The organism is Pseudomonas sp. xss_2 (assembly GCF_043104195.1).
Classification (GTDB): domain Bacteria; phylum Pseudomonadota; class Gammaproteobacteria; order Pseudomonadales; family Pseudomonadaceae; genus Aquipseudomonas; species Aquipseudomonas urmiensis.
In genome coordinates, this window is the sequence record NZ_JBICKL010000119.1 from 1 (window position 1) to 55676 (window position 55676).

Consider the following 55676-nt stretch of genomic DNA (forward strand, 5'->3'; position numbering starts at 1 on the left):
TTTGATCGGACGCTATCGCGGGTCAAGCCCGCTCCCACGAGGGCGTTTTATCAGTGCAGGATCTGGCTCAAGAACAGCTTGGTCCGATCACTGCGCGGCCGGTCGAAGAAATCATCCGGCGCCGCCTGTTCGACGATCTCGCCCTTGTCCATGAAGATCACCCGGTTCGCCACGGTCCGGGCAAAGCCCATCTCGTGGGTCACGCAGAGCATGGTCATGCCGTCCTCGGCCAAGCCGACCATGGTATCGAGCACTTCCTTGACCATCTCCGGATCGAGCGCCGACGTCGGCTCATCGAACAGCATGATCTTCGGCTTCATGCACAGCGCCCGGGCAATCGCCACCCGCTGCTGCTGGCCACCAGACAACTGCCCCGGAAACTTGTGCGCCTGCTCGGGAATACGCACCCGCTCAAGGTAGTGCATGGCGATTTCCTCGGCCTTGCGCTTGGGCATCTTGCGCACCCACATCGGTGCCAGGGTGCAGTTCTGCAGGATGGTCAGGTGCGGGAACAGGTTGAAGTGCTGAAATACCATGCCCACCTCGCGGCGGATCGCTTCGATCTGCTTGAGGTCGGTGGTCAGCTCGACGCCATCGACGACGATACGCCCCTGCTGATGCTCTTCCAGGCGGTTGAGGCAGCGGATGGTGGTCGACTTGCCCGAGCCAGACGGGCCGCACAGGACGATACGCTCGCCTTGGCGCACATTAAGGTTGATGTCCTTGAGTACATGGAACTGGCCGTACCATTTGTTCACGCCCTGCATCTGGATGATGCCTTCGGGGCCAGCAGGCTGCTTGATCGCTTCACTCATATGCAAACTCCTAACGCTTGTGGCCAGTGTCCAGCTTGTGCTCCAGATGCATGGAGTAGCGGGACATACCGAAACAGAAAATCCAGAACACCAGGGCCGCGAACACGTAGCCCTCGGTCGCCATACCCAACCAGGCCGGGTCGGCCGCCGCCTGCTTGACGCTGTTGAGCAGGTCGAACAGGCCGATGATGATCACAAGGCTTGTGTCCTTGAACAGGGCAATGAAGGTGTTGACGATGCCGGGGATGACCAGCTTGAGCGCCTGCGGCAGGATCACCAGGCCCATCGCCCGCCAGTAACCCAGGCCCATCGCCGCAGCGGCCTCGTACTGGCCCTTGGGAATCGCCTGCAAGCCACCGCGCACCACCTCGGCGATGTACGCCGACTGGAACAGGATCACCCCGATCATCGCCCGCAGCAGCTTGTCGAAGCTCATGCCCTCGGGCAGGAACAGCGGCAGCATCACCGACGACATGAACAGCACGGTAATCAGCGGCACGCCGCGCCAGAACTCGATGAAGGTCACACAAACCACCTTCACCGCCGGCATGTGCGAGCGTCGACCCAATGCCAGCAAGATGCCCAACGGCAACGCGCCGACAATACCGACAGTGGCGATCACCAGGGTCAGCATCAAGCCACCCCATTGGCTGGTCGGCACCGTGGCCAGGCCCAGGCTGCCGCCATGCAGCAGCACATAGGCGACGATGGGGTACAGGACCAGGAAGCCCAGGCCGTAGATCGCCTTGCGCGGGAAGCGACTGATGAACAGCGGCGCTGCGCCGATCACCGCCAGCCATACCGTCAGGTCGACGCGCCAGCGCAATTCGCTGGGGTAGTAGCCATACATGAACTGGCCGAAGCGCTGCTGGATGAACACCCAGCAAGCGCCTTCCTTGGTGCAGTCGGCACGGGTGGTACCGACCCAGTTGGCATCGATCAGCGACCACTGCAACAGCGGCGGCACGATCAACCACACCAGGTAAAGGGCGAACAGGGTCAGCAGGGTGTTAAGCCAGCTGGAGAACAGATTGGCACGCATCCATGCGAGCACGCCGACGGTTTTCACCGGTGGCGGCATATCGGGTTTGAAAACATGGGCATTCACGGGCGTATCCTCACCGCTCGATCAGCGCTATGCGCTTGTTGTACCAGTTCATCAGCAGCGAAATGCTGATGCTGATGGCGAGATAGACACTCATGGTGATGGCAATCACCTCGATGGCCTGGCCGGTCTGGTTGAGCACGGTACCGGCGAACAGCGAGACCATCTCCGGATAGCCGATACCGGCGGCCAGGGACGAGTTCTTCGCCAGGTTCAGGTACTGGCTGGTCAGTGGCGGAATGATCACCCGCAGGGCCTGGGGGATGATCACCTTGCGCAGGGTCGGGCCCTCGCGCAGGCCAAGCGAACGCGCAGCTTCGGTCTGGCCATGGCTGACCGAACGGATCCCTGAGCGCACGATCTCGGCAATGAAGGCTGCGGTATAGATGGTCAGCGCCAGGGTCAATGCCAGCAACTCCGGGATCAGCACCCAGCCGCCGACGAAGTTGAAACCCTTGAGCTGCGGCACTTCCCAGTGCACCGGGCTACCGAACAGCAGCGCGCACACGCCAGGAATGCCCAGCAACAGCAGCAAACCCACCCAGAACTTGTGAAACGGCTCGCCAGTCTCATCGAACCGTTTGTTGGCATGTCGGACCATCAGCACCACCGCGACGATCGCCAGCAGCACCGCGGCAACGAACGGCCAGAACCCGTCCGCCATGGACGCGCCGGGCATGTTCAGGCCGCGGTTGCTAATAAAGAACATGTCGTCGATGTTGATGCTGCCACGGGGTCCAGGCAGGGTCAGGAACACCGCGAAGTACCAGAACAGGATCTGCAACAGCGGCGGAATATTGCGGAAGGTCTCCACATACACAGTCGCCAGCTTGTTGATCATCCAGTTCGGCGATAACCGCGCCACGCCGACGATAAAGCCCAGCAAAGTCGCCAGGATGATGCCGATGAAGGTCACCAGCAGGGTGTTGAGCAGGCCAATGACGAACACCCGCGCATAGCTGTCCGACTCCACGTAGGGAATCAGGTGCTGGGCGATGCCGAAGCCGGCACTGCGTTCGAGGAAGTCAAAGCCCGAGGTGATGCCACGGTGCTGCAGGTTGGTCTGGGTATTGTGGAACAGGTACCAACCCAGACCGACCACGAATGCCACCGTGACGATCTGGAACAGCCACGCACGCACACGTGGATCGCTCAGGGAAAACCCCTTTTGTGCGCCGATTTGATTTTGCATGAAGTGCCCCGGAAAAAAGGGATCAGAACAGCCTGCGGCGGCGGAATGCCGCCGCAGGGTGCAGCCATCAGCGCACAGGTGGCGCGTACTGGATGCCGCCGTTGTTCCACAGGGCGTTCAAGCCACGATCGATTTGCAGGGGGGTGCTTTTGCCCAGGTTCTTCTCGAACACTTCGCCGTAGTTACCCACTTGCTTGACGATTTGTACGACCCAGTCCTTGGGCAGCTTGAGGTCCTTGCCGTATTCGCCGTCAGCGCCGAGCAAACGGGCGTTGTCCGGGTTCTTGCCCGACTTGGCTTCGGCCTCGACGTTCTTCGAGGTGATGCCCGCCTCTTCCGCGTTGAGCATGGCGAACAAGGTCCACTTGACGATGCTGAACCACTCTTCATCGCCTTTGCGTACCACGGGGCCCAGAGGCTCCTTGGAGATGGTTTCCGGCAGTACCACGTACTCGGTCGGTGCAGCCAGCTTGGAGCGCTGTGCGTAGAGCTGCGACTTGTCCGAAGTAAGCACGTCGCAACGGCCGGATTCGAGCGACTTGGCGCTCTCGTCGGAGGTGTCGAAGGTGATCGGGGTGTACTTCAGGCCATTGGCACGGAAGTAGTCGGAGACGTTCAGCTCAGTGGTGGTACCGGCCTGGATGCACACGGTAGCGCCGTCGAGCTCCTTGGCACTGGAGACGCCGAGCTTCTTGTTGACCAGGAAGCCGATGCCGTCGTAGTAGGTAACACCGGCAAATACCAGGCCCATGCCGGCATCGCGCGAGCTGGTCCAGGTGGTGTTGCGCGAGAGTACGTCGACCTCGCCGGACTGCAGCGCGGTGAAGCGCTCCTTGGCGTTGAGCTGGCTGAACTTGACCTTGGTGGCGTCGCCGAACACGGCGGCGGCCACGGCGCGGCAGACATCGGCGTCGATACCGACGATGTTTCCTTTGGCATCAGGTACCGAGAAACCCGGAAGGCCATCGCTCACGCCACACTGGACGAAGCCCTTCTTCTTTACCGCATCGAGGGTAGCGCCGGCTTGGGCGAAACTGGTGGCGCCCAGCGCGGCGGCAGCGGTCAGGACTGCCAGGGTGGTTTTCAACATCTTCATTCACAACCTCCAAATCGCTCTTGTTGTATCGAGCCGGAATTGCACCGCACCCTTATGAGGCGCATCCGACCCTTGTTGGCTTGTTTTTGGGTCAATTGGCGCAATGAGCTGTTCTATGACAGCCTTTGTATCCGTACGAGGGGTGTTACCGGCATGGGGCCATCCCTTCGCATCACTCGATTCATAGCAAAGCGCGTACCACAGTCGAAGGCTTAAGCGTTTAAGCGGTAGTCAAGTAGGAAAAGTTGTAGAGTTGCGACATCTATTTCTGGCATTCACTACAGATGCCTTCTTTTTACGCACCACTTAAGCCAGCGCGCACACTTTCGGAGCAGTCATGACCCAACCGCTGATTCTCGAACCGCAAAATACCGCCGACGCCTGTGTGATCTGGTTGCACGGACTGGGGGCCGACCGTTACGACTTCCTACCGGTGGCCGAATTTCTTCAGGAGCGCCTGCTCAGTACCCGCTTCGTCATGCCTCAGGCCCCGACCCGACCAGTGACCATCAACGGCGGCTATCAGATGCCTAGCTGGTACGACATCAAGGCCATGACTCCAGCCCGCGCCATTGACGAGGCGCAGCTGGATGAATCGGCCGAGCAGGTGATCGAACTGATCAAGGCCGAGCAAGCCAAGGGCATCAACCTGGCGCGGATCATCCTCGCCGGTTTCTCCCAGGGTGGCGCGGTGGTACTGCACACTGCCTATATAAAGTGGCAAGAAGCACTGGGCGGCGTGATTGCCCTGTCCACCTATGCCCCGACCTTCAGCGAAGGCCATCAGCTCAGCGCCTGCCAACAGCGCACCCCGGCCCTGTGCCTGCATGGCGTGCATGACCCGGTGGTGATCCCGTCCATGGGCCGCACGGCCTTCGAATACCTCAACAGCTGGGGCGTCGCCGCGCGCTGGCATGAATACCCGATGGAGCACGAGGTGGCCGTGGCAGAGCTGTCCGACATCCACGACTGGCTGAGTGAACGCCTGCGCTGAGTCCGCCCGTATGTAGTTGCCTGTGCATTGCGCTACGCCGCGCCCGGTTCTTGCATTACACTGCCGGGCGTACATTCCTTAACCAATTGATGAGACGACCGTGCTCAAGGCACTTAAAAAAATATTCGGCAAGGGAGACGCCGCGCCTCAGGCCGTCGAACCCGATGCCCGCGTGATCACCCCCGCGCCCGCGGTCCAACCGCCGGCACCCCAGGCCCAGCCCAGCGCCAAAGCGCCAGCTCCAGCGCCTGCCAGCCCTCGCGTCGACAAGCCCGTACCGGACAAGCCGCGCCGCGAGCGCAAACCCAAGCCACAAGCCAGCCTGTGGAAACCAGAAGACTTCGTCGTCGAGCCACAAGAAGGCAAGACCCGCTTCCATGACTTCAAGCTCTCCAACGAGCTGATGCATGCCATCCAGGACCTGGGCTTCCCCTATTGCACTCCCATCCAGGCCCAAGTGCTGGGTTACACCCTGCGCGGCCAGGACGCCATTGGTCGGGCGCAGACCGGCACCGGCAAGACCGCCGCGTTCCTGATCTCGATCATTTCCCAACTGCAGCAGACCCCGGCGCCTAAAGAGCGCTACATGGGCGAGCCGCGCGCGCTGATCATCGCCCCAACCCGTGAGCTGGTGGTACAGATCGCCAAGGACGCCGCGGCGCTGACCAAGTACAGCGGCCTGAACGTGATGACCTTCGTCGGCGGCATGGACTTCGACAAGCAGCTCAAGGCCCTCGAAGCGCGTCACTGCGACATCCTGGTGGCCACGCCAGGGCGCCTGCTGGACTTCCACCAGCGCGGCGAAGTGCACCTGGACATGGTCGAGGTGATGGTGCTCGACGAAGCCGACCGCATGCTCGACATGGGCTTCATCCCCCAGGTGCGGCAGATCATCCGCCAGACCCCACCCAAGAGCGAGCGCCAGACCCTGCTGTTCTCGGCGACCTTCACCGACGATGTGATGAACCTGGCCAAGCAGTGGACGACCAACCCTGCGATCGTCGAGATCGAACCGGAGAACGTTGCCAGCGAGACCGTCGAGCAGCACGTCTATGCCGTGGCCGGCAGCGACAAGTACAAGCTGCTGTACAACCTGGTGACCCAGCAGAAGTGGGAACGGGTGATGGTCTTTGCCAACCGCAAGGACGAAGTGCGGCGCATCGAAGAGCGCCTGGTGCGCGACGGCATCAACGCCGCCCAGTTGTCCGGTGACGTGCCGCAGCACAAGCGCATTCGTACCCTGGAAAACTTCCGAGAGGGGCGCATCACCGTGCTGGTCGCCACCGACGTGGCCGGGCGTGGGATTCACATCGATGGCATCAGCCACGTGATCAACTTCACCCTGCCGGAAGATCCGGATGACTACGTGCACCGCATTGGCCGTACCGGCCGCGCCGGGGCTGCGGGTGTGTCGATCAGCTTTGCCGGTGAAGATGATTCGTATCAGTTGCCAGCGATCGAAGAGCTGCTGGGGCGCAAGATCAAGTGCGAGATGCCACCTGACGAGTTGCTGCAGGCAGTACCGCGCAAGCATCACTGACAGGCGTAGTGTGGAAGGCATAGCGTAAGAGTCATCGCGTGGGAGCGGGCTTGCCCCGCGATAGGGTAAGCCCAGGCGGCTTCGTTGCCTGGCCTGAAGCGATCGCGGGGCAAGCCCGCTCCCACGCTAGGACTCCCACGCAGACCCATTATCGATGGGTTATTGCCAGCGCTCGGCAGCATCCTGATCCGACTGCCTGCCCTCGACCCAGCGCGGCCCGTCCTGGGTGTTTTCCTTCTTCCAGAACGGCGCCCGGGTCTTCAGGTAATCCATGATGAAGTTGCAGGCATCGAATGCTGCCTGCCGATGCGCACTGGCCACACCGACGAACACGATCGGCTCGCCCGGCTCCAGCCCGCCAATACGATGCAGCACCTCGACCTTCAATAACGGCCAACGCTGCTCGGCCTCGACGACGATCTTGGCCAAGGCCTTCTCGGTCATGCCCGGATAATGCTCCAGGAACATCCCGGCCACATCCCGGCCATCGTTGAAATCGCGCACATAACCGACAAAGCCGACCACCGCCCCGACCCCGACATTGGCGGCATGCATGGCGTTGACCTCGGCGCCCGGATCGAACGCCTGCTCCTGCACTCGAACCGTCATGCTCAGCCTCCGGTCACCGGTGGGAAGAACGCCACTTCGTCGCCCTCCGCCAGCGGCTCGTCAAGCCGGCACAGGTCCTGATTACGCGCGCACATCAGGTTCTGCTCGGCCAGCACCTGGTAATCATCGCCCTTCGCCAACAAGGCATTGCGCACATCGGCAATCGCCGCGAAATCGCCTTCCAGCGGCTCGCCATCACGCCCCAGTTGCTCACGGTAGCGAGCGAAATACACCACTTGGACTTTCATCACGCCTGCACCTGATAGTGGCCGCTCTTGCCGCCGATTTTTTCCAAGAGGCGCACCTGCTCGATGACCATGCCCTTATCCACTGCCTTGCACATGTCGTAAATGGTCAGCGCGGCAACGCTGGCAGCAGTCAGTGCTTCCATCTCCACTCCGGTCTGCCCGGCCAGCTTGCAGCGGGCGACGATACGCACTGCATCCGTACCTTCGGCGCTGAGCTCGACCTTGACGCTGGTGAGCATCAGGGGATGGCAAAGCGGGATCAGGTCGCTGGTCTTTTTCGCCGCCTGGATACCGGCAATCCGCGCCACGGCGAACACATCGCCCTTGGGGTGCTCGCCGTCGACGATCATTTGCAGGGTCTGCGGCAACATGCGCACGCGCGCTTCGGCCACCGCTTCGCGTTCTGTCACGGCTTTTTCAGTGACGTCGACCATGTTGGCGCGCCCCTGGGAATCGAGATGAGTCAGCACTGCTCTGCTCCTGGGAAGGGAGCCATGAGTGTAAACCTGTGGGTCAGGTTTCCGTAGCGAAAATATTCCTTTCCATAAGGAGAGCATGGGCTTGGCCCTGATCAAGCTGTCCGAAGGGCATCCTAAAAATATAAGTTCGAAAAGATGCTCCAGTGGTTAAAGCACCTGAAGTAATTCACTGAAAATAAAGAAATTACTTACACAAGAATCTTCCCACAATTACCAAAGAAGTATCCTACACCCGCCAATCATTGACATAAAGCCAATGGAAATTATTCTTCGCCATGAGGTTCCAAACCTCACCCATTAAACCACAAGGTACATAACATGAAAAAAATCATCATCCAAAGCCATCTGAGTGCATTATCGAATAACGCTTACCTCATCTTGGTAGCACGGTCCAACCCTTCTACCGGCCTTGTCGACTAACCTTCAAAGAGGCAGGCTAGCCTGCCTCTTCGGGAGATAAAATGAATTCAATAACAATAAATGAAGATATTATTTTCACCGTTCGAAGTGGAAAATTTCTGGTATGGAACCTTCGAAGTGGAGAGCAATATGAAATTTTTGAAAAGCGTTATCTAGATAGATTGTACGAGCTTACAACCGCCCTCCCCTTGGCCTATGTTTCATCGGAGGAGGACCACGAACCCTCAGAGGCAGGATTACTCGAAACACGCAACGAGCCATCAGCGCCGAAAGAAACTCAGTGGGGCTGGGATGATATAGCAAAGATATTTCACCTCGGAAGCAAACATAATTTTCCTGCTGACCTCTCCAGTGAATCCGAGAGCGCCGAACAGGGATACCTTGACTTCTGCGAAAGCATCGCCAACGACATCCCCTGCATCAATATAGAAAAAGATGGAAAGATTATTTCCTTACCTTCACCCTCTCCCTCAAGCCTCGCTACGCCCCTGATTAGCACTCTAATGAACAGGAAAACCAGCAGACATTTTGAGCCTGCGCCGGTTAGCCTTGAGGTCGTTGCAAATTTACTATTTACAACATTCGGAAAAATTCATGGCGACACCCATATCCGTGAATTAGAGAAACGTGGTGTGAAATCGGTGGGCTACCGTCGGTCATCACCTAGCGCGGGATGCCTTCAAGCGACAGAAGCTTACCTGATAGCACTGAATGTGAACGACCTCCCGATGGGGATCTATCACTATCGCTCACATCAACACTCGCTAACACTCGTAAATGAGGAAATTAGTGATCTAAACAAAACCCTCTGCCATCAGTCATTTGCAAGCGATGCAGCATTCCTCATCGTTATGACTTCCCGGTTCGATAAGCTATGGTGGAAATATCCACACTCTAGGGCCTATCGCTCTGCTCTGCTGGACGTCGGACATCTTTCACAGACCTTTAATCTAGCAGCGACCGCGCTTGGTATGAATACGTGGATTACCGGTTATTTCATTGATGATCTACTCAACGAAATCGTTGGTGCCGATGGAATAAAGGAGCACTCCATATTTGTAGCGGCCGCAGGCCCAGGTCACTCCGACCCTCTTTCACCTGAAATGCAAAAGCTCATCTAAAGAGAATCCTGTATATGAGCCTTACACAGTCTGATACCGCATCGGAACACGAGCGTATCATCGCAGATCGATACCTCAAGGCTGGCGACTACATCGCGAGCGAGTCAGCTTACGTACGAAGCCTAACATTTAACAGCCGCAATTATAAATCACTGAACAATCTGGGCGTACTATATGAAACGGAAGGTAAACTAGAAAAGTCATTAACGCTATATAAGAAAGCGTGCACCATCATAAACTCAGCCACAATGAAGCGTGCTAGGTACTTTGAGAATCTCGTTCGCGCCTGTGAAAAATTTGGAGATAAATCCTTAGCACTGTGGGGCTATGAAAAACTTTTACTCGAAGGTACCGCTGATTACTATACCGCTGTAAATTACCTAGAACTACTAAGGTCGAGCAACACTTACAGCTCAAGCAAACAGACATTGAGCACCCTAGAAAAACTCTATGATGTGAAGAAAGTGGACCCTGAGGCTGTAGCGGACGTCTACTATAAGCTCATTGGCTCTGACAACCAGCTTTTCATGCAATTTAATTCAGGCAGACTCAGCTTTGAATGCATTCTCGAAAAATATCCCCTCACCCTTCGCGTGATGTCTGAGCATGTAATCAGCGACCCTAAAGTGGAGCTCTATTTAACAACGATAATTCAACAGCTAGGTATTTTTAAGTCTACGACCCGAAGTAACGATAAACTCCATCACATTAGCAAGCTATTTAATACGCAAGCTCGCCTATCCGGCAGCATACAGCTTAAACCGAAATATTATGATGATGCGTTACGGGATACCTGTTATTCCGGCACCCGCACCATTAATGCTTACAAACAGTCTTCAATCAGAGACCTCGTAGCTTCACCCTTATCAAAAAACATCTCATCCACATCACACCATAACAGCATCCACCATAAAACCTTGAGGCAGTTCTATGAATCAGCCCCCTACCCCAAGTGGGAAAATCTTCCGAATCACGTAACAGGCACGCTAGAAGACTATATGTCCACTATCGGGGAACTGCCTAAGCGCAAACTTTCAAACCGACGCATTCTCGTAGCGGGCTGCGGAACAGGAAGGCACGCCATCCAACTAGCTCTCACTTACCCAGATGCGCAAGTAGTTGGCATCGACATCAGCCGCTCAAGCCTGCACTATGCAAATGAACAAAAACTAAAACTGTCGATAACTAACGTAAAATTCTTCAACTGCAGCATATTCGAAGTAAAAAGGCTAAATCTAAAATTCAAAATCGTTGAATGCATAGGTGTTCTACATCATCTAAAGCAGCCCGCCCGGGCACTTCGATCTCTGCTAGACACCCTTGATCCAGACGGTGTGATAAAGCTTGGTTTATACAGTAAGTATGCCCGAAGACTTCTCGACACTCTTAGAGAGCGATGTACTCAGCACGACGTAGCGTTTCACCCCGCCAATCTTCCAGAAATTCGCAATCTCGCAATCTCAATATACGCGAAACAACTTCACCCATTAGTGTACGCCAAGGACTTCTACTCAAGAGAAGGCTGCATGGATCTCTTATTCAACCCTTATGAAAGCCCATTTACCATACGCAAGATTTATGAACTCATCAAAATACACAACTTAGATTTCTGCGGTTTCGAATGCAGTCGACTTCCACGCAACAACCCAGGCTTTATAAAGTTCTGCGAATCAAATGACTTACTTTCGTTCCTCAACAAATGGCATCAGTACGAAACGCACAACCCCTCAACATTCAGTGGCATGTACCTATTTTGGGTAAAGCGAAGGAAATAATATGAACATCATAGGCTTTAACACCGGACACGACGGCCACATCTGCTACCTACAGGGAAATACATTAGCCTTCAGCTACGAGGCAGAAAAAGACAACAACCCAAGATACTCCGACAACACCCCTTTAAACATAACAACCGGACTTCTCGCCACATCAAATAGAATAGATGCTGTTGCTGTGAGTGGCTGGGCCAAAGGCCACGACCCGCGAAACATGCCAGTGCACGGCGGCTATCTAGGACTCGATTACAGCATCCATCACCAAGGTCAGACACCTTGGATTCACTGCAGCCATGAGATGTCGCACATTGTATGTTCCTATGCGCTGTCCCCCTATGCGGACAAGACTGACTGCTACGTACTTTTACTTGAAGGCTTTATTGGAAAACTATACCTCATCCGGAAAGACCTATCTGTAGAGCTTCTGGAAGAGATTATGCAGAGTCCGGGCTTGAGATATTCATTCGCCTTCGGAATTGCTGACCCACTCTTCAACCTGCCTAAAGGTTACTGCCGTCTAGGCGACGCGGGAAAAATGATGGCTCTGGCGGCGTTTGGCAGGAGCGGAGAACTAACAAGCGATGAAAGAGAGATAATAAACTATTTGCTAAACACTGAGTCACCCATCGACAGCTTTTCCAAGGACGAATTCAAAACCAGCTCATACTTCAATATCGGCGTTCAACATCAAAAATTCTGTGACCTTGCCAAGAAAATCTCCGACTCGTTATTTCATACTATTTCAAGAAAAATCACACCTCATATCCAAGAAAGAAAGCCTTTACTCATAGCCGGTGGGTGTGGACTGAATTGCGACTGGAATAAAAAATGGCTAGACTCAGGAGTATTTGATGACGTGTTCATTCCCCCCTGCACCAATGATACCGGCGTGGCTATAGGCGCAGCCGCACTGGCAAAAAAACTCCTCCAGGGCTCATCGCTCATTCATTGGAGCGTATACTCCGGCCAACCTTTTCGTGTTGAGCATAACTCGAATAACTCTCCAAATTTCAAGACCGAACCGCTGTCGCTCGAAGTAATTTGTCAAAAGCTACTGGATAACGAGATCGTATGCTGGGTTCAAGGCAATTGTGAGATCGGCCCACGCGCACTAGGTAACCGCTCTATTCTGGCCGCTCCTTTCAGTAAATCTACTACCACTCGGCTAAATACGATAAAGAAAAGGGAGTCTTATCGACCTATCGCCCCCATTTGCCTGGAGGAGGATGCGGCTTTTTACTTCAAAGGTTGTAGGCAAAGCAAGTTCATGCTGAACTTTCACCATGTAATAGACCCTAATCTTCCGGCCGTCACACATGTCGACGGCACCGCACGTGTACAAACCATCTCTTACCAAGACAACTCAGCGATTTACGATTTGCTAAAGACATTCAAGGCCATCAGTGGATACGGTGTTCTATGCAACACCTCGCTAAACTTTCAGGGTGCTGGCTTCATAAACAATCGAGGAGACCTGGAGGCTTTTTGCCTGGAAAATGGCATTACCACTTTCGTCATAAACGATTTAATGTATACAAAAAAATAGAGGGGATGCAAAGTGCTGCTTACCCACAATATCAACTACCTGATTCTCTGCGGAGTAAGATTCAGTAGCTCCGCAACACTTTGGCTAGACTTTATTCTCATCTTCACCACCTTGACATTCATCTTCGATGCGCCTCCGCAAACACTTGCACTTGCGGCCTCTCTATATGGCATACCTGCTCTTCTTCTAGGGCCATATTTAGGCTCCTTAGCGGATCGCCTCGATGCAAGACAGATCATTTTCGCTGGTTTCTGCATTCGTTTCGCAGCCGCGTGTAGCTTATTTTCCGCACCGTCAATGGACTACTTCTTGATATTCACTACTCTCAAAGGCATATCGAACCTTGGCACAACCGCAGCCGAAGTCGTACTGACACAAAAGCTGCTGCTGCCGTCTCAAATCGTCAAGAACACATCTGTCGTCTCAATCATGGACCAGACCCTCAAGATATCAGCGCCGCTGGCAGCCGGCCTGCTGACGGGGCTTAGCACCAAGCCTATCGGTTTTTTGATTTCCGCAGGCTTCTGCGTTATTGGCCTGGTCTTGGTCGCTCGACTCCCCCCACCCGATAAAACACCTATCGCCGTCGCACCCACCGTCCCCAAGTACCGTATACGTTTAGGTCTTGAGTATTTCCACAAATACCTTATCGCACAGGTATTTCTGTACTGCGTGCTGCTCCAATCAGCCGCTTTGGGATTATACGATTCGTTATTGGGTTTACTGCTAAAGGAGCACGGCTACGATTCCGCCTCTTTTGGTCTCGTCGTGAGTGCAACAGCCTTGGGTGGTATACTCGCGGGGTTTGCCTTCCCGCACCTGTACAGCCTTCAGTCAAGGCGCTGTGCAACGGTCGCTTCATTTTTATTTGGCCTGGCTATTCTCATGGCCGGTCTCATTGGCGTCTTTCCCCAATGGTTTGCATTAACGCCGATGTCTGTTCTCTTTCTGCTGGCGGGTTTTGCTTACGGTCTGACCTCACAAGGCCTGACCACTACCCTACAACTTACGTGCTCGACCAATCACTTAGGCGCCATTTTCGCCACAACCCGTACTCTTTCAATTTTTCTGTTTATCAGTTTTCCAGTCCTGGGAGGATGGCTCGCAGGTCTATTTGGCACTGCAGCCGTGATCATAACGGCAGGCGCTGCAACCATCGTGACAGCATGTGCACTACATTTCAGGTTTCGCGATAGGCAATCAACCGACACTGAAGCCAAGCGCAGTCCAAGCTCAACTTAAGTGCCGCAAGCCTACTCACGAGCAGGCTTGCGGCGCTTGGTTTACAGATGAGACTCGGCGTACTCGGCCAGCACCGAGCGCGGCACACCCTGCAGGGTGATGTGCACGCCATGCGGGAAGTCCTTGAACCGCTCGGTCAAGTAGGTCAACCCAGAGCTGGTCGCCGACAGGTAAGGCGTATCGATCTGCGCCAGGTTGCCCAGGCACACCACCTTGGACCCTGCCCCCGCGCGGGTGATGATGGTCTTCATCTGGTGCGGGGTAAGGTTCTGGCATTCATCGATCAGGATCAGGCTCTGCTGGAAGCTACGACCGCGAATGTAGTTCAGCGACTTGAACTGCAGCGGTACCCGCTCAAGGATGTACTCGACGCTGCCATGGGTGCTCTCATCGTCCATGTGCAAGGCTTCAAGGTTGTCGGTGATCGCCCCCAGCCAAGGCTCCATCTTCTCCGCCTCGGTGCCGGGCAAGAAGCCGATCTCCTGGTCCAGCCCCTGCACGCTGCGGGTGGCGATGATGCGCCGGTAGCGCTTGCTGACCATGGTCTGTTCGATAGCCGCAGCCAATGCCAGGATGGTCTTGCCGGAACCGGCAGCGCCGGTCAGGTTGACCAGGTGAATATCCGGATCGAGCAAGGCGAACAGCGCCAGGCTCTGATGGATGTCACGCGGTTTCAGCCCCCAGGCCTCCTGGTGCAGCAGCGGCTCCTGGTGTAGGTCGAGCAATAGCAGTTCATCGTTACGGATGCCCTTGATCCAACCCACGAAGCCCTGCTCATCGATGATGAACTCGTTGACGTGCACCGCCGGCAGGTTGTCGGTCAGCTGCACCCGATGCCAGGTCCGGCCGCGCTCCTGGCGGGTCTCGACCTTGCTGACCCGGTCCCAGAACGATCCGCTGACCGAGTGATAGCCCTTGGACAACAAGGACACGTCGTCGACCAACTGGTCGGTGCTGTAGTCCTCGGCGGCAATCCCACAAGCGCGCGCCTTCAGGCGCATGTTGATGTCCTTGGTCACCAGCACCACGTCCAGGTCGGAGCGTTTGGCGCGCAGTTCCAGGAGCTGGTTGATGATGATGTTGTCGGCCAGGTTCTCTGGCAGCAAGCGGTTGGGCTCGCTACGCGGGCTCATCAGGATGGACAAAAAACCTTTCGGTCCGCTCTTGCCACGCTGGATCGGCACACCCTGTTCGACATCACTGGGCGAGGCGTCACCGAGGGTTTGATCGATCAGCCGGATCGCCTGGCGGCATTCGGCGGCGATGGTGTGTTTACCGGTCTTGAGCTTGTCGAGTTCCTCCAGCACCGTCATCGGAATGGCGACGTGGTGCTCCTCGAAGTTGAGCAATGCGTTGGGATCGTGAATCAGGACGTTGGTATCGAGCACATAGAGGATCGGCTGGGTGGAGGAAGGGTTGCGTCCATGGTCATCCATACTCGGGCACCTTGTGTCAGAACCACGCGGCGCGTAACCGCTGCGCCGCAGAGTGACGCCGTTCTCCCCGTATCCGCGTTGTTACGGGCGGGAAGCGCACCTGGCAAAGGCGGGTCTGGATGACGCCACCTGTGCTGCAGGAATCGGCTGTCTGGTTCTTTCATACCGCAAAAACCATGAACAAAAAAAGCTTTTTTACGTCCCGATGAAGTTTATTTTTCCGAATGGCTAACGCGCCTTGGCTGGCTGCCATCGGGGAACTAAAGTCAAAGATCAAGCCCTATGCTTTTCGCGGGGGTAGGTTGCCGCCTAGTGTGATGCAGGTGGGCCATCCTGGTGCACGTACGCCTGGCAATCTTCCCAGCCGATGCCACTTTGTCCGGTGTTGTGCAGCAGCCACTGCACCGCCTGCTGGGCCTTGGGCTGATTGTCGTGCAGTTGAATCACCCCCTTGCGCCACAACAGCATCAGGGTTACCACGCGCTGGGCGGATTGCTCGGCGGTCAAGGCTGTGTCATCCAGTGCATCGATATCCCACAGCGACACCTGCAGCCCCTGGCTGGCCATGAACGCCTCGCCATCGGCGCGGCGCTGGCCATAGGGCGGACGGAACAACGGCACGTACTGCTCGGGCAAATCCGCCTGGACCCGCGCCTGACTGCGGCGCAGCGAGTCTTGCCAGTCCTGCCACTGCGCATGCGAGCGGTACTCCCACCCCTGAATGCCTACGCATTGCCCGGCATACAGCTCGCCGAGCGAAATGGCGGCGGCGTCGCGACGTTGTTGCAGGCGATTACCCAAGACAAAGAAGGTGCCGCCCAACTTCTGCCGGCGCAAATAGTCGGTCAGGCTGTCGGTGCTGCTGCCTTCGGCGCCAGGGCCACCGACGAAGGTCAGCAAGAACATCCGGTCATTGAGCTCATCGCCATTGCGCTCGCGGCTGGAGAGGCGCTCGATCTCGCTGCTGGTTTGCGGGAACAACGCTGCCTTGCGCAATTGCTCATCCAGATAGCGCACATGAAACTGCCGGCTCGGTTCGATCCAACCGGTATAGAACTCGCCGACATCAGCGTTGAACGTGGCGGCTTGTGTGCGAAGTTCGGCCATCGACTCGACCGGGTAGCAGAACGAGGCATCCTGCTCGCAACTGCGCTGGGCCTGCTGATAGTTCTGCCACAGCCGCTGCCACATCCGCGCCCGCACCGCACGAATCACTGTCAAGTTGACCTGCCTGAGCTTGAGCCGCGCAGCCAGCGCCGGCTCATCGAGCAACTCGCTCTCTTGCAACACCTGGGCAAACGACAAAATTTCCGCACGCGAAGCGACATCGAACAGCGCCGGGCTGTCCAGTTGCTCGGGCCACAGGCTGCGGTCCAGGCTGGCTTGAATCGGTGGGGCGGCCTGCACGGCCAGGCTGAACCAGCCAGCCAGCAAGGCTAAGGCAATGCGCACGGTCGGACTCTCCGCAAATCCCGTTCAATCATGAGCCGCACTATAACGCGAGGCTCGCCGATGTTCTGTGACTATCGTCGGCATAGTTTGGACTTACCCCGGCCAGCCCGTAGAATCCGCCTCTACGATTCAAGGAGCCGACCTGATGCTGACGGTGATTTCCCCCGCCAAGACCCTCGATTACGACACCCCTGCGGTGACCCAGCGCTTCACCCTGCCGCAGTACCTGGACGACTCGCAGGAACTGATCACCCAGCTGCGTGAGCTGAGCCCTGCGCAAATCAGCGAGTTGATGCACCTGTCGGACAAACTCTCCGGCCTCAACGCCGCACGCTTCGGCAGCTGGACCCCAGACTTCACCCCAGCCAACGCCAAGCAGGCGCTGCTGGCGTTCAAGGGTGACGTGTACACCGGGCTCGACGCCGAAAGCCTCAGCGAAGACGACTTCAGCTATGCCCAGCAGCACCTGCGTATGCTCTCCGGCCTGTATGGCCTGCTGCGCCCGCTCGACTTGATGCAACCCTACCGCCTGGAGATGGGCACCAAGCTGGCCAACGCCCGCGGCAAAGACCTCTATGCATTCTGGGGCACGCGGATCAGCGAATGGCTGAACCAGGCCCTGGCCGAGCAAGGCGATGACGTGCTGCTCAACCTGGCCAGCAACGAGTACTTCAGCGCGGTCAAGCGCAACGCCTTGAATGCGCGGGTCATCAACGTCGACTTCAAGGACTGGAAAAACGGCCAGTACAAGATCATCAGCTTCTATGCCAAGAAGGCCCGGGGGATGATGAGCCGGTTCGTGATACAGGAGCAGATCAACGATCCTGAGCAGCTCAAGCAGTTCGATGTGCAGGGGTACTACTACAGTGCCGAGCAGTCGAAGACGGATCATTTGGTGTTCTTGCGCGATCACCCGGCCGACTGACATGCCCCGGGGCGGCTTCACAGCGCCTCCGGCAACAGCACCTCACCCGCTGCCAGTCCGCTGACCTCAACGCCCTGCGCCACGGTTTGCCGCAACTGCACCGCCACCCGCTGCGGTGCCTGGTCTTGGCGGGCACGAAACAGCACGTAATGGCCGCCCGCCGCATCGCTGCGCAGCGCTTGGGCAGGCAAGGCCATGCCGTGTTCGTTGCGATACAGCAGCACGCTCACCTGCGCACTCATGCCCGGCCGAACGCCCAGCGTCGAAACCTCGGGCTGGGCCTGCAACGTCACCAGCAGGTCGAACCAAGCACCCTGCCCCTCATCCTCGCGGGCCTGTAACCCGAGGGACGCCACCCGGCCTGGCAGCACGTGCCCGGCAAATCCCTCGCCGCTGACCTGCACCGCCATCCCTTCATGCAAAAGGCCCAGGTCGCCCTCCTCTACCGCTGCAACCACCTGCAAGCGGTCAAGCTCCACCAGCGCCAACAGCGGCATGCCCTGGCTGAGCAACTGCCCTACCTGCGCCAACTGCCCCGGCTGCTGGCCATCGCCGACAGGCCTTGCCACCAGGCTTGCAAATGGCGCGACCAGGGTCGCACGCGCCCGCAAGGCAAGCAGCGAAGCATGGCGGGCCTGGGCGTTGGTCAGCTCCATTTCAGCGATACGTAAGGCCTCACCTTGCCCCCGCGCCCGGGTCAGACGCAGTTCGTCCTCGGCGCTGGCCAGTTCCTGGATTTGCGCACTGAGCTGCTGTTCCAGGTTTTCCACCTCCAGCCGGGCGACGATCCCTTGCTCGAACAAGCGCCGAGTGGCCGCCAAAGCCGCCTGGTTGACACCCAAGGTACGCCGCGCAGCCACCTGTGCACGCACGGCCCGTGTAACCTCCGGACCCGACGCCCAATCCTGCAAGGCGCGCACCGCGCTGTGGGCCTTGAGCCGCTCGGCCTCGGCCTGGCGCAGCTGAATGTCCAGTTGCGCGGTGTCGAGCACTGCCAGCGTCTGCCCGGCCTGCACCCGCTCCCCCACCCGCACGGGCAGCGCTTGCACGGCACCCTCGAACGGCGCCGCGACAGTCACGCGCTGCGCCGCCTGGACCCGACCTACCAGCCCCAGGCGTCGTTCGAGCACTTGCGGGGCGACTGGCAACCAGCGCTGCTCGACCTGCGCCGGACCAGGGGCAGGCCACGCCCACCACAGCCCCAGGCCCAACAGCGCCGGCAGCACCAGCGCCAGCATTCGGGATCTAGTCATTGAGCGTCACATCCCAGCTGTCCAGTGTGCTACCCAGCGTGAGGTCGAGATCGGCCTGGGCGTCGAGATAGGCAATCAATGCCTCGAGCCGCGCATTCTGCGCATTGCGTAAGTCGCTCTCGAAGCTGAGCACCTGGAAATTGCTCGACCTGCCGTTTTCCAGCTTATGCTGCTCGATCTGTAATTTGCGCTGCGACAGTGCCTCTGCACGCTTGGCGATCTCCAGCTGGCGCCAACGCACCTGGAGACTGCGCAGCGCATCGAGCACCTGACGGTGCAGCTGCTGACGCGACTCTTCGAGCTGCAACTGTTGCCGGGCCTGGTTGACCTCGGCGCGCACCAGCACCTGGCGGCGACGCAAGTCGCCGACCGGGATCGCCAGCTCAAGCCCCACGTAGTGCTCCCAGGCCTTGTGCTCGCCGGGGCGCTCGCGGGACTGGTGGGTACCGGCCACCAACGCCAGGTCCCAGCGCTGTTCATCGCGCGCCAGGCGCAGGTCGATATCGGCCTGCTGCCCGGCAATCAGTTGCATCAAGTAAGCCGGCTGCAACACCTCGGCCCGGGCCTGGGCTTGCTTGGGGTCGATGTGTACAGGTTGCGCCTGGGCAGCCTCCGTGGCGCGCAGCGGTGTGCCCAGGTCCAGGGCCAATATCTGCAACAGCGCCAACCGGCTGGCATGCAGTTGATTGCGACTGCCTTCCAGGGCCAACTCCTGACTGGCCACCTCAGCCTCGGTCTGGACGATATCGAACGCGGCCATGCGCCCAGCGTCGATCATGGCGCGGTTGACCTCCAACAACCGCTGCGAACGCCCCAGGGCATCGCTGGCGATACGCACCTGCTCCTGCGCGCGCAGTAACTGGCGATACAAGCTGATGACGCCTGTAATGGTCTGCGCCACGCTGTCCTTGAGCGCCAGGCGGTTGCTCTGCTCGGCCAGCTGCGCCTGACGCAAGGGCGCCTCGGTGATCCGTGGGCCGGCGCCACGCAGCAGTGGCTGGATGATGCTCAGGTTGGCGCCATCGCGATAACGCGGGCCGACACTGTCGGCGCGATGCTGGCCGTAAGCCCAGTCGAGACTGAGCCGTGTGCCGTAGCGGGTCAGCAGGCTGGCGCTTGGGGCCAGCTCGGCATCGCGATAGCGGTCCTGATGATTGCGATTGGCCAGGTAACGCGCCTTGAGCGCCAATTGCGGGGCGAATCGATCACGAGCGACCTGCAGGTCGAACTTCTGCGCAATGCGTTCGAGGTAATCACTGCGAATCGTGCGATTGTCGCGCAGCGCCAGAGCGATGGCATCGCCCAGGCCAAGCGCCACAGCATCGCCCTGCGCCCAGGCATGGGCGCGGGCCGATACCGAGCCGTCTTGCGCCGCGACCGACACCGACACCCACAGCAGCCACCCACACCAACGCCGATCAACCATCACGCAGCGCCACGACCGGTTGCAGGCGCGCCGCCGCCAATGCCGGCTGCAACCCAAAGAACACACCAATGGCCACGGCACTGCCCACCCCCAGCGGCAGGGCCTGCGGATCGCTCTCCAAACGCCACCCCGCCCCGTGCGCAAAGGCCCACGCGGCCAGCATTCCGATCAACGCTCCCAGCACTGCGCCGAGCACCGCCAGCCAGATGGCCTCGAGCAAGAACAGCCAGGCGATGTCCACAGGCCGCGCGCCCAATGCCATGCGCACGCCGATCTCGCGGCGACGCTCAGCAACGTTCATCAGCATCACGTTCATCACGCCCACACCGCCCACCAGCAGAGCGATAGCGCCAAGCCCCGCCAACAACCCGATAAACAGCTGCGACTGCTGCGCCATGCCATCGAGCAACTGGCGAGGCAACAGCACTTCGACCTGCATCGACACAAGCGCCGCCCGCAGCGCATCCTCCAGTGCCGCAGCAGCCTCCTGCACCTGGGCTGCGTCACGCGCCAGGGCAATCACCACGCTGGGCTGGGCCTGCGACACCAGGCGGCGCAGGCCGGGCAAGGGCATCAGCAGCGCATCGTCCACGGCTACCGGCAGCAAGGGGTTGTAGCCACGGGGCAGCAATAGCCCAACCACTTCGAACACATAGCCGCCCATCGGCAGACGATCGCCGACCTGCGCGTCCAAGCGCGTCGCCAGCTCAGCCCCCAGCACCACATAGGTGCTGGCATTGTCGTGCGCCGACAGCAGCCGACCGTGCGCCGCCTCAAGCCCCAGTACCTGAGCCAGCGCAGGGGTGCTCGCCGCCACCATTACCGCCGCGCCCTGGCCACGTAACCTGGCGTCGGTCACGGTCATGGCCAGCGGCGCGGCAAGCCGTATGTGCGGCACAGCGTCCAGCGCCGGCATCGCCCGCGCAGATCGGGCGCCAGCCTCGACCGGGGTCAGGTTGGCCACCATCAATTCGCTACCCATGCCCTGAAACATCTGCCTGGCATGGGACGCCGCGCTCTGGCCGACATTGAGCAGCGCCACCACCGACGCACAACCCACCGCGATGCCGAGCAGCGCCAGCCAGGCCCGGCGCCCCAATAGGCGCAGGCTGATCAGGCTTTCGCCAATGCGTTGCGCCCAACTCGGGCCGTAGTGTTCAGGCCCCATGCAACTCGCACACCCGCCCATCGCGCACCTCAAGGTGGCGGGCCATCTGTCGCGCCATGACCGGGTCGTGGGTGACCATCAACAAGGTGACGCCGCGCTCATGATTGAGTGACTTGAGCAGGCACAGGATGCCGTTGGCGGTGTCGCCATCGAGGTTGCCGGTAGGCTCATCGGCCAGCAGCAGGCGCGGTTCGGTCACCAGGGCGCGGGCAATCGCCACCCGTTGACGCTGGCCACCGGAAAGCTGCGCCGGGCGATACGCCATGCGCGCCTGCAAGCCCACTGCCTGCAACTGCCGACGCGCCGCCGCTTGCGCCTGAAGCAGCCCGACACCGCGATAGCACAGCGGCAGGGCCACGTTGTCCAGGGCTGTCAGGCGCGGCAGCAGGTTGAAGCTTTGGAACACGAAGCCCAACAATCGATTACGCAAGATCGCCCGCTGCGCGGCCGATGCGGTGCTTGTGTCGTGCCCGTCGAGCAGCACGCGACCGGCGCAAGGCAGGTCCAGCAGGCCGATGAGGTTGAGCAAGGTGCTCTTGCCCGAGCCGGACGGGCCGACGATCGCGCAGCTTTGCCCGGCGGGGATGACCAGCGAGACATCGTCGAGCACAACCTGGCCGCCCAGGTAACGGCTGACGCCCTCCAGGGTGATGCTGTCGGCCATCAGTCGGGGGCCTTGCCGGTGGGATCGGCGGCGGGATCGGGTTGCTCAGGGGTGACGGGGGGCTCGGACGGCTTCCATTCGTGGGCGAGCATGTCGATCAGGGAGGTGTTGAATTCAGGCCATTCGACCTCATGCATGGCAAGCTGCATGTTGATATCAGCTTCGTAATTTCCGTACTGCGCCACTTCGATACGCGGAAGTGAGTTATAAAAATCAAGAATCTCATGCAGCCCTTGGTCGTTGCGCCCCGTTTGCCGGTACTCAGCGCCCATTTTGTCGATGATGTATCTTGCCCACTCATTATGCTGCTCGGTTCTTTCAACCCGGGCCGCCCTGCGTTCGTTAATGGTGAATGCCCCACTTTCGTCATAAATAATCAGGCTTAGCTGATCACGACTTAACCCCTTGAAGGGATTTTCCCCACGACCTTTTGCAAAGGCATTGGCCTGGCGTGCTCGCTCAAGTAACTCAGGATCATCCGTATCAGGCAAAAATTCATCGAAGAAGTCTTTTGCGAGTAGATAAGAATCCCCCATCAGCTTATCGAGGATTTTCGACGCAAAATCCGCCAACTCCTCGCGCGATAGCGAAGCATCCCTGGCCGCCGCCCGCTCAGCAGCAGCACTCAATTGCTTGGCAAGGTTCGAAAGTTCAGTTTCCTGATGCACGTTTCCATCTGGTTCTTTGCTCTCGACCGCCATGGTGCTTTCTGGTGGGCGTCGCACAACTGAAGCTGGAGATATTGGGGTGCGTGCAATAACGCTTCCGACGGTTTCCAATGCCTGATCTCCTTGAAAAAGGTGCGTAAGGGCTGCACTTCGCTACACAGCTGCGAAGTGCAGGACGTAGCACGCCAATACGGCGTATTACCTCATGGTGAATTCAACAGCCCACGAATAATCGGCGTTGGTCCGGGTAATATTCGCTGTGCACGTAGCACCACCACTGGGGGTGGCGGTTTTGGTCCACTGCGGTTGGGTGATCCCGCCAGGCAGCGCCCGCAACTGGAAGGTCGTGCCAAAAGCACAGGTTTTGCTACCGATGGTGTAACGCACCATTGCCGCGTTTACATCGGGGCTGACTACCCGCTGAACCTTTGCATAGGTGGTAGCACCAGGGTCCACCTTCTGGTCAGGCTTAGGATTAGCAATCTGATAGGTACTGCTCTCATTACTTGTGACTATCTTCAAATTGGCTGGCAGCGTTCCAACGTTCTTGAACGTTACCTCCACCAGCGGCCCAGCCTGCACCACCCCCACCAGCAGCGAAGCCGCTGCAAAAACAATCATCGAGATTTTCTTCATTTTTTGATTCTCATCCGGTCCCTGTTCATAAATTGAGACACCCGGCACCAAAACCGCCCCGCCCACTTCGATCCCTCTCCCTGGACGAACCTGCCGACTCCCTCAGAGCACTCGCTAGCACTCACCACGAGCCCCTTCGCATCTGGTCGCCCCGAGAGGGTGCACAGTGCATCCCTCCCCGGACCTCGTGTCCGACCAACCTAGCCAATTTTTAGGCGTCAAGAAATGAACGATGCGTTTCTTATAGCCATCCGCCATAAGACCGTTCGTACGTTTTTTGACGAATTTTGAAAAAATTTTTCGGATACTGGCACAAAACTATCTCACCCCGTTTTCGCCCTTTATATATAGGGATGGCACTCGCCAGTGCCATCAGTATGAAAGTATTTACGCCTGAAAAAATATTTAGAAATCATTCATTCTGCACGAACCCCCTCAGGAACTTCTGCTAGCCGCGGTCGCTCATAGCACCCGTAACGATTCACGAGCGTTGAACGTGAGAGATGACTTACAGATGACAACGGCAGGTATCTACACCCGCCCAGGAAAGTTCGACAGCGGCAATGGCACGCGCCACTAAGCCCTGTCACATGGAGGATAGACGCGCCCCCTTTAATCGTCCTAGTGGTTGATTTCAAAGGATTTATTCACTTGAAAAAACAAGCACAGCAGTTCGCCAAGTAGCGTTCTGCATTTAAGACGGCTGCATTTCAGGGCACGCCTTTTAATTATCGGCCTTTGACTGCCATTTAAGAGTGCACAACTTTTTGCACTCCGGATTTATTCATGCCTGCGTTCGGTGAAGTGTCTTTTCGCCATGGATCCGTGCGCCCGAATACTGCTGGTTAATCAACCCGGTCGGCTCTTCCGCTGAAGGGCTGGCGTGATAAACACACGAGGTGAATGCGATGCGTATCAGCATCTTTGGTTTGGGTTATGTGGGTGCAGTCTGTGCAGGTTGCCTGTCGGCACGGGGCCATGAAGTGATTGGTGTGGACGTGTCCGCCACCAAGATCGACCTGATCAACAAGGGCAAGTCGCCCATCGTCGAACCGGGTCTGGAAGAACTGCTGCAACAAGGCCTGGCCAATGGCCGCCTGCGTGGCACCACCGACTTCGCCGAGGCCATCCGTGCCAGCGACGTGTCGATGATCTGCGTCGGCACGCCGAGCAAGAAAAACGGCGACCTGGGCCTTGAGTACATCGAGTCGGTGTGCCGCGAGATCGGCTACGTACTGCGTGACACCAGCCGCCGCCACACCATCGTGGTGCGCAGCACCGTGTTGCCAGGCACCGTCAAGAACGTGGTGATCCCAATCCTGGAAGACTGCTCGGGCAAGAAAGCCGGGGTCGACTTCGGTGTGGCGGTCAACCCTGAGTTCCTGCGTGAAAGCACCGCGATCAAGGACTACGACCACCCACCAATGACCGTCATCGGCGAACTGGACAAGGCCAGCGGCGACGTTCTGCAAGCGCTGTACGAAGAGCTCGACGCCCCGGTGATCCGCAAGGACATCGCCGTGGCCGAGATGATCAAGTACACCTGCAACGTCTGGCACGCAACCAAGGTCACCTTCGCCAACGAGATCGGCAACATCGCCAAGGCGGTCGGCGTCGATGGTCGTGAAGTGATGGATGTGGTCTGCCAGGACAAAGTCCTCAACCTGTCGCAGTACTACATGCGCCCAGGCTTCGCCTTCGGCGGCTCGTGCCTGCCCAAGGACGTGCGCGCCCTCACCTACCGCGCCTCCAGCCTGGATGTGAAAGCGCCGCTGCTCGACTCGCTGATGCGCAGTAACGAATCGCAGGTGCAGAACGCCTTCGACATCATCGAAAGCCACGACAAACGCAAGATCGCTCTGCTCGGCCTGAGCTTCAAGGCTGGCACCGACGACCTGCGCGAGAGCCCCCTGGTCGAGTTGGCCGAGCGCCTGATCGGCAAGGGCTACGAGCTCAACATCTACGACCAGAACGTCGAGTACGCCCGAGTCCACGGCGCCAACAAAGACTACATCGAGTCGAAGATCCCGCACGTGTCCTCGCTGCTCAACGCCAACTTCGAGCAAGTGGTCAACGACGCCGAGATCATCATCCTGGGCAACCGCGACGAGCAGTTCCGTGCCCTGGCCGACCGCGCCCCGGAAGGCAAGCAAGTGATCGACCTGGTCGGTTTCATGAACAAGCCGACCTGCTCCACCAGCCGCACCGAAGGCATCTGCTGGTAAGCCAGCCTGACGCGGGGCCGCAAGGCCCCGCTCTTCACTGAATTTCGCGACGGATGCCGAACATGCAAAGGTTCCAGACAGTGCTGTTGCAGTGCGCCGGGTGGCTGCTCTACATGAGCCTGCTCATGTTGATCGCCCTGGCCCTGCCCAGCGACATCTTCGACTCGCAGTCGAAGCACTTCATCTTCCTGGTCGGCGCCGTCGGCATCTGGCGCTACTCGATGGGCGCCACCCATTTCATCCGCGGCATGATCTTCCTGTACGGCGTCTACCCGTACCTGCGCAACAAAGTGCGCAAACTGGGCAAGGCCGCGGACCCGTCCCACGTGTACCTGATGGTCACCAGTTTTCGCATCGATGCGCTGACTACCGCCCAGGTCTACAGCTCGGTGATCCGCGAAGCGATCAACTGCGGCTACCCGACCACTGTGGTCTGCTCGCTGGTGGAGAAGTGCGACGAGCTGCTGGTGAAAAGCCTGTGGGCCAAATACAACCCGCCTGAACACGTCACCCTCGACTTCGTGCGCATCGCCGGTACCGGCAAGCGCGATGGCCTGGCCTTTGGCTTCCGCGCCATCTCGCGGATGATGCCCGACCAGCACGCGGTGGTGGCGGTGATCGATGGCGACACCGTGCTCGGCGAGGGCGTGGTGCGCAAGACCGTACCTTGGTTCAAGCTGTTCCCCAATGTCGGTGGCCTGACCACCAACGAATTCTGCGAAGTGCGCGGCGGCTACATCATGAGCGAGTGGCACAAGCTGCGCTTCGCCCAGCGCCACATCAACATGTGCTCGATGGCCCTGTCCAAGCGCGTGCTGACCATGACCGGGCGGATGTCGATGTTCCGCGCCAGCGTAGTGACCAACCCTGAGTTCATCGCCGACGTCGAGAGCGACTCGCTGATGCACTGGCGCCTGGGCCGCTTCAAGTTCCTCACCGGCGACGACAAGTCGAGCTGGTTCAGCCTGATGCGCCTGGGCTACGACACCTTCTATGTGCCGGATGCGGCGATCAACACGGTCGAGCACCCGCCGGAAAAAAGCTTCCTCAAGGCCAGCCGCAAACTCATGTACCGCTGGTACGGCAACAACCTGCGGCAGAACTCGCGCGCCTTGGGCCTGGGCCTCAAGCGCCTGGGGCTGTTCACCAGCGTGGTGCTGTTCGACCAGCGCGTGTCGATGTGGACCAGCCTGCTCGGCCTGACCGTGGCGGTGATCGCCAGCCTCAAGTTCGGCATGGCCTTCCTGCTGGTGTACCTGCTGTGGATCGGCATCACCCGGCTGATCCTGACCATCATGCTGCTGTGCTCAGGCCACAGCGTGGGTCCGGCCTATCCCGTGATCCTCTATTACAACCAGATCGTCGGCGCGTTGATGAAGATCTACGTGTTCTTCCGCCTCGACAAGCAGTCCTGGACCCGCCAGCCCACTGCCCTCAAGCGTGACCTTGCCAGCTTTCAACAATGGTTCAACACCTGGTCCTCCCGCACCATGACCTTCTCGGCCGCGAGCATCTTCGTCGCCGTGCTGTTCATGGTCGTGTGAGCCACCCCGGATCGGATACAACAGGAACGAAATCGCCATGAATACCGCCGTGAACGTCAATGTCGTGCATGAGTCCGAAGCCCAGCGCCAGCACGCCCGGGTCCGCATCCCCGCCAAGCTGCGCTTCCTGGATGGCAATCGCGAGCCACAAGAGGTCAAGGTCGACGACCTCTCCGCTGGGGGCCTGTCCTTCCATGCCAAGCGCGCGCTGCCGATCGGCGATGTGCTGCGTGGTCGCCTGCAGTTCGTGGTCGACAACCTCGGCCTGTCGATGGATATCGAATTCCTCGTGCGTGCCAGCGACCCCGCCACCGGCCGTACCGGTGCCGAGTTCCAGAACCTGGAGCCGCGTGACATCGCCACCCTGCGCCACATCATCACCTCGCACCTGTCCGGTGAACTGATCACCGCCGGTGACGTGCTCAGTACCCTGCAGCGCGACAACTTCACCAAGGCGCGCAAGCAGAAAGACGGCGGCTCGGGCCTGAGCGCCTTCGGCCGCCTGCGCGCGGTGACCGTGACCCTCGGCGTGTTCGTGGTGGGTATCGCCGCCTTCGGCTTCGTCGCCAAGTCGCTGTATGGCATGTACTTCGTCAGCCATGCCGAAGCCGGTGTGGTCGCAGTGCCGACCACCACCGTTACCATGCCACGTGATGGCACCGTCAAAAGCCTGGTGGAGAGCGGCGGCCAAGTGGTCAAGGGCGCGCCACTGGCAAGCTTCAGCACCAGCATGCTGGACATGCTCAAGGGCCATCTGGACGACGCGCAATTGGAGCCGGCCAAAGTCGAGGAACTGTTCGGCAAGCAGCTCGCTGGCACCCTCACCAGCCCCTGCGACTGCGTGGTTGCCCAGCAACTGGTGGACGACGACCAGTACGCCAGCAAAGGCCAGCCGATCTTCCAGCTGATCCCCCGCACCACCAACCCGATGATCGAGGCGCGCTTCAGCTATCGCCAGTTCGACGAGGTCAAGCCAGGCACCCGGGTCAACTTCCAGATCGCCGGCGAAGACGAAGTACGTACCGGCCAGATCGTCAGCAGCGCCAGCCTCAACAGCGCAGACCTGGCCTCCGACATCCGCGTGCAGATCAAGCCAGACGGCGCGCTGCCTGCTGAACTGGCCGGTCGTCCAGCGTCGGTCAACAGCGACCGCGGTCCGTCGTTGAACTGGCTGATCGACAAAGCCGTCGCCCGTGGGCTTTAAGAGGATCTGACCATGACCCTCCAGCATACGAACTTCGTGGGAGCGAGCTTGCCTCGCGACAGCGCCCGAGCAGGCGACCGTCATCGCGGGGCAAGCCCGCTCCCACGCACTGCGACGTTGCTCGCCATCGCCATCACTTTGGCCGGCTGCGCGGGCCTGCCCGACCAGCGCCTGGCCAACGAAGCGATGAAGCGTGGCGACACCGCCACCGCCGAGCGCAACTACAAGGCCCTGGCCGACCTCGGCTACAGCGACGCCCAAGTGGGCCTGGCCGACATCAAGGTCGCCTCCCGCGACCCTGCCCAGCTCAAGGAGGCCGAGGCCACCTACCGCGACGCCGCTGCCACTTCGCCGCGTGCCCAGGCGCGCCTGGGCCGCCTGCTGGTGGCCAAGCCCGACAGCACCCAGGCTGAACGCGAAGAAGCCGAGACCTTGCTCAAGCTCGCCGCCAAGCAAGGCGAAGGCAACACCTTGATCCCGCTGGCGATGCTCTACCTGCAATACCCGCAGAGCTTCCCCAACGTCAACGCGCAACAGCAGATCGAGCAATGGCGCGCCGCCGGCCAGCCAGAAGCGGGCCTGGCGCAGATCCTGCTCTACCGCACCCAGGGCACCTACGACCAGCACCTGGATGATGTCGAGAACATCTGCAAGGCCGCCATCAACAGCACCGACATCTGCTACGTCGAGCTGGCCACCGTCTACCAGAAACGCAACCAGGCCGACCAGCGCAACGCTCTGCTCGAGCAGCTCAAGGCCGGCTATGCCCGCGGCACTGTGCCGGCTACCCGGGTCGACAGCGTCGCCCGCGTGCTGGCTGATCGCAACCTCGGCCAAACCGACGAGAAAACCGCTAAGGATCTGCTCGAACACGTGGCCCCGGCCAACCCAGCCTCCTGGGTCAGCCTCGCCCAGCTGCTGTACGACTTCCCCGAATTGGGCGACACCGAACAGTTGCTGGCCTACATCGAAAAGGGCCGCGCCGCCGAACAGCCACGCGCCGAACTGCTGCTGGGCCGCCTCTACTACGAAGGCAAGACCCTGCCGGCCGATGCCGAGAAAGCCCAAACCCACTTGCAGGCCGCAGCCGATGCCGGCGAGATCAGCGCCCACTACTACCTCGGCCAGCTCTATCGCCGGGGCTATCTGGGCCAGGTCGAGCCACAGAAGGCCGTCGACCACCTGCTCAGCGCCGCTCGCGGCGGTCAGCTCAGCGCCGACTACGCCTTGGCCCAGCTGTACAGCGAAGGCCACGGCATTCGCCAGAATCCGGGCAATGCCTGGGTGTTCGCCCAGTTGGCCCAGGCCAACCCCACCGAACAGTCCAGCGCCATGCTGCAACAACTCGATCAGCAATTGACGCCTGACCAGCGCAGCCAGGCCGAGCGCCTGCTGGCGCAGGAGAAGCAGGCGCGCGGCAGCATGGCCAAGGGCGCCAACAGCGTCATGGCCATCGAAGCCCTGCAAGACGATGAAGACGCCGAGGACGCCTCCCTATGACGCTCAACCCTTTCGTGAAAGCCGGCATCGGCCTGAGCTTCGCCCTGCTGTGGTCGTGCCCGACCCTGGCTGACATGACTGCGCAGAAAAACTTCGGCCTGGAAGTGAAAGTCACTGCTCAATCCGAAGACGACCGCGACCTGGGCACCCGCTCCGGCGGTGACGTCAACGGCCTGGGCCTGGACCTGCGCCCCTGGGTATATGGCGAGCGCGGCAACTGGAACGCCTACGCCATGGGCCAGGCAGTGACCGCCACCGACATCATCGAGACCGACACCCTGCGCGCCTCGGACGATGGCAGCGCCATCGACACCGGCGACGACAGCCGCCAGCCCGACAAAAGCTACCTGGCCCTGCGCGAATTCTGGGTCGGCTACAACGGCTTCACGCCCTACCCCGGCGAATACCTGCGCTTTGGCCGGCAACGCCTGCGCAACGACGACGGCATGTGGCGCGACACCAATATCGAGGCGCTGAACTGGACCTTCGACACCACCCTGCTCAAGGCCGATGTCGGCGTTGCCCAGCGCTTCAGCGAATACCGCACCGACCTGACTGAGCTGGCCGCCGAAGACGAAGACCGCACGCACGTCTACGGCAACGTCGCCGCGCAGTGGACGCCAGGTCACTGGGTTGGCCTGCGCGCCCATCACACCCATGACAGCGGCAGCCTGAACAAACCCGGCGAAACCATCGACACCCTCGACAAGACCCGCACTGGCGATCTCACCTGGCTTGGCCTTGAGGCCAACAGCGATGCCTACAACTGGCGCAACGACCACACCGTCAACTACTGGGGCAGCCTGACCTGGCTGACCGGCGATCGCGACAAGCTCAGCAGCGAGACGCGCAATGGCGAGCAAGTGGTTACCGGCAAGCAAAGCGGTGACGTCAACGCCTGGGCCACCGACCTGGGTATCCGCCTGCGCCTGGACCCCAACTGGCAGGTCGGCGCCGCTTATGCCCGCGGCAGCGGCGGGGGTGGCAGCGACGGCTCGAACAACTTCGAACAGACCGGCCTTGAGAGCAATCGCTCCAACTTCACCGGCACCCGCTCGCGCGTGCACCGCTTCGGCGAGGCCTTCCGTGGCGAGCTGGGCAACTTGCAGGCAGCCACCCTGTTCGCCTCCTGGCAGCTGCGCGAGGACTACGACGCAAGCTTCATCTACCACAAGTTCTGGCGCGTCGATGACCAACAGAACATCGGCTCCAGCGGCATCAACGCGGTGGTCGAGGACAACGGCGTCAACCGCCCGCTGATCAGCGGCGAGAAGGACCTGGGCCAAGAGATGGACGTGGTCGTCACCAAGTACTTCAAGCAAGGCTTGCTGCCGGCTTCGCTGAGCCAGTCGATCGACGAACCGTCGGCCCTGGTACGCCTGCGCGCGGGTGTCTTCAAGCCGGGTGACGCCTATGGCAAAGAAGCCGATTCGTACATGCACCGCGCCTTCGTCGACGTGATCTGGCGCTTCTGAGCCGGGAGAGGAAAGCTATGAACCTGCACCCGCATCTTCGCCACAGTCTGCTCGCCAGCGCCTTGCTGCTGGCCGCAGGCGTGGTCCAGGCCGCCGAGCCGGAAATGGCCAAAGGTCTGCAGCAGGCCAAGACCTACACGGTATCCAGTGCGCCGGTCGAGCCGCTGCACATGGATCCGCCCAAGCTGCCCGATCTTTCCGGCTACACCGCGCAAGCGGTGCAAAAGAAGATCGATCGCAGCCGCAAGGGCAAGGTCAGCGTGCGCCGCATGCTCCAGGAAGAGTCGCTCAAGGAGTTCATCGGCGGCGACAACAAGGCCGCCGAATGGGTCCAGCGCCAGCACGGCATCCCGCAGGCGATCTTCGTCGATGACGGGCATGTCGACATGGCGCAGTTGAGCAAGCAGGTGCCTGACCAGTATCTGCGCGAAGTCTCGCCTGGGGTGTTCCTTGCCCGCCTGCCGATCGTGGTCGGACAGAAGGGCATCCTTGAGATCGACGGCAAGGTCAAGGAGCTGCGCCTGTCGCAAGAGGGCGGCTCGTTCCTGGTCAACGACGGCAAGCTGTTCGTCAGCGACACCCAGGTCACCGGCTGGCGCGAGAAGGACAACGGCCCATCGACCTTCCGCTCGCCCAAGGAATTTCGCCCCTTCTTGCTGTCGTGGGGTGGCACCGAGACCTACATCGTCAACAGCAAGATGGCCAGCTTCGGCTACGCCAAGTCCAAGTCGTATGGCGTGAGCATCTCGCAGTACACGCCGAACATGGCCAAGCGCATGGGCCGCCCGGAACCGACCGGCTGGATCATCGGCTCCGAGTTCAGCGACATGTGGTACGGCTTCTATTGCTACGAGACCAGCGACTTCGTGGTCAAGGACAGCACCTACCGCGACAACATCGTCTACGGCATCGACCCACACGACCGCTCGCACCGGCTGATCATCGCTGGCAACACCGTGTACGGCACCAAGAAGAAGCACGGCATCATCGTTTCGCGTGAGGTCAACGACAGCTGGATCATCAACAACAAGAGCTACGACAACAAGCTCTCCGGGGTAGTGATCGACCGTAACAGCGTCAACAACCTGATCGCCTACAACGAGATCTATCGCAACCATACCGACGGCATCACCTTGTACGAAAGCGGCGACAACCTGATCTGGGGCAACAAGCTGATCAACAACCGTCGCCACGGCATTCGCGTGCGTAACAGCGTCAACATCCGCCTGTATGAAAACGTCGCCATGGCCAACGGCCTGGTCGGGGTCTACGGGCACATCAAGGACCTGTCCGACACTGACCGCGACATCGCCCTTGACCCGTTCGATACCAAGGTCTCGTTGATCGTCGTCGGCGGTGAGCTGGCGGCCAATGGTTCCGGGCCTTTGTCGATCGACTCGCCGCTGTCGGTCGAGCTGTACAAGGTGTCCATGCTCGCCCCGCGCAAAGCCAGCGGCATCAGCCTCAATGGCGTACTTGGCGAGCGCCAGGACGAAATCCTCGACCTGCTGGTACGCCAGCAGAAGGCCGTGCTGATCGACCCGGTCGAACGCCAGACCGAAATGATCGATTAAGGAAAGCCAAGACCATGACGACCCCACATCTGATGAAACTGCTCGGTCTGTCCGCCGCCCTGCTGGCGATCAGCCAAGGCGTGCGCGCCCAAGACGTGCAAGCGCCAAGCTTCAGCGCCGAGCCCTGCTGCCAGCTGTGCCCAGAAGCACATGACGCCAGCCGCTACACCACTCGCTACCAGCAGAACTTCACCACCCTGGTGCAGGCGCAAGGCGACTGGCTGTTCCGAACCCGCGAAGACCTGCGCACCGAGTTCACCACCACTGCCGCCGGCTACAAGCGCTTGCAGCAGGTGCACGACGCGTTCAAGAAACGCGGCGTCGAACTGGTGGTGGTGTACCAGCCAACCCGTGGCCTGGTGAACCGCAACATGCTCAACCCGCAAGAGAAAGCCGCCTTCGACTACCAGAAGGCGCTGGGTAACTACCAGGCCATGCTGCAGCGTTTCGCCAAGATGGGCTACAACGTGCCGGACCTGTCGCCGCTGACCAACGAGCAGTTGGCCGCCGCCGACCAGGGCAAGGACTTCTACTTCCGCGGCGACCAGCACTGGACCCCATACGGCGCCGAGCGCGCAGCGAAGATCGTCGCCGATACGGTGCACCAGATGCCCGCCTTCGAGGGCATCCCGCGCAAGGAATTCGAAACTCACAAATCCGGGCGCATGGGCAAGACCGGCACCCTGCACAACGTCGCCGGCCAGCTCTGTGGCACCAGCTATGCGGTGCAGTACATGGACCAGTTCGCCACTGAGCCTAAGGGTTCGAGCGGCGGCGACGACCTGTTCGGTGACAGCGGCAACGCCGAGATCACCCTGGTCGGCACCAGCCACAGCGGCAAGAACTACAACTTCTCGGGCTTCCTGCAGCAGTACATCGGCGCCGACGTGCTCAACGTCGCCTTCCCCGGTGGCGGCCTGGAAGGGGCGATGATCCAGTACCTGGGCAGCGAAGAGTTCCAGAACAACCCACCGAAGATCCTCATCTGGGAATTCTCGCCGCTGTATCGCCTGGACCAGGAAACCATCTGGCGGCAGATCCTCGGCCTGCTCGACGACGGCTGCGACGATCGCCCGGCGCAGATGAGCGCCAGCGCCACCCTCAAGCCCGGCAAGAACGAGCTGATGGTCAACGGCAAGGGCGGCGTGATCAAGGATCTGGTCAACCGCAACCTGCAGATGGACATCAAGTTCGAGGACACCTCGGTCAAGGTCCTGCAGGCCACCCTGTGGTACCTCAACGGCCGTCATGAAGACATCAAGATCGAGAAACCGGAAACCTCCGAGACCGACGGGCGTTTCGTCTTCCAACTGCGTGAAGACGAAGACTGGGCCAGCCAGAACCTTCTGGCGCTGGAAGTCCAGGGGCCAGAACAAGGCACCCAGAAGGTCGAGGCCAAGCTGTGCAAACGCAACAACTTCGCCAGCCCCGCGCACACCGCGCAAGCTGGCCAGTGAGGCGAACCATGACCAACACTCGCACCATCACCGCCCCCGCCCTGCTCGCCCTGGCGCTGTTTGGCAGTGCCGCGCATGCCGCGTTGGTGCCGCCCCAGGGGTACTACGCCGGGATCGAGCAGATCAAGACCACCGACGGCAAGTTTCAGTGTGAAGCGGCGCCCAAGCCCTACACCGGTGCGCTGCAATTTCGCAGCAAGTACGAAGGCTCGGACAAGGCCCGGGCGACGCTCAACCTGGCGTCGGAAAAAGCCTTCCGCAGTTCTACCCAGGACATCACCACGCTGGAGCGCGGCATCAGCAAGATGGTCGGTCAGTACATGCGTGACGGCCGCCCGGCCCAGCTCGATTGTGCACTGAGCTGGCTCGGCACGTGGGCGCGTGCAGATGCCTTGATGTCGACCGACTACAACCACACCGGCAAGTCCATGCGCAAATGGGCGCTGGGCAGCATGAGTGGTTCGTGGCTGCGTCTTAAGTTCTCCAACTCCCAGCCACTGGCCGCGCACCAGGCCGAGGCCGAACTGATCGAGAAGTGGTTCGCCCGCCTCGCCGAACAGACCGTGCGCGACTGGAGCGACCTGCCACTGGAGAAGATCAACAACCACAGCTACTGGGCGGCCTGGTCGGTCATGGCCACCGCCGTGGCCACTGACCGCCGCGACCTGTTCGACTGGGCGGTGAAGGAATACAAGGTCGGCGCCAACCAGATCGATGAGCAGGGCTTCTTGCCCAACGAGCTCAAGCGCAAGCAGCGCGCGCTGGCCTATCACAACTACGCCCTGCCGCCACTGGCGATGATCGCCAGTTTCGCCCAGGTCAATGGTGTCGACCTGCGCGGTGAGAACAACAACGCCTTGCAGCGCCTAGGCCAGAAAGTCTTGGCCGGTGCCAAGGACCCGAGTGCGTTCAAGCGCCGCAATGGTGAGAAGCAGGACATGAAAGACCTCAAGGTCGACAGCAAGTATTCCTGGCTCGAACCCTATTGCAGCCTCTACGCCTGCAACGGCGACACCTTGCAGCGCAAACGGGGCATGCAGCCGTTCGACAGTTTCCGCCTCGGCGGCAACCTGACCCGGGTCTACGACCCGAGCGCTGAAAGCAAGAAGTAACACACATGTGAAAGTGAACTGCGTGGGAGCGGGCTTGCCCCGCGATAGCGTCGGCAGGCGCAGCGGTGTTGTCGCCATTGACGCCATCGCGGGGCAAGCCCGCTCCCACGCACAGTGCTCTTACATCAGGTGACCCTGCACTTTTCGTGGGGGGTTTGGGGGGCTGCTGCCCCGGATGCTGTGAACAATAAGGAGAACCGGGATGGTCTTCTCGTCAAACGTGTTCCTGTTCCTGTTCTTGCCGATCTTCCTCGGCCTGTACTACTTGAGCGGGCAACGCTATCGCAACCTGCTGCTGCTGGTTGCCAGCTACATCTTCTACGCCTGGTGGCGGGTCGACTTCCTCGCGCTGTTCGCCGGGGTCACCCTGTGGAACTACTGGATCGGCCTGAAAGTCGGCGCCGCTGGCGTGCGCACCAAACCGGCCCAGCGCTGGCTGCTGCTCGGCGTCGGTGTCGACCTGGCGATCCTTGGCTACTTCAAGTACGCCAACTTCGGTGTAGACAGCCTCAACGCGATCATCGCCTCGTTCGGCCTTGAACCGTTCATCATCACCCACGTGCTGTTGCCGATCGGCATCTCGTTCTACATCTTCGAGTCGATCAGCTACATCATCGACGTGTACCGCGGCGACACCCCGGCCACCCGCAACCTGATCGATTTCGCCGCGTTCGTGGCGATCTTCCCGCACCTGATCGCCGGCCCCGTGCTGCGCTTCAAGGACCTGGTCGACCAGTTCAACAACCGCACCCACACCCTGGACAAGTTCTCCGAAGGCTGCACCCGCTTCATGCAGGGCTTCATCAAGAAAGTGTTCATCGCCGACACCCTGGCGGTGGTCGCCGACCACTGCTTCGCCCTGGAAAACCCCACCACCGGCGATGCCTGGCTGGGCGCCCTGGCCTACACCGCGCAGCTGTACTTCGACTTCTCCGGTTACAGCGACATGGCCATCGGCTTGGGCTTGATGATGGGCTTCCGTTTCATGGAGAACTTCAAGCAGCCGTACATCAGCCAGTCGATCACCGAGTTCTGGCGGCGCTGGCACATCAGCCTGTCGACCTGGCTGCGCGACTACCTGTACATCACCCTGGGCGGCAACCGCAAAGGCACCTTCAACACCTACCGCAACCTGTTCCTGACCATGCTGCTCGGTGGTCTGTGGCATGGCGCCAACTTCACCTACATCATCTGGGGTGCCTGGCATGGCATGTGGCTGGCGATCGAACGCGCGCTGGGCCTGGATACCAACCCGCAGCGCTTCAACCCGGTCAAATGGGCCTTTACCTTCCTGCTGGTAGTGGTCGGCTGGGTGATCTTCCGCGCCGAGAACCTGCACGTCGCCGGGCGTATGTACGGCGCCATGTTCAGCTTCGGTGAGTGGCAGCTGTCGGAACTCAACCGCGCCAACCTCACCGGCCTGCAAGTGGCGACCATGTTCATCGCCTACGCGAGCCTGGCGTTCTTCGGCCTGCGCGACTTCTACCGCAACGCCAAGCCAACCGCCAAGGCAACGCCGGTGCAGATCAACGCCGACGGCTCGATCGGCCTGGACTGGACCCGGGTGATGGCCCGTGTGCTGGTGCTGCTGCTGTTCGTCGCCTCGGTGCTCAAGCTCTCCGCGCAGAGCTACTCGCCATTCCTCTACTTCCAGTTCTGAGGCACGGACGACCATGACCCGGACACTTCGCATCACCTACTCCCTGACCTTCCTCGGCCTGCTCACAGGCTTGGGCGTGTGGTCGCTCAGCGGCGCCTCGACGTTCCAGCGCACCGAGCAGATGACCCTGCTCAACGGCAAGCTGGCCAAGGCCGCCGAGACCCATTACGACGATCAGTTCCCGATCAAGCGCATCAGTACCAACCTTTGGGCGGCACTGGATTTCAAGCTGTTCAACGAAGGCCGCCCCGGCGTGGTGCTGGGGCGCGAGCAGTGGCTGTTCAGCGACGAAGAGTTCAAGCCCACTGCTGGCGCCGAGCAACTGATGCAGGAAAACCTGGCGCTGATTCGCGGCGTGCGCGACACCTTGCAACGCCAAGGCACGCAACTGGTGCTGGCGATCGTCCCGGCCAAGGCGCGGATCTACTCCGAATACCTCGGCCAGGAGCTGCCGGCCAGCCTGCATGGCGACCTGTACAACCAGTTCCATGCCCAGGCGCGTCAGGCCAACGTGTTCGCCCCTGACCTGCAAGCGCCAATGGAGCAAGCCAAAGCGCGTGGCCAGGTGTTCCTGCGTACCGACACTCACTGGACGCCAATGGGCGCCGAGGTCGCCGCCCAGGCGGTGGCCGAAGCGGTGGCCCGCCAGAGCCTGCTCAGCGGCGACCCGCAGGCGTTCATCACCCAAGCGGGCGAGACCAAGCCATACAAGGGCGACCTGACCAACTTCCTGCCACTCGACCCGCTGTTCAGCAACCTGCTGCCCGCTCCGGACAACCTGCAGCAACGCAGCACCCACGCGGTCGAGGCCCAAGGCGAGACCGGCGATGCGCTGTTTGCCGACAGCCAGATCCCGGTGGCCCTGGTCGGCACCAGCTACAGCGCCAACCCGCACTGGAACTTCCTCGGCGCCCTGCAGCAAGCGCTGCGCAGCGATGTCGCCAACTACGCCGAAGACGGCCACGGGCCATTGCTACCGATGCTCAAGTACCTGCAAAGCGATGCCTTCAAGAATGCCGCGCCACAGGTGGTGGTGTGGGAATTCCCCGAACGTTATCTGCCAATGAAAAACGACCTCAGCGCGTTCGATCCGCAGTGGATCGCGCAGCTGAAAAACACCCGTAAATCTGAAGAAAACCTGGCCCTGTCGTCCAACCGGGCGAACCACTGATAGAGAGGAACACGCACATGACCCATAAGCCATCTTTTGCCAAAGCCCTCACCCTCGCAGCCGGCCTGTCCCTTTCCGCGCTGGCCTCGGTACAAGCCTTCGCCGGCGCTGACGCGGCCCTGTACGGCCCAAGCGCGCCTAAAGGCTCGACCTTCGTGCGCCTGTACAACGCCAGCAGCGCACCGACCGCCGCCAGTGTCGGCAACACCCAGATCAAGCAGGTTGGCGCGCAAGCCAGCAGCGACTTCAGCTTCCTCCCAGGCGGCGACTACACCGCCCAGGTCGCGGGCAAATCGGTGCCGGTCAAGCTCGCCTCGGACAAGTACTACACCCTGGTCAACAACAGCGGCGGCAACCCGCAGTTGATCGAAGAGCCGCCGTTCAAGAACAAGCAAAAAGCCCTGGTCCGCGTGCAGAACCTGACCGACCAGCAACTGACCCTGAAGACCGCCGACGGCAAGACCGAAGTGGTCAAGCCGGTGGCCGCCAACGGCCGCGGCGAGCGTGAGATCAACCCGGTCAAGGTCAACCTGGCCCTGTACCAAGGAGACAAGAAAGTCGGCGACGTCAAACCCGTCGCCCTGGAACGCGGCGAAGCTGCCGTGCTGTACGTCACTGGCTCCGGCAGCAGCCTGTCGCCGGTGTGGGTAACCCGCCCTGTGTCCACTAACTGATCCCCTGCCTCTGTCGACCTTTGGAGAAACATCATGATTCCGGTAATTCTTTCTGGTGGTAGCGGTTCGCGTCTGTGGCCTCTGTCGCGCAAGCAGTTCCCCAAGCAGTTCCTCGCCCTGACCGGTGAGCACACCCTGTTCCAGCAGACCCTCGAGCGCTTGGTGTTCGAAGGCATGCAGGCGCCGATCGTGGTCTGCAACAAAGACCACAAGTTCATCGTTCAAGAGCAACTGAGCGCGCTGAACCTTGAGACCCAGGCGATCCTGATGGAGCCGTTCGGCCGTAACACCGCGCCAGCGGTGGCGATGACCGCGATGAAGCTGGTCAACGAAGGTTGCGATGAGCTGATGCTGGTGCTGCCGGCCGACCATGTGATCGATGACCAAAAAGCCCTGCAACGCGCCCTGGCCCTGGCCACCGTGGCGGCCGAGCGCGGCGAAATGGTGCTGTTCGGCGTGCCGGCGACCAAACCGGAAACCGGCTATGGCTACATCCGCTCCAGCCAGGACGCGCTGCTGCCCGAAGGCGTGGCCCGGGTTGCCCAGTTCGTCGAAAAACCGGACGAAAAACGCGCCACCGAGTTCGTCCGCGCCGGCGGCTACTTCTGGAACAGCGGCATGTTCCTGTTCCGCGCCAGCCGCTTCCTCGAAGAGCTGAAAAAGCACGATCCGGACATCTACGACACCTGCCTGCTGGCCCTGGAGCGCAGCGATGAACAAGGCGACACCCTGAGCATCGACGAAGCCACCTTCGCCTGCTGCCCGGACAACTCCATCGACTACGCGGTGATGGAAAAGACCCAGCGCGCCTGCGTGGTGCCGCTGTCGGCCGGCTGGAGCGATGTCGGCTGCTGGTCGTCGCTGTGGGACGTGCACGAGAAAGACGACAACGGCAACGTCACCAAAGGCGATGTGGTGGTGCAGGACAGCCGCAATTGCATGATCCACGGCAACGGCAAGCTGGTGTCGGTGATCGGCCTTGAGAACATCGTCGTGGTCGAGACCAAGGACGCCATGATGATCGCCCACAAGGACAAGGTCCAAGGCGTCAAGCAGATGGTCAACACCCTCGACAAGCAAGGCCGCAGCGAGACCCAGAACCACCTTGAGGTTTACCGCCCGTGGGGCTCGTACGACTCGGTCGACATGGGTGGGCGTTTCCAGGTCAAGCACATCACGGTCAAGCCCGGTGCCAGCCTGTCGCTGCAGATGCACCACCACCGCGCCGAGCACTGGATCGTGGTCTCGGGCACAGCCGAGGTGACCTGTGACGAGAACGTGTTCCTGCTCACCGAGAACCAGTCGACCTACATCCCGATCGCCTCGATCCACCGCCTGCGCAACCCCGGCAAGATCCCCCTGGAGATCATCGAAGTGCAGTCCGGCAGCTACTTGGGCGAGGATGATATCGAGCGCTTCGAGGACGTCTACGGGCGCACCTCCACGCCGATGGAGCGTGGGGTTTCGGTGAAGACCATCGCCCAGTAAGCGTTTCCCTGAACACCTGGGGACATTGACTACGTGGTAACTACGTGGGAGCGGGCTTGCCCCGCGATAGCGTCATGGCAGACAACGCAATCACTCTGTCAGATCGCTATCGCGGGGCAAGCCCGCTCCCACGCCCCCCGCCTATTGGTTCCCTCAACCAACAGTTCCATCAACCAACAGGTCCACGCAGCCACCCTTGCGTGCGCCAACGTTGCTTTTTGAGGTGAACCCCTTTTACAGCTACGATGGTCAAACCCGCCCAACCAAGGCATGCCCTGCACAATGATCATCGGCGCTCTGCTCATCCTCACCTGGCTGGTCCTGCTCCTGCGCTACCCGGCCAAGGCCCTGCCGGTCTCCCTGGCCGCCGTATTGGGCCTGGGGCTGGTTGCGCTGTGGGTAGTCTGGCAAGACAGCCGCGAATCTTCGCAGCTGGCCCGCCTGGAATTGCGCCTGACCTACGCTCCAGATCAGTGTCCTGCCGACCGCGCCTTGCGCGTGACCATGAAAAACGGCAACAAGGCCCCCCTCACCGAACTGCGCTGGCGAGTCGGCGCCTATGCGCCGGGCGACACCGTCAACCTCGCTGAAAGTACCTACAGCGCACCGCGCTACCGTGGCCCGGGCGAATTGCAACCCGGCGCCGAGTGGAGCGACTGCCTGCCCTTGCCTCCGCTGCGTTCAGGCTATCGCCCGCAAACCCTGGAGTTTCGTCCAGAACACCTGCAAGGCTCGTTTGCCAACTAGCATTTTTGTCAGTTTCGCCGCTGCACCACCTGGCATTGAATAGGCGCATTGCATTGTCAGGAGGACGTTGTCGTGCACCTGCATCCACTCTGCGACCCCGATGCCCTGGACGACCTGCTCGATGCCGAACGCCGCGAGCGGCGCAGCGTGATCTTCGTCGGTTCGCACAGTTGCCCGCCGTGCAACAGCCTGCGGCCGGTCTATAAACGCCTGGCGCGCCGCCTGCGGGGCATCACCTTTTACGACTTGAACCTCGACCAGTTCGAAGATCCCGCCTGGGAGGGCTGGCTAACCGCCGTGTTCAAGGACCTCGACCTGCGCTACATCCCCTCGCAGATCCTGCTGCCGGTCAAAGGCTCAGCACAGGTGGTGCGCGTTGGCCGCGCGGCACCGTTGCGTCAGGCATTGGCAAGGCTGCATGGCCCCGGCTGCGCTATGATCGAACCTTCATCCCTTTTGCGCAGACCCCGCCATGCCCACAGTTCTCATCACCGGCTGCTCCAGCGGCATCGGCCGCGCCCTGGCCAACGCCTTCCGCGATACTGGTCACGAAGTCTGGGCCACGGCCCGCAAGCTCGAGGATGTGCAGCGACTGAGCGCGGCTGGTTTCTGCGCACGACAGCTGGATGTCAATGATGCCCACGGCCTGACGCAGTTGGCCGGCGAGCTCGAACAGCGCCATGGTGGCCTGGATATCCTGATCAACAACGCCGGCTACGGCGCCATGGGGCCGCTGCTCGATGGCGGGGTCGAGGCGCTGCGTCAGCAGTTCGAGACCAACGTATTCGCCGTGGTCGGCGTGACCCGTGCGCTGTTCCCGCTGCTACGTCGCAACCGCGGCCTGGTGGTGAATATCGGCAGTGTTTCCGGGGTGTTGGTGACGCCGTTTGCCGGCGCCTACTGCGCCTCGAAAGCCGCCGTGCATGCACTCAGTGATGCCCTGCGCCTGGAGCTGGCGCCGTTCGGCATCCGGGTGATGGAAGTACAGCCTGGGGCGATTGCTTCGCAGTTTGCCAGCAATGCCCAGCAGCAGGCCGAGCAGGTATTGGTGGCTGATTCACCGTGGTGGCCGCTGCGCGAACATATCCAGGCACGCGCGCGCGCTTCGCAGGACAAACCCACACCGGCCGCGCAGTTCGCTCAGGGACTATTGGCGGCGACACAGAAGTCGCCGACGCCGGCGCTGGTGCGCCTGGGCAATGGCAGCACCGCGCTACCGCTGCTGGCGCGCTTGCTGCCGCAGCGGTTGCTCGACAAGGTGCTGCGCAAGCGCTTTGGATTGTTGCGACCGCTTTGACTGTGGTGACCTCTTCGCGGGCAAGCCCGCTCCCACAGGGCCCGAGTCGTTTGAGCCAGGTGTGTAGAGCCTGAGACCGACGCTGTACCTGTGGGAGCGGGCTTACCCGCGAAGAGGCCGGCACAGTCAGCACAAGGGCTGGACGCCAACCGCAGCCAGATCAACCACCCTGGTCGCCACCTGCTCCGCCACCCCAGGCACAACCGCATCAACCCTCACCCCAGTGCTGGCCAAGGTCTCGCCCATCCCGCGCACTAGAGTCTTCAGCTCGCGCTCAGCGCACAGAAACACCAGCCGCCCCCAGTTACGCGCCACCATTCCCTGGGCGTAATGGCGTGCCAGGCTGGTAGCGCAGGCTTGGACCACGGCTAAGCCGTTGACCAGGATGTCAGTGTGCGGCACGCGCTCGATCAGCGTCTGGGTGCCCTGGTCAGTGCTCAGGTCGGCAGCGACGCCGATGATACGAGCGGCGGGAAGTGCCTCGCGCACCTGCCTGAACGCTTCATCGACGTGGGCTTGACTGCGGCCGTTAAGCACCACTTCGGCGCCGGCCTGGACCAAGCCGATCACGATCGCCAAACCCAGCCCAGTGGTGGAGGCAGTGACGATGGCGCGCTTGCCGTTCAGGGGAAGATGCATCTGCGGCCTCCTCGTTAGTTGGTTGGGGCTTGCTTTGCAGCCGCAAAGCGGCCCCGCTTCACACCCTAGGCGGCTCTTGGTCAAACGCCTGCCACCCCCCACCCAACGCCTTGTACAAACCCACCATGGCCTGCGAAACCGCCGCCGAGCTGTCGATCCACTGCTCTTCACTGGCCAACAACGCCGACTGCACGCTCAGCACATTGAGAAAGTCCACCGCCCCTTCGACGTACTGGCGCTGAGCGGTTTGCAAGGCAATCCGGTTCTCCCGCACCGCCTCGGCCAAATGATCGCGGCGCAGCTGACTGGCGTTATACAAGCGCAACACATCGTCGATCTCATGCCAGGCAGCCAGCACCACCTTGCGGTAGTTCAGCGCCGCTTCCTGTTGCTGGGCCTCGCGCAATTGCAAAGTCCCGGTCAGCCTGCCGCCTTCGAAAATCGGCAGCGACAACTGCGGGCCAAAGGCAAACCGGCGTGAGTCCCACGCGCCAAAATCAGACAGCTGCATGGCCTGGAAACCCATGCTGCCGGACAAGCGAATACTGGGGTAGAAATCCGCCTTGGCCACGCCGATGCTGGCAGTGGCGGCATGCAAGCGCGCTTCGGCCTGGCGGATATCCGGGCGGCGCTCAGCCAGCTCAGATGGCACGCCAATGGCGAATTTCTCCTGCGGCGCCGGCAGCTCGCCGGTCTTCAGCAGCTCGCTCTGCAAGCTGCGCGGTGGCTCGGCGGCGAGCAGGCTCAGGGCGTTGATCAGGTCATCGCGGCGCGCCTCCAGCGTTGGCAGGCGCGCTTCGATCGAGGCCACCTGGGCCCCGGCCTGGGCCACATCCAAACGGGTGGCAACGCCTTGCGCCTGACGATCCCGGGACAGCTCCAGGCTGTGCTGGGCGACCTTGAGGTTGTCCTGAGTGACCTCCAGGGTGTGCTGTACGGCGCGCAGCTGAATGTAGTTACCGGCAGTTTCCGACAGCAACGCCAGCAGCACCCCGCGCCGATCATTCTCGGCCACGGCCACCGTCGCATCGGCGGCTTCCACCTGCCGCCGTACCCGGCCCCACAGGTCCAGCTCCCAGCCTGCGACCAAGTCGCCCTGCCACAGATTGAACGCCGACTTGCCGGCCTTACCGGACGGGTCGCTGAGGCCTTCGGCGCTATTGCGGGCACGACTGTAACCGGCATTGGCATCCACCGACGGCGCCTGCTCGGCCGCCACGCTGCTGCGCAGGGCGCGGCTTTGCAGCAGGCGGGCGCTGGCCATCTGCAAGTCGAGGTTGCGCTCGGCGACGCGCTGGATCAGGGCGCTGAGCTGGGCATCGTGAAAGCTGTCCCACCAGCGCAGCTCCAGCGGTTCGGCCACCGGCTGGCTAGCCGCAGCCTGGCCTTGTAGCGCCGCCCAGTCCTGCGGCGCTTGGCTGTCAGGGCGCTGGAAGTCCGGCCCGAGGGTGCAGCCTGCCAGCAGTACGGCAAGCAGCAGTGGGCTCAAGGGCAATAGCGGTTTCATCGCGCAGTCACCTCTTTGCCTGCGAGGGTGTCGCCTTGGGTGTCGATTGTGGCTACCACCGACATCCCCACGCGCAGGCGCTGCAGCAGTGGCTGGCCGTCATCGAAGACGATCTTCACCGGGATGCGCTGGACCACCTTGGTGAAGTTGCCGGTGGCGTTGTCCGGCTTGACTGCGGCGAAGGTCACGCCCGTGGCCGGGGCGATGCTCTGGACATGGCCCTTGAGGGTTTCGCCAGCGAAGGTGTCGACGCTGATGCTCACTGGCTGCCCGGGTTGCACGTGGGTCAGTTGGGTTTCCTGGAAGTTACCCACGACATAGGCCTGCTCCAGCGGCACCACCGACAGCAAGTGTGCGCCCGGATTGACGTAGGCACCGACGCGCAAGGCGCGCTCGCCGACCATGCCGTCGACGGGGGCGGTGATGCGGGTATAGGACAAATCCAGCTCGGCCTTCTCCACCCCGGCTTCGGCCCGCTTGAGCTGGCCATCGGCGCTGGCGACCTGGGCACTGAGAATGTCCACCTGCTTGCGGGTGGCGACCAATGCCGCCTGGGTGTTGGCCAGGCGCGCACGGGCCTGATCGACCCGGCTGCGCGCTTGCTGGGCATTCTGCACGGTACCGGCGCCCTGCTCGGCCAGACGGCTGTAGCGATTGACCTCATGCTCGGCGAAGGCCATCTCAGCCTGGGCCGCTTTCACCGCCGCCTCAGCCTGTGCGATCAGAGAGCCTTGGCGGTCGAGCGTGGCGCGGGCATCGGCGCTTTGCGCCTTGGCTACCAGCAACTGCGCTTGCGCAGCATCGAGGGCGGCCTGATAGTCGCGCGCATCGATCGTCGCCAGCAACTGGCCGGCCTCGACCTGCTGGTTGTCCTCGACCAAGACCTCTTTGATGAAGCCTGCCACTTTCGGCGCGACCACGGTGTAGTCGGCGATCACGTAGGCATCGTTGGTCCGTTGCTGATGGTCGCTGCCGAGCAGCCACGGGCCAACCAGGCCGGCCAGGACGGCCACGGCCAGCACCGAGCCGATGACGAGAGTCTTGCGATTGTTGGTCATGTTCTGTGTTCTCGAATTCATCCAGGGGTTCAGGCCACCGCACGCGGTGGATAGACCCGAGTGGGCACGAAAGGAATAAGGCAGATAAGGGCCACGGCGATGCCCGCCATGACCAGGTACAGATCGGCCGAGGTCAGCACCAGGGCCTGTTGATGGATGCGTTGCGCAAGGCCTGCGGCGCGATCATCGATCAGCGGCGCATTGCCCAGGCTGTCCACCAGGTGGTTGGAATGAAAATGCCGGCGCAGGGTCCCCAGGGCATCAAGCAGGCCGGTGGCGATCACCGCAGACAAGCCCTTGACGGTGTTGAACCAGGACGAGGCGAACGGCCCTTCCTGCGGCGTCATGCCGTTGGTGGAAAGCATCAGCAGCGGCAGCACGGCCATCGGCTGGCCAAACACCTGCAGCAAGTAGAAACCGTAGAAGTTGTCGCGAATCCACTGCGAGGTCAGCAGGCTGCTGCCCACGCACGACAGCGCCAGCATCGCCAGGCCAACCGCCAGCACCCAACGGCAATCCACTGCGCGGATGTTGCACAGCGCAGCAGTCAGCGGCAGGGCCAGCAGTTGCGGCATGGCCACCAGCATCATCAATGGGCTGGTCTGCGCCGGCCGATAGCCCTGGATCTGCGCCAGGTACGCCGATGGAATTGTGCCCACACCGGAAAGCACGATCAGCACGCCGGCCAAGGTCACCAGGGCGAAACTCAGGTTGCGCCGCGAGAGCATGCGCAGTTGAAAGAACGGCAGCGGCTCGGACCATTCGTTGTACATGAACAGCACCAACAGCAGCAGTCCGCCACCGAGCAGCCAGCAGATCAGCGGCGAGTCGAACCAGCCCCAGCGGTCACCCAGCGACAGGCCGAGGACGATGCAACTGAGCGCCGGTAAACCGAGCAGCACCCCGCGCCAGTCGAACTGTTTGAAGCGCTCCAGGCGCAGCGGGTCTTGCGGCAGGCCCCAGCCGACGCAGGCCATCGCCAGCAGGGAAGGCAGGATGATCTGCCAGAACGCCCACTGCCAGCCGACATATTCGGTCCACAACCCCGCCAGCGGCGTGCCAAGGTTAGGGCCGAAGGTGGCTGTCAGGGCGTAGCAGGCCAGGCCATAGACCTTGATCCCCGGCGGCAGGAAGCGCAGGGCGACGCTCATCAGCATTGGCGGCAAGGCGCCTGAGGCCAGGCCTTGCACGACGCGCAGCAGCATCAGGCTGTGCAGGTTGGGTGCATAGGGTTGCAGCAAGCCGAGCACAGCGAACAAGCCGATGGCAGTCAGGGTGAAGCGGCGTAGCGAGAAGGTCGTGGCCAGCCAGGGTGAAAACGCCATGGCCGACACCGAAGCCGCGGCGTACACCGCCAGCAGCCAGGCGCCCTCGTCGGCGCCGATGCCCATGGCGCCGCGGATATCGGCTAGGGAAATCTTCGTCACCGCTTCGTTGAGACCCGCGCAGAGCACTGCCAGCAGTACGCCAAACAAGCCGACCACCACCCGCAGGCCAAACGCCGTTTGCGCAGGCGCAGCAGGCGCCGAGGCGGTAGCGAGCGCGGCGGTAGGCGCGGTCAAAGAACTCATGGACGGACATCTCCAGCAACATAATCGGGGCTGGAGCAAGTCTAAGAAGGTCGAATACTTACGAAAACTGACTTATCGGCAGTTTTAAGTTGCATCAGGCGCAATCCGCTTTAACCGCGTCGCCTTATTCGCGGGCAAGCCCGCTCTCACAGGATGGGTGTGTACTCACTGTTTGTGTCCGGCGCGCTCAGTGTGGGAGCGGGCTTGCCCGCGAAGCAGACACCGCCGATGTCACGGATCGACACTGCAACAAGCTTTCAAGGTCTGGCGCAACCAGCGGTGCGCCGGATCACTGTGAAAACGTGGGTGCCACGCCTGCATCACATTGACCCGTTCCAACGGCACCGGGATCTCGAACGAACGCAGCGGCAGTCCGAGCTTGGTAACGCTGTTGAGGATATTGGCCGGCATCGGCAGGATCAGGTCCGAATCGGGCAGCGAGAACAGCGCCGAGTGAAAACTTGGGGTAATCAGCGCCACCCGCCGCTGCACCTTGAAGTTGGCCAGCTCGACATCGATCGGGCCATTGGCCCGGCCGCGCCGCGACACGCTGATCTGTGGATAAGCGGCAAAGCGCGCCGGGGTGATCTCGGCATCGAAGATCGGATGATCGCGGCGCGCCAAGCCAACATAAAAGGTATGGAACAAGCTCTGCACCTTGATCTCTGGCGCCAGGTCGATGCTTGAGCTGATCACCAGGTCAGTGCGCCCATCGCGCAGCACGCTGTCATCATCACCGCCTGGGCTCTCGGGCACGAAGCGCAGCACCGTGCGCGGTGCCTGTTCGTGCATCATGCGCAACAGCTGGGCGCCGTACAGGGCGATGAACAGGTCGTTGGTGCGGATATTGAAGGCCCGATCCAGGTTGAGCAGGTCGACGTCCTCGGCGCTGCGAAACACCTGCCCGGCCTGCTCGACCAGCAGGCTGACCTGCTCGCGCAGGGCCAGGGCGCGTGGCGTGGGGACCAGGCCGCGACCCGCACGCACCAGGATCGGATCGCCCAGTGCATCGCGGATGCGCCCCAGCGTTCGGCTCATGGCTGCCGGGCTCAGGTTCATGCGCTGGGCCGCGCCAACCACGCTGCCTTCATCGAGCAGGGCGTCGAGGGCGACGAGCAGGTTCATGTCCGGGAGTTGCATGGCCGTGGTCCGTGGCGGCTGGGGGAAGCGCGATGTTAACAGGTCGTCGATTGCGCCAGACGCAACGGCGCCGTGCGTGGGGGGCTATTTATCCTGATCGGTGGATCGGCTCAGAATGCTGTAGCGACTTTGCCGGCCTCATCGCGGGGCAAGCCCGCTCCCACGCAGTTCTCGGTGTGAGAGAAATTGCGTGGGAGCGGGCTTGCCCCGCGATGAGGCCGGCAGTTGTTGCATCATTTCCTGCCCCAGACCGAGGAGCCTGCATGCCCCGCCCCGTCCTGATCGCCATCGACGCCTCCCCCGCTGCCAGCGCCCTGCTTAACCTGGCGCTGCGCTACTGCCGCCCGGCCGAGCAGCAATTGCACGTGCTGATGGCCATCGATTCAAGCTTTGCTGTGCACGACAAGCCCCTTCCCTTCAGCGCAGGCGAGCTGGAGGAATACCCCGCCGCCTGCGAAGAACAACAACTGGCCGAGCAGGCCGTGTCCGAGGCGCTGACAACCCTGCGCAACGCAGGTTTCAATGCGCAAGGCTGCATGATCGCCGCTGAGCCGGTCGAGGCCATCGTCGACAAGGCCAAGGCGCTGGACTGCGAACTGATCATCATCGGCCACCGCCACCTGTCGCGGCTGGGGCGGCTGCTGGACCCGTCGATCAGCGCCAAGGTGATCGATCGGGTGCAGATTCCGGTGTTGGTTGGGGCTGCGTAACCTGGGTGGATTGACTGACGCCATCGCGGGGCTAGCCCGCTCCCACGCCATTTCTCTAACACCGAGAACTGCGTGGGAGCGGGCTACGTGGGAGCGGGCTTGCCCCGCGATGGCGCCAAAAGGCTCACTGCAAGTGCTGGATCAACCCTCGCCAGGCTTGACCACCACGGTACAGGTGGTCCCTGCCGCCAACAAAAACCCGTCCGGCACTTCATCGATGTGAATCCGCACCGGCACCCGCTGGGCCAAGCGCACCCAGTTGAAGGTCGGGTTCACATCGGCAATCAATTCGCGGCTCTGCGGGTTGTCGCGGTCATAGATCCCGCGAGCGATGCTCTCCACATGGCCCTTGATCCGCTCGCCACTCATCATCTGCAGCTCGGCCTGATCGCCCACCTTCACATGCGGCAGCTTGGTCTCTTCAAAGAACCCATACACCCAGAACGAGTTCTCATCGACCACTGCCATCACCGGCTCGCCGGTACGCGCATAGTCGCCACGATGGATATTCAGGTTGGTCACGTAACCGTCGACAGTGGCCACGATACGCGTGCGCTTGAGGTTGAGCTCGGCTGCCGCCAATTGCGCCTGGGCCTGCTGGTAATCGGCCAGGGCGGAGCTAGCGATGTTGCTGGCGTCGTCGCGGTTTTCCTTGGAGATCACCAGGTTGTCCATATCGGCGCGGCGCTTGGCGTTGACCTTGCGCATCTCCCAGGTGGCCTTGCGCGAAGCGACCAGGGCCTTGGCCTGATCGACCGCGACCTGGTAGTGCTCGGCGTCGATCTGGATCAGCACATCGCCCTTCTTTACCCGCTGGTTATCGCGCACCGGCACGTCGGTGACATAGCCCGGCACGTCGGCGGCGACGTTGATGATGTCGGCGCGCACGCGGCCGTCGCGGGTCCACGGGGTGGTCATGTAGTGCAGCCACAACTGGCGGCCGATGGCCACGGCGGCGACCAGCACCAGCAGGGTGGCAATCAGGCTGAAGAACTTTTTCATCGAAGGATTCTCACCAGTAGACAGACAGCGCCATGGCGCCAAAAAGGCAGATGAACAGGCACAGGCGCAGCAACGCCGGGTGCCAGAAGAAGCGGTAGCCGTCAACGCTTGCGATGAAGCGGTCCAGGCCCCAGGCCAGGCCTGCGGCGAACAGGAACATCAAGGTCATGGTGGGCATGTACACGCCATGGAAGGCGATCTCACGGGGCATGGTGCAATCCTTTCGCCGGGGCCAGCGGCGACTGTGGGTCGAGCAGGGAAGTACGGATGAAGTGCAGGTAGCTTTGCGAGCGGCGCAGCACCGAGGTGTCGAAGTGACGGGCGAACGGCTCGTCGGTGGCTTGCACGCGACTGATCGCATGGTCCACCGCGACCAGCGCGCGCTCGTGGTTGCTGGCGTTGGGTTGCAGGAACAAGCGCGCCAGCGCCCGGCCCATCACCCGGATCGCCTGGCGCCAGGGCTGCGACTCGGCATAGGCCGGGTGCACTGGGGCGCGGTCCTGCTCCTTGCGCAGCTCGATGATGGCGTGGCCGACTTCCAGCACCACGAACATCCAGCGCATCAGTTCGCTCTGCACCTGCGGCTTGCCAGCGGCCAGGCCATAGGCTTGGTGCAGCAAGTCGCGGGTGCGGCTTTCGAATGCCGAGCTCAGCCCGCGCAGGCGCCCGCCGATGGCGAACAGCACCTGCTCACGCAGGTCGCGCTGCAAACGGCTCCACAGCCAGCGGCTGTTGGGCGGCAGGATGATCGCCCCGGCGGCAGCGCAAACCAGCATGCCGATGACCATGCCGATGTAGTCGTTGATGAAGGTGTAGGGGTTGTACACGGTGAGGTTGTTCGGCACCGAGCCGATGGCGAAGAACACCAGCAAGCCAATCCCGTAGCCGGCGTAGGCCGGGCGCGAGGAGAGGAACGCGCCAAGCACGAATACCGGCGCCAGGACCATGCACAACAGCGGGAAGCCATCGATCCAGGGGAAGACGAAGAAGGTTTCGAAGAAACCGATAAAGGCGCCGATCAGCGTGCCACAGGCCATCTGGAACGACATGCGCTTGGGGTTGGGCGAAGCCGCCGACAGGCCCACGGTGACGGTGGCGATCAGGGTCATCATCGCCCCGCTCGGCCAGTCGCTGATCAGCCAGTAGCTGCCCAGCAACAGCAGCACCGCCGAGGCGCGTACCCCGGCAGCCAGCGACACCAGCCAGTTGGTCTGCGACACGTAGGGTTCGTCCCACTGCTCGCGCTGATGGTTGTGCGCAGACAGCGAGGCGTGGGTTTCGGCGTAGCTGAACATCTCGTCGACGAAGCGGTACAGCAGCTCGAAGGCGGTGTGGAAGTCGAGCAGGTCGGCTTCGCTGGGGTTGGTCTCCAGGTACTCGGCGCGCAAGGTGCGTACCTGGGCTTGCAGGCCCTCCTTGTAGGCGGCCAGCTCCAGGGTCAGGCGCAGCGCATCGGCATCGGTCAGGGCCCGGCCGACGTAGGGTTCGAGCAACTCGGCGAGGGTTGCAAGCCCCGGCTCGATAGCGCCGACGATCTGCAACGGCCCGCGTGCGCGCAAGCGTTCGAGCAAGCGGTGCAGGGCATTGAAGCGGGTGGTGATGGCCATGAACTCGCTGTTCATGCGCACCAGGCGACCGCTGCGCCGACGCATGTGCGGGTCTTCGAAGGCGGTGACGTTACGCAGGCTTTCCAGGCCCACTGCCTCGGCGATGAAGCGCACGTTGCTGGTTTCGAAACGATCACGCTGGCTGTCGCCCCGCAGCGCCTCGACCACCACCCCTGCGAAGACGCCGAAGCGCTGGTACAGGGCGTTGCGCATGGCAGCGCTGGCCGACTGCGGCAGGATCGCGGCGCTGACCATGGTCGACACCAGAATCCCCAAGGAGATCTCCAGTACCCGCCACACGGCGGCCATGAAGGCTTGGTCAGGGTGCTCCAGCACCGGCAGGCCGATCATCGCCGCGGTGTAGCCGGCAAGCACGAAGCCGTAGGCGCGGAAAGTCCGGTAGCGCATGGCGCCTGCCGAGCACAGGCCCACCCACAGGGCCAGGCTGGGCAGGAACAGCTCGGTGTTCTGCGGGAAAAGCGCAATCAGGGCGACCATCATCGCTGAACCTGCCAAGGTGCCGAGCACCCGGTAGAAGCTCTTGGCGAACACATGCCCGCTCTGTGGCTGCATGACGATGAACACTGTGATCATCGCCGTGCGCGGCTGCGGCAGTTCCAGGCGCATGGCCAGCCACAGGGTGATGAAGGCTGCGGCCAGCACCTTGAAGATGTAGACCCAAGTCACCCCGTCGGTACGCGCCCAGGCGAAGAAGCCCCGGCGCCACTCCAGGCTTTGCAGCCAGCGCACGGGCAAGCTCGATGCGCTCATTGGCTGTGGTCCGGCTTGTCGAAGATGGCCAGGGTGGCTGGGGTTTTCGGCGCGGCCTGGCGTTGGTCGGCAGGTGCATCCTGACCCGCTTGCAGACCACCACCTAACGCTGTGACCAGCTCGGCATGGGCGGTCAGGCGCGCGGCCTGGACCTGCTGCTGCACTTGCTGCTGGCGGAACAACAAGGTCTGCGCATTGAGCACGTTGAGGTAGTCGGTCAGGCCGCGCTGGAACGCGACCAGGGCAATGTCGTAGGTCTTCTGCGCGGCGGCCACCGACTCTTGGGCAAAGTGCGCCTGCTCTTTCATCGACTCGCGGCGGATCAATTGATCGGAGATGTTCTTCAGCGCGCCGATCACGGTCTGGTTGTAGCGCGCCACGGCGACGTCATACCCTGCCGAGGCCACGCCCAACTGCGAGCGCAGGCGGCCACCATCGAAGATCGGCAAGCTGATGGCTGGGCCGACGTTGTAGTTGAATTTGCGCCCGGTGAGAAACTCCAGCGCGCCACCCCCGGTGGCCATGAAGCCCAAGCTGCCGACCAGGTCGACGTTGGGGAAGAAGCCTGCGTGTGCGACGTCGATACCCCGCGCCTGCGCCGCGACCTGCCAACGGCTGGCGACCACGTCGGGGCGCTGGCCGACCAATTCGGCGGGCAATGCCGAAGGCAAGGTCAGCGGTGCGCCAAGGGTCAGGCTCGGACGCTGGAGCTGCGCGCCCTGCCCCGGCCCCTTGCCGGCCAGGGCCGCCAGTTGGTTACGCGCCAGGGCGATTTCTTCATTGAGCGCATCGAGCTGGCGATGGGTCTCGGGCAGCGGCGCTTCGGCCTGGCTGACCTCGAAATGAGTGCCGATGCCGCCTTCCAGGCGACGCTTGGCCAGGCCCAGGATCTGCTCCTGCTGTTCGAGCTCGGACTTGACGATGTCGCGCTGGGCAAAGTGCAGGGCCAGTTGGATGTAGACCTTGACCAGGTTGTTTTCCAGCTCGAGCTGAGCCTGGCGCGCTTCGGCCACACTCATGTGGGCCAGGTCGACCGCCTGCTCGCTGGCGTTGCGCTCGCGCCCCCACAGGTCCAGGGCATAGCTCAGGCCAAGGGCGGCATTGTTGTCCCAGGTGTTGGCACCCGACAACGCGCCGGGGCCGTAGAACTGATCCTCTGGCCAGTTATGACGCTTGAGGCTGGCCTGGCCGTTGCCCTGGAGTTTCTCCGCCGATTCGACCACGCCGGCCATGGCCTTGGCTTCGCGCACTCGCGCTGCGGCCATCGCCAGGCTGGGGCTGCCGGCCAAGGCCAGGGCTACCCAACGGTCGAGCTGGGCATCGCCATAGGCGCGCCACCACTGCTGGTCGGGCCAGCGGGCGTCGCGGGCGGCCTCGCTGATGGCGTGGTCGGTGGCTAGGGTATTGGCTTGCAGCGTCTTGCTTTGCGGGGCGATACCCCAGGTTCCGATACAGCCAGACAAGGACAGGCTAAGGGCACAGGCACTGAGCGCATTCAGCGCTCTGATGATGCGACGCGGCACAGCTGCGATTTCCCGAGGAAAGAAGTGGATGAGGCCGGGCAATTCTAGGGGGCCGTCGCACTGGCGATAAGCGCATAATCCTGCGAATCTTTGTTACCAAAACAGCGATAATCCGGCTTTGGTCGAAGGAACAAATCTGTAACTTCGTGTCACAATTTCGGCCTCTACCTAGAGAGTGACCCATGGACACCCTGCAAAACATGCGTGCTTTCAGTTGCGTGGCCCAGCTCGGCAGCTTCACCGCTGCCGCAGTGCAACTGGACACCACCACCGCGAACGTGTCGCGGGCGGTCTCCAATCTGGAAGCCCATCTGCAAACTCGGCTGCTCAACCGCACCACCCGGCGCATCGCCCTGACCGAGGCGGGCAAGCGCTACCTGATGCGCTGCGAGCAAATCCTTACCTACGTGGAAGAAGCCGAAGCCGAAGCCAGCGATGCCCACGCCCGCCCTGCCGGGCAGTTGAAGGTGCATTCGATGACCGGCGTCGGCCAGCATTTCGTCGTCGATGCAATCGCCCGCTACCGCGAGTCGCACCCGGACGTGACCTTCGATTTGACCATGGCCAACCGCGTGCCCGACCTGCTCGACGAGGGTTACGACGTATCCATCGTGCTGGCCACCGAGCTGCCTGACTCAGGTTTTGTCTCGCAGCGCCTGGGGATCACCTACAGCATCGTCTGCGCCTCGCCCGAGTACGTCGCCAAGCATGGCATTGCGCAAAAGCCGATCGACCTGCTCAAGCACGCTTGCCTGCGCATGGTCAGCCCGGTGATTCCGCTGGAGAAATGGCTGTTCGACGGGCCGGAGGGCCAGGAGATGGTCAACATCACCAGCTCGCCGTTCCAGGTCAACTCCGCCGATGCGATGAAGACGGCGATCCGCAGTGGCATGGGGGTTGGCGTGCTGCCGATCTATTCGGCCATCGATGGCCTGCGCGATGGCAGCATCGTGCGGGTGATGCCCGATTACCGCTTGCAGGAGCTGAACCTGTACGCGATTTATCCGTCGCGCCAGTACCTGGATGCCAAGATCAAGACCTGGGTCGAATACCTGCGTAACTCGTTGCCGGAGATTCTAGCCGCGCACGAGGCGGACCTGAAAACCCACGAATTACTAGTCGCCAATTGAAAAACCTGCTGCACGGCGGTGAAGGACAATGGTAGGTTGCTAATCATTGGCTTCGTCATCGTCAGTGCCGGCCCCATCGC

The 55676-nt window shown here is 61.3% G+C and carries 48 protein-coding genes; 24 read left to right on the top strand and 24 right to left on the bottom strand.

Going from position 1 to position 55676, the window contains the following annotated elements:
- Positions 1–50: 50 nt before the first annotated feature.
- From ACF8K2_RS26560 to ACF8K2_RS26575, 4 genes are all read right to left on the bottom strand, one after another.
- Positions 51–815 carry an amino acid ABC transporter ATP-binding protein gene (locus tag ACF8K2_RS26560; protein ID WP_392469049.1) on the bottom strand — a complete coding sequence of 255 codons (765 nt, stop codon included), beginning with the start codon at positions 813–815 and terminating at the stop codon, positions 51–53.
- A gap of 10 nt (positions 816–825) precedes the next feature.
- A complete protein-coding gene (locus ACF8K2_RS26565; RefSeq protein WP_186553835.1) occupies positions 826–1923 on the bottom strand; it encodes an amino acid ABC transporter permease in 1098 nt (365 codons plus the stop codon).
- Between the two features lie 10 nt (positions 1924–1933).
- Complete coding sequence (locus ACF8K2_RS26570; protein ID WP_392469053.1) at positions 1934–3112, bottom strand: amino acid ABC transporter permease; 1179 nt, start codon at positions 3110–3112, stop codon at positions 1934–1936.
- A 67-nt stretch (positions 3113–3179) separates the two neighbouring features.
- A complete protein-coding gene (locus tag ACF8K2_RS26575) occupies positions 3180–4208 on the bottom strand; it encodes an amino acid ABC transporter substrate-binding protein (RefSeq protein WP_186553833.1) in 1029 nt (342 codons plus the stop codon).
- Positions 4209–4545: 337 nt separating this feature from the next.
- Between ACF8K2_RS26575 and ACF8K2_RS26580 the strand changes: the two genes are divergently transcribed.
- Entirely contained in the window at positions 4546–5202 is a 657-nt protein-coding gene (locus ACF8K2_RS26580; protein ID WP_186553832.1) for an alpha/beta hydrolase, read from the top strand.
- A gap of 100 nt (positions 5203–5302) precedes the next feature.
- On the top strand, positions 5303–6742 hold the full coding sequence (rhlB, locus tag ACF8K2_RS26585) for an ATP-dependent RNA helicase RhlB (RefSeq protein ID WP_392469057.1): 1440 nt from the start codon (positions 5303–5305) through the stop codon (positions 6740–6742).
- Positions 6743–6901: 159 nt separating this feature from the next.
- Here the strand turns inward: rhlB and moaE are convergent, their stop codons facing one another.
- From moaE to moaC, 3 genes are read right to left on the bottom strand one after another with little or no spacing between them, the layout of a single operon-like run.
- Positions 6902–7351, bottom strand: coding sequence for a molybdopterin synthase catalytic subunit MoaE (gene moaE / locus ACF8K2_RS26590; protein ID WP_392469060.1), 450 nt, complete (start codon positions 7349–7351; stop codon positions 6902–6904).
- A 2-nt stretch (positions 7352–7353) separates the two neighbouring features.
- Entirely contained in the window at positions 7354–7599 is a 246-nt protein-coding gene (locus tag ACF8K2_RS26595) for a MoaD/ThiS family protein (RefSeq protein WP_186553829.1), read from the bottom strand.
- Complete coding sequence (gene moaC / locus ACF8K2_RS26600) at positions 7599–8069, bottom strand: cyclic pyranopterin monophosphate synthase MoaC (RefSeq protein WP_186553828.1); 471 nt, start codon at positions 8067–8069, stop codon at positions 7599–7601. The genes ACF8K2_RS26595 and moaC overlap by 1 nt, the downstream gene beginning before the upstream one ends.
- Positions 8070–8539: 470 nt before the next feature.
- On the opposite strand from moaC, the gene ACF8K2_RS26605 reads away from it, so the two are divergent.
- Genes ACF8K2_RS26605 through ACF8K2_RS26620 form a run of 4 tightly spaced genes read left to right on the top strand, consistent with a single transcriptional unit; the run spans position 8540 to position 14182 of the window.
- Positions 8540–9619 (top strand): SagB/ThcOx family dehydrogenase, encoded by a 1080-nt coding sequence (locus ACF8K2_RS26605; RefSeq protein ID WP_392469064.1) that lies wholly within the window; start codon positions 8540–8542, stop codon positions 9617–9619.
- A gap of 14 nt (positions 9620–9633) precedes the next feature.
- Positions 9634–11394: a methyltransferase domain-containing protein gene (locus ACF8K2_RS26610; protein ID WP_392469067.1), complete on the top strand. Its 1761-nt coding sequence runs from the start codon at positions 9634–9636 to the stop codon at positions 11392–11394.
- Between the two features lies 1 nt (position 11395).
- On the top strand, positions 11396–12940 hold the full coding sequence (locus ACF8K2_RS26615; protein WP_392469070.1) for a carbamoyltransferase C-terminal domain-containing protein: 1545 nt from the start codon (positions 11396–11398) through the stop codon (positions 12938–12940).
- Positions 12941–12952: 12 nt separating this feature from the next.
- Positions 12953–14182 carry an MFS transporter gene (locus tag ACF8K2_RS26620; RefSeq protein WP_392469073.1) on the top strand — a complete coding sequence of 410 codons (1230 nt, stop codon included), beginning with the start codon at positions 12953–12955 and terminating at the stop codon, positions 14180–14182.
- Positions 14183–14223: 41 nt separating this feature from the next.
- Here ACF8K2_RS26620 and ACF8K2_RS26625 read toward each other — a convergent pair whose 3' ends face one another.
- A complete protein-coding gene (locus ACF8K2_RS26625) occupies positions 14224–15618 on the bottom strand; it encodes a PhoH family protein (RefSeq protein ID WP_186553827.1) in 1395 nt (464 codons plus the stop codon).
- 309 nt (positions 15619–15927) lie between these two features.
- On the bottom strand, positions 15928–17070 hold the full coding sequence (locus ACF8K2_RS26630) for a polysaccharide deacetylase family protein (RefSeq protein WP_392469077.1): 1143 nt from the start codon (positions 17068–17070) through the stop codon (positions 15928–15930).
- Between the two features lie 145 nt (positions 17071–17215).
- On the opposite strand from ACF8K2_RS26630, the gene yaaA reads away from it, so the two are divergent.
- Positions 17216–17995 carry a peroxide stress protein YaaA gene (yaaA, locus tag ACF8K2_RS26635; RefSeq protein WP_392469080.1) on the top strand — a complete coding sequence of 260 codons (780 nt, stop codon included), beginning with the start codon at positions 17216–17218 and terminating at the stop codon, positions 17993–17995.
- A gap of 17 nt (positions 17996–18012) precedes the next feature.
- On the opposite strand, the gene ACF8K2_RS26640 is transcribed toward yaaA, so the two are convergent.
- From ACF8K2_RS26640 to ACF8K2_RS26665, 6 genes are all read right to left on the bottom strand, one after another.
- Positions 18013–19248 carry an efflux RND transporter periplasmic adaptor subunit gene (locus ACF8K2_RS26640; protein ID WP_392469082.1) on the bottom strand — a complete coding sequence of 412 codons (1236 nt, stop codon included), beginning with the start codon at positions 19246–19248 and terminating at the stop codon, positions 18013–18015.
- Positions 19241–20674: a TolC family protein gene (locus ACF8K2_RS26645; protein ID WP_392469085.1), complete on the bottom strand. Its 1434-nt coding sequence runs from the start codon at positions 20672–20674 to the stop codon at positions 19241–19243. Before ACF8K2_RS26645 ends, ACF8K2_RS26640 begins: the two co-directional genes overlap by 8 nt.
- Complete coding sequence (locus tag ACF8K2_RS26650; protein ID WP_392469087.1) at positions 20667–21842, bottom strand: ABC transporter permease; 1176 nt, start codon at positions 21840–21842, stop codon at positions 20667–20669. Before ACF8K2_RS26650 ends, ACF8K2_RS26645 begins: the two co-directional genes overlap by 8 nt.
- Complete coding sequence (locus ACF8K2_RS26655) at positions 21832–22506, bottom strand: ABC transporter ATP-binding protein (protein ID WP_392469089.1); 675 nt, start codon at positions 22504–22506, stop codon at positions 21832–21834. Before ACF8K2_RS26655 ends, ACF8K2_RS26650 begins: the two co-directional genes overlap by 11 nt.
- Positions 22506–23285 (bottom strand): hypothetical protein, encoded by a 780-nt coding sequence (locus tag ACF8K2_RS26660; RefSeq protein WP_392469092.1) that lies wholly within the window; start codon positions 23283–23285, stop codon positions 22506–22508. Before ACF8K2_RS26660 ends, ACF8K2_RS26655 begins: the two co-directional genes overlap by 1 nt.
- A gap of 87 nt (positions 23286–23372) precedes the next feature.
- On the bottom strand, positions 23373–23810 hold the full coding sequence (locus ACF8K2_RS26665; protein WP_392469095.1) for a hypothetical protein: 438 nt from the start codon (positions 23808–23810) through the stop codon (positions 23373–23375).
- Positions 23811–24718: 908 nt separating this feature from the next.
- On the opposite strand from ACF8K2_RS26665, the gene ACF8K2_RS26670 reads away from it, so the two are divergent.
- The 15 genes from ACF8K2_RS26670 (at position 24719) to ACF8K2_RS26740 (ending at position 42938) form a co-directional block, all read left to right on the top strand.
- Positions 24719–26035 carry a nucleotide sugar dehydrogenase gene (locus tag ACF8K2_RS26670; RefSeq protein WP_368973025.1) on the top strand — a complete coding sequence of 439 codons (1317 nt, stop codon included), beginning with the start codon at positions 24719–24721 and terminating at the stop codon, positions 26033–26035.
- Positions 26036–26097: 62 nt separating this feature from the next.
- On the top strand, positions 26098–27579 hold the full coding sequence (locus ACF8K2_RS26675; RefSeq protein ID WP_186553821.1) for a glycosyltransferase family 2 protein: 1482 nt from the start codon (positions 26098–26100) through the stop codon (positions 27577–27579).
- Positions 27580–27616: 37 nt separating this feature from the next.
- Entirely contained in the window at positions 27617–28783 is a 1167-nt protein-coding gene (locus tag ACF8K2_RS26680; RefSeq protein ID WP_186553820.1) for an alginate biosynthesis protein Alg44, read from the top strand.
- A gap of 12 nt (positions 28784–28795) precedes the next feature.
- Positions 28796–30283, top strand: a complete 1488-nt coding sequence (algK, locus tag ACF8K2_RS26685; RefSeq protein WP_392469098.1) for an alginate biosynthesis TPR repeat lipoprotein AlgK — start codon at positions 28796–28798, stop codon at positions 30281–30283.
- Complete coding sequence (locus ACF8K2_RS26690; protein WP_186553818.1) at positions 30280–31758, top strand: alginate export family protein; 1479 nt, start codon at positions 30280–30282, stop codon at positions 31756–31758. The genes algK and ACF8K2_RS26690 overlap by 4 nt, the downstream gene beginning before the upstream one ends.
- A gap of 17 nt (positions 31759–31775) precedes the next feature.
- On the top strand, positions 31776–33332 hold the full coding sequence (algG, locus tag ACF8K2_RS26695; protein WP_264236454.1) for a mannuronan 5-epimerase AlgG: 1557 nt from the start codon (positions 31776–31778) through the stop codon (positions 33330–33332).
- A gap of 14 nt (positions 33333–33346) precedes the next feature.
- A complete protein-coding gene (locus ACF8K2_RS26700) occupies positions 33347–34789 on the top strand; it encodes an alginate O-acetyltransferase (RefSeq protein WP_392469104.1) in 1443 nt (480 codons plus the stop codon).
- Positions 34790–34797: 8 nt separating this feature from the next.
- Entirely contained in the window at positions 34798–35901 is a 1104-nt protein-coding gene (locus ACF8K2_RS26705; RefSeq protein ID WP_186553815.1) for a mannuronate-specific alginate lyase, read from the top strand.
- A 202-nt stretch (positions 35902–36103) separates the two neighbouring features.
- Complete coding sequence (locus tag ACF8K2_RS26710; protein WP_392469106.1) at positions 36104–37561, top strand: MBOAT family O-acyltransferase; 1458 nt, start codon at positions 36104–36106, stop codon at positions 37559–37561.
- A gap of 13 nt (positions 37562–37574) precedes the next feature.
- Positions 37575–38732: an alginate O-acetyltransferase gene (locus ACF8K2_RS26715; protein WP_186553813.1), complete on the top strand. Its 1158-nt coding sequence runs from the start codon at positions 37575–37577 to the stop codon at positions 38730–38732.
- A gap of 17 nt (positions 38733–38749) precedes the next feature.
- Positions 38750–39406 (top strand): alginate O-acetyltransferase AlgF, encoded by a 657-nt coding sequence (locus tag ACF8K2_RS26720; RefSeq protein WP_392469108.1) that lies wholly within the window; start codon positions 38750–38752, stop codon positions 39404–39406.
- A 33-nt stretch (positions 39407–39439) separates the two neighbouring features.
- Positions 39440–40894: a mannose-1-phosphate guanylyltransferase/mannose-6-phosphate isomerase gene (locus tag ACF8K2_RS26725; protein ID WP_186553811.1), complete on the top strand. Its 1455-nt coding sequence runs from the start codon at positions 39440–39442 to the stop codon at positions 40892–40894.
- A 282-nt stretch (positions 40895–41176) separates the two neighbouring features.
- Positions 41177–41641 carry a multidrug transporter gene (locus ACF8K2_RS26730; RefSeq protein ID WP_392469110.1) on the top strand — a complete coding sequence of 155 codons (465 nt, stop codon included), beginning with the start codon at positions 41177–41179 and terminating at the stop codon, positions 41639–41641.
- Between the two features lie 72 nt (positions 41642–41713).
- The gene (locus ACF8K2_RS26735) at positions 41714–42277 is read left to right on the top strand and encodes a TlpA family protein disulfide reductase (RefSeq protein ID WP_392469112.1); all 564 of its coding nucleotides are present in this window, start codon (positions 41714–41716) and stop codon (positions 42275–42277) included.
- Positions 42162–42938, top strand: coding sequence for an SDR family oxidoreductase (locus tag ACF8K2_RS26740; RefSeq protein WP_392469129.1), 777 nt, complete (start codon positions 42162–42164; stop codon positions 42936–42938). Before ACF8K2_RS26735 ends, ACF8K2_RS26740 begins: the two co-directional genes overlap by 116 nt.
- Positions 42939–43064: 126 nt before the next feature.
- Here the strand turns inward: ACF8K2_RS26740 and ACF8K2_RS26745 are convergent, their stop codons facing one another.
- The 5 genes from ACF8K2_RS26745 to ACF8K2_RS26765 all read right to left on the bottom strand — a co-directional run bounded on the left by ACF8K2_RS26745 (position 43065) and on the right by ACF8K2_RS26765 (position 48853).
- Positions 43065–43577 carry an SDR family NAD(P)-dependent oxidoreductase gene (locus ACF8K2_RS26745; RefSeq protein WP_392469114.1) on the bottom strand — a complete coding sequence of 171 codons (513 nt, stop codon included), beginning with the start codon at positions 43575–43577 and terminating at the stop codon, positions 43065–43067.
- Between the two features lie 58 nt (positions 43578–43635).
- Entirely contained in the window at positions 43636–45084 is a 1449-nt protein-coding gene (locus ACF8K2_RS26750; protein ID WP_392469117.1) for an efflux transporter outer membrane subunit, read from the bottom strand.
- On the bottom strand, positions 45081–46142 hold the full coding sequence (locus ACF8K2_RS26755) for an HlyD family secretion protein (RefSeq protein ID WP_392469119.1): 1062 nt from the start codon (positions 46140–46142) through the stop codon (positions 45081–45083). Before ACF8K2_RS26755 ends, ACF8K2_RS26750 begins: the two co-directional genes overlap by 4 nt.
- Positions 46143–46171: 29 nt before the next feature.
- Positions 46172–47713, bottom strand: a complete 1542-nt coding sequence (locus tag ACF8K2_RS26760) for an MFS transporter (RefSeq protein ID WP_186553805.1) — start codon at positions 47711–47713, stop codon at positions 46172–46174.
- 231 nt (positions 47714–47944) lie between these two features.
- Positions 47945–48853 carry a LysR family transcriptional regulator gene (locus ACF8K2_RS26765; RefSeq protein WP_186553804.1) on the bottom strand — a complete coding sequence of 303 codons (909 nt, stop codon included), beginning with the start codon at positions 48851–48853 and terminating at the stop codon, positions 47945–47947.
- 263 nt (positions 48854–49116) lie between these two features.
- Between ACF8K2_RS26765 and ACF8K2_RS26770 the strand changes: the two genes are divergently transcribed.
- Complete coding sequence (locus ACF8K2_RS26770) at positions 49117–49563, top strand: universal stress protein (protein ID WP_392469121.1); 447 nt, start codon at positions 49117–49119, stop codon at positions 49561–49563.
- Positions 49564–49704: 141 nt separating this feature from the next.
- Here the strand turns inward: ACF8K2_RS26770 and ACF8K2_RS26775 are convergent, their stop codons facing one another.
- The 4 genes from ACF8K2_RS26775 to ACF8K2_RS26790 are packed head-to-tail and all read right to left on the bottom strand — an operon-like array spanning position 49705 to position 54466.
- On the bottom strand, positions 49705–50565 hold the full coding sequence (locus ACF8K2_RS26775; RefSeq protein WP_186553802.1) for an HlyD family secretion protein: 861 nt from the start codon (positions 50563–50565) through the stop codon (positions 49705–49707).
- 10 nt (positions 50566–50575) lie between these two features.
- Positions 50576–50776, bottom strand: coding sequence for a DUF1656 domain-containing protein (locus ACF8K2_RS26780; protein WP_186553801.1), 201 nt, complete (start codon positions 50774–50776; stop codon positions 50576–50578).
- Entirely contained in the window at positions 50766–52943 is a 2178-nt protein-coding gene (locus tag ACF8K2_RS26785) for an FUSC family protein (RefSeq protein WP_392469124.1), read from the bottom strand. The genes ACF8K2_RS26780 and ACF8K2_RS26785 overlap by 11 nt, the downstream gene beginning before the upstream one ends.
- Complete coding sequence (locus tag ACF8K2_RS26790; RefSeq protein ID WP_392469126.1) at positions 52940–54466, bottom strand: efflux transporter outer membrane subunit; 1527 nt, start codon at positions 54464–54466, stop codon at positions 52940–52942. Before ACF8K2_RS26790 ends, ACF8K2_RS26785 begins: the two co-directional genes overlap by 4 nt.
- 182 nt (positions 54467–54648) lie before the next feature.
- On the opposite strand from ACF8K2_RS26790, the gene ACF8K2_RS26795 reads away from it, so the two are divergent.
- Positions 54649–55596 (top strand): LysR family transcriptional regulator, encoded by a 948-nt coding sequence (locus tag ACF8K2_RS26795; protein WP_186553798.1) that lies wholly within the window; start codon positions 54649–54651, stop codon positions 55594–55596.
- The last annotated feature ends 80 nt before the right edge of the window (positions 55597–55676 follow it).

What these genes read in the sequence shown, in the direction of transcription:
- ACF8K2_RS26605 (WP_392469064.1), top strand. Translation starts at nt 8,540, where the DNA reads ATGAATTCAATAACAATAAATGAAGATATTATTTTCACCGTTCGAAGT.
- ACF8K2_RS26670 (WP_368973025.1), top strand. Translation starts at nt 24,719, where the DNA reads ATGCGTATCAGCATCTTTGGTTTGGGTTATGTGGGTGCAGTCTGTGCA.
- ACF8K2_RS26760 (WP_186553805.1), bottom strand. Translation starts at nt 47,713, where the DNA reads ATGAGTTCTTTGACCGCGCCTACCGCCGCGCTCGCTACCGCCTCGGCG.
- ACF8K2_RS26625 (WP_186553827.1), bottom strand. Translation starts at nt 15,618, where the DNA reads ATGGATGACCATGGACGCAACCCTTCCTCCACCCAGCCGATCCTCTAT.
- ACF8K2_RS26615 (WP_392469070.1), top strand. Translation starts at nt 11,396, where the DNA reads ATGAACATCATAGGCTTTAACACCGGACACGACGGCCACATCTGCTAC.
- ACF8K2_RS26795 (WP_186553798.1), top strand. Translation starts at nt 54,649, where the DNA reads ATGGACACCCTGCAAAACATGCGTGCTTTCAGTTGCGTGGCCCAGCTC.
- ACF8K2_RS26665 (WP_392469095.1), bottom strand. Translation starts at nt 23,810, where the DNA reads ATGAAGAAAATCTCGATGATTGTTTTTGCAGCGGCTTCGCTGCTGGTG.
- ACF8K2_RS26650 (WP_392469087.1), bottom strand. Translation starts at nt 21,842, where the DNA reads ATGGGGCCTGAACACTACGGCCCGAGTTGGGCGCAACGCATTGGCGAA.
- moaE (WP_392469060.1), bottom strand. Translation starts at nt 7,351, where the DNA reads ATGACGGTTCGAGTGCAGGAGCAGGCGTTCGATCCGGGCGCCGAGGTC.
- ACF8K2_RS26570 (WP_392469053.1), bottom strand. Translation starts at nt 3,112, where the DNA reads ATGCAAAATCAAATCGGCGCACAAAAGGGGTTTTCCCTGAGCGATCCA.
- ACF8K2_RS26645 (WP_392469085.1), bottom strand. Translation starts at nt 20,674, where the DNA reads ATGGTTGATCGGCGTTGGTGTGGGTGGCTGCTGTGGGTGTCGGTGTCG.
- ACF8K2_RS26725 (WP_186553811.1), top strand. Translation starts at nt 39,440, where the DNA reads ATGATTCCGGTAATTCTTTCTGGTGGTAGCGGTTCGCGTCTGTGGCCT.
- ACF8K2_RS26780 (WP_186553801.1), bottom strand. Translation starts at nt 50,776, where the DNA reads ATGCCCCGTGAGATCGCCTTCCATGGCGTGTACATGCCCACCATGACC.
- ACF8K2_RS26750 (WP_392469117.1), bottom strand. Translation starts at nt 45,084, where the DNA reads ATGAAACCGCTATTGCCCTTGAGCCCACTGCTGCTTGCCGTACTGCTG.
- ACF8K2_RS26785 (WP_392469124.1), bottom strand. Translation starts at nt 52,943, where the DNA reads ATGAGCGCATCGAGCTTGCCCGTGCGCTGGCTGCAAAGCCTGGAGTGG.
- ACF8K2_RS26680 (WP_186553820.1), top strand. Translation starts at nt 27,617, where the DNA reads ATGAATACCGCCGTGAACGTCAATGTCGTGCATGAGTCCGAAGCCCAG.
- ACF8K2_RS26580 (WP_186553832.1), top strand. Translation starts at nt 4,546, where the DNA reads ATGACCCAACCGCTGATTCTCGAACCGCAAAATACCGCCGACGCCTGT.
- ACF8K2_RS26715 (WP_186553813.1), top strand. Translation starts at nt 37,575, where the DNA reads ATGACCCGGACACTTCGCATCACCTACTCCCTGACCTTCCTCGGCCTG.
- ACF8K2_RS26575 (WP_186553833.1), bottom strand. Translation starts at nt 4,208, where the DNA reads ATGAAGATGTTGAAAACCACCCTGGCAGTCCTGACCGCTGCCGCCGCG.
- ACF8K2_RS26730 (WP_392469110.1), top strand. Translation starts at nt 41,177, where the DNA reads ATGATCATCGGCGCTCTGCTCATCCTCACCTGGCTGGTCCTGCTCCTG.
- ACF8K2_RS26560 (WP_392469049.1), bottom strand. Translation starts at nt 815, where the DNA reads ATGAGTGAAGCGATCAAGCAGCCTGCTGGCCCCGAAGGCATCATCCAG.
- ACF8K2_RS26595 (WP_186553829.1), bottom strand. Translation starts at nt 7,599, where the DNA reads ATGAAAGTCCAAGTGGTGTATTTCGCTCGCTACCGTGAGCAACTGGGG.
- ACF8K2_RS26710 (WP_392469106.1), top strand. Translation starts at nt 36,104, where the DNA reads ATGGTCTTCTCGTCAAACGTGTTCCTGTTCCTGTTCTTGCCGATCTTC.
- ACF8K2_RS26700 (WP_392469104.1), top strand. Translation starts at nt 33,347, where the DNA reads ATGACGACCCCACATCTGATGAAACTGCTCGGTCTGTCCGCCGCCCTG.
- ACF8K2_RS26705 (WP_186553815.1), top strand. Translation starts at nt 34,798, where the DNA reads ATGACCAACACTCGCACCATCACCGCCCCCGCCCTGCTCGCCCTGGCG.
- ACF8K2_RS26765 (WP_186553804.1), bottom strand. Translation starts at nt 48,853, where the DNA reads ATGCAACTCCCGGACATGAACCTGCTCGTCGCCCTCGACGCCCTGCTC.
- ACF8K2_RS26755 (WP_392469119.1), bottom strand. Translation starts at nt 46,142, where the DNA reads ATGACCAACAATCGCAAGACTCTCGTCATCGGCTCGGTGCTGGCCGTG.
- ACF8K2_RS26610 (WP_392469067.1), top strand. Translation starts at nt 9,634, where the DNA reads ATGAGCCTTACACAGTCTGATACCGCATCGGAACACGAGCGTATCATC.
- ACF8K2_RS26690 (WP_186553818.1), top strand. Translation starts at nt 30,280, where the DNA reads ATGACGCTCAACCCTTTCGTGAAAGCCGGCATCGGCCTGAGCTTCGCC.
- ACF8K2_RS26675 (WP_186553821.1), top strand. Translation starts at nt 26,098, where the DNA reads ATGCAAAGGTTCCAGACAGTGCTGTTGCAGTGCGCCGGGTGGCTGCTC.
- algK (WP_392469098.1), top strand. Translation starts at nt 28,796, where the DNA reads ATGACCCTCCAGCATACGAACTTCGTGGGAGCGAGCTTGCCTCGCGAC.
- yaaA (WP_392469080.1), top strand. Translation starts at nt 17,216, where the DNA reads ATGCTGACGGTGATTTCCCCCGCCAAGACCCTCGATTACGACACCCCT.
- ACF8K2_RS26640 (WP_392469082.1), bottom strand. Translation starts at nt 19,248, where the DNA reads ATGACTAGATCCCGAATGCTGGCGCTGGTGCTGCCGGCGCTGTTGGGC.
- ACF8K2_RS26770 (WP_392469121.1), top strand. Translation starts at nt 49,117, where the DNA reads ATGCCCCGCCCCGTCCTGATCGCCATCGACGCCTCCCCCGCTGCCAGC.
- ACF8K2_RS26745 (WP_392469114.1), bottom strand. Translation starts at nt 43,577, where the DNA reads ATGCATCTTCCCCTGAACGGCAAGCGCGCCATCGTCACTGCCTCCACC.
- algG (WP_264236454.1), top strand. Translation starts at nt 31,776, where the DNA reads ATGAACCTGCACCCGCATCTTCGCCACAGTCTGCTCGCCAGCGCCTTG.
- ACF8K2_RS26775 (WP_186553802.1), bottom strand. Translation starts at nt 50,565, where the DNA reads ATGAAAAAGTTCTTCAGCCTGATTGCCACCCTGCTGGTGCTGGTCGCC.
- ACF8K2_RS26655 (WP_392469089.1), bottom strand. Translation starts at nt 22,506, where the DNA reads ATGGCCGACAGCATCACCCTGGAGGGCGTCAGCCGTTACCTGGGCGGC.
- ACF8K2_RS26720 (WP_392469108.1), top strand. Translation starts at nt 38,750, where the DNA reads ATGACCCATAAGCCATCTTTTGCCAAAGCCCTCACCCTCGCAGCCGGC.